The organism is Nocardia sp. CA-084685, from assembly GCF_050955785.1.
Taxonomy (GTDB): domain Bacteria; phylum Actinomycetota; class Actinomycetes; order Mycobacteriales; family Mycobacteriaceae; genus Nocardia.
Genome location: NZ_CP192094.1, coordinates 9,478,374 through 9,521,325, shown reverse-complemented (window position 1 = coordinate 9,521,325; position 42,952 = coordinate 9,478,374). Strand labels below are relative to the sequence as shown.

36 protein-coding genes (1 of these 36 running past the window's edge) are annotated in these 42,952 nt (G+C 64.9%); 17 read left to right on the top strand and 19 right to left on the bottom strand.

Features of this window, described 5'->3' with window-relative positions; all coding sequences use genetic code 11:
- Positions 1 to 620 precede the first annotated feature (620 nt).
- The 9 genes from rpmH to ACQP2U_RS42020 all read left to right on the top strand — a co-directional run bounded on the left by rpmH (position 621) and on the right by ACQP2U_RS42020 (position 7,987).
- Positions 621 to 764: a 50S ribosomal protein L34 gene (gene rpmH / locus ACQP2U_RS42060; protein ID WP_084483849.1), complete on the top strand. Its 144-nt coding sequence runs from the start codon at positions 621 to 623 to the stop codon at positions 762 to 764.
- Positions 765 to 785: 21 nt separating this feature from the next.
- Positions 786 to 1,217, top strand: a complete 432-nt coding sequence (gene rnpA / locus ACQP2U_RS42055; RefSeq protein WP_433712722.1) for a ribonuclease P protein component — start codon at positions 786 to 788, stop codon at positions 1,215 to 1,217.
- On the top strand, positions 1,214 to 1,567 hold the full coding sequence (yidD, locus tag ACQP2U_RS42050; RefSeq protein WP_433712721.1) for a membrane protein insertion efficiency factor YidD: 354 nt from the start codon (positions 1,214 to 1,216) through the stop codon (positions 1,565 to 1,567). The genes rnpA and yidD overlap by 4 nt, the downstream gene beginning before the upstream one ends.
- 4 nt (positions 1,568 to 1,571) lie before the next feature.
- Complete coding sequence (yidC, locus tag ACQP2U_RS42045) at positions 1,572 to 2,666, top strand: membrane protein insertase YidC (protein WP_397039796.1); 1,095 nt, start codon at positions 1,572 to 1,574, stop codon at positions 2,664 to 2,666.
- Positions 2,667 to 2,811: 145 nt separating this feature from the next.
- Positions 2,812 to 3,318 carry a protein jag gene (locus tag ACQP2U_RS42040; RefSeq protein ID WP_433716784.1) on the top strand — a complete coding sequence of 169 codons (507 nt, stop codon included), beginning with the start codon at positions 2,812 to 2,814 and terminating at the stop codon, positions 3,316 to 3,318.
- A 119-nt stretch (positions 3,319 to 3,437) separates the two neighbouring features.
- A complete protein-coding gene (gene rsmG, locus ACQP2U_RS42035; RefSeq protein ID WP_433712719.1) occupies positions 3,438 to 4,166 on the top strand; it encodes a 16S rRNA (guanine(527)-N(7))-methyltransferase RsmG in 729 nt (242 codons plus the stop codon).
- Between the two features lie 866 nt (positions 4,167 to 5,032).
- Positions 5,033 to 5,986, top strand: coding sequence for a ParA family protein (locus tag ACQP2U_RS42030; protein ID WP_433716783.1), 954 nt, complete (start codon positions 5,033 to 5,035; stop codon positions 5,984 to 5,986).
- Positions 5,987 to 6,011: 25 nt separating this feature from the next.
- Positions 6,012 to 7,040 (top strand): ParB/RepB/Spo0J family partition protein, encoded by a 1,029-nt coding sequence (locus ACQP2U_RS42025; protein WP_433712718.1) that lies wholly within the window; start codon positions 6,012 to 6,014, stop codon positions 7,038 to 7,040.
- Positions 7,041 to 7,255: 215 nt separating this feature from the next.
- Entirely contained in the window at positions 7,256 to 7,987 is a 732-nt protein-coding gene (locus ACQP2U_RS42020) for a GNAT family N-acetyltransferase (RefSeq protein ID WP_397039785.1), read from the top strand.
- A gap of 95 nt (positions 7,988 to 8,082) precedes the next feature.
- Here the strand turns inward: ACQP2U_RS42020 and ACQP2U_RS42015 are convergent, their stop codons facing one another.
- The 8 genes from ACQP2U_RS42015 to ACQP2U_RS41980 all read right to left on the bottom strand — a co-directional run bounded on the left by ACQP2U_RS42015 (position 8,083) and on the right by ACQP2U_RS41980 (position 20,595).
- Entirely contained in the window at positions 8,083 to 9,279 is a 1,197-nt protein-coding gene (locus tag ACQP2U_RS42015) for an N-acetylmuramoyl-L-alanine amidase (protein ID WP_397039782.1), read from the bottom strand.
- Between the two features lie 173 nt (positions 9,280 to 9,452).
- Positions 9,453 to 9,779 (bottom strand): thioredoxin, encoded by a 327-nt coding sequence (trxA, locus tag ACQP2U_RS42010; protein WP_364496984.1) that lies wholly within the window; start codon positions 9,777 to 9,779, stop codon positions 9,453 to 9,455.
- A gap of 32 nt (positions 9,780 to 9,811) precedes the next feature.
- Positions 9,812 to 10,798, bottom strand: coding sequence for a thioredoxin-disulfide reductase (gene trxB, locus ACQP2U_RS42005; RefSeq protein WP_433712716.1), 987 nt, complete (start codon positions 10,796 to 10,798; stop codon positions 9,812 to 9,814).
- A gap of 108 nt (positions 10,799 to 10,906) precedes the next feature.
- The gene (locus tag ACQP2U_RS42000; protein ID WP_433712715.1) at positions 10,907 to 11,722 is read right to left on the bottom strand and encodes a hypothetical protein; all 816 of its coding nucleotides are present in this window, start codon (positions 11,720 to 11,722) and stop codon (positions 10,907 to 10,909) included.
- A gap of 96 nt (positions 11,723 to 11,818) precedes the next feature.
- The gene (gene sigM, locus ACQP2U_RS41995; RefSeq protein WP_433712713.1) at positions 11,819 to 12,451 is read right to left on the bottom strand and encodes an RNA polymerase sigma factor SigM; all 633 of its coding nucleotides are present in this window, start codon (positions 12,449 to 12,451) and stop codon (positions 11,819 to 11,821) included.
- 341 nt (positions 12,452 to 12,792) lie between these two features.
- Positions 12,793 to 17,205, bottom strand: a complete 4,413-nt coding sequence (locus ACQP2U_RS41990) for a lipid II flippase MurJ (protein WP_433712712.1) — start codon at positions 17,203 to 17,205, stop codon at positions 12,793 to 12,795.
- A gap of 184 nt (positions 17,206 to 17,389) precedes the next feature.
- Complete coding sequence (locus ACQP2U_RS41985; RefSeq protein WP_433712710.1) at positions 17,390 to 20,062, bottom strand: DUF6049 family protein; 2,673 nt, start codon at positions 20,060 to 20,062, stop codon at positions 17,390 to 17,392.
- The gene (locus tag ACQP2U_RS41980) at positions 20,059 to 20,595 is read right to left on the bottom strand and encodes an NUDIX hydrolase (RefSeq protein WP_062981726.1); all 537 of its coding nucleotides are present in this window, start codon (positions 20,593 to 20,595) and stop codon (positions 20,059 to 20,061) included. The genes ACQP2U_RS41985 and ACQP2U_RS41980 overlap by 4 nt, the downstream gene beginning before the upstream one ends.
- Positions 20,596 to 21,320: 725 nt before the next feature.
- Here ACQP2U_RS41980 and ACQP2U_RS41975 point away from each other — a divergent pair.
- Entirely contained in the window at positions 21,321 to 22,781 is a 1,461-nt protein-coding gene (locus ACQP2U_RS41975; protein WP_433712708.1) for a CCA tRNA nucleotidyltransferase, read from the top strand.
- A 20-nt stretch (positions 22,782 to 22,801) separates the two neighbouring features.
- On the opposite strand, the gene ACQP2U_RS41970 is transcribed toward ACQP2U_RS41975, so the two are convergent.
- A complete protein-coding gene (locus ACQP2U_RS41970; protein ID WP_433712707.1) occupies positions 22,802 to 23,617 on the bottom strand; it encodes a hypothetical protein in 816 nt (271 codons plus the stop codon).
- 68 nt (positions 23,618 to 23,685) lie between these two features.
- On the opposite strand from ACQP2U_RS41970, the gene ACQP2U_RS41965 reads away from it, so the two are divergent.
- Positions 23,686 to 23,850, top strand: a complete 165-nt coding sequence (locus ACQP2U_RS41965) for a TOBE domain-containing protein (protein WP_433712706.1) — start codon at positions 23,686 to 23,688, stop codon at positions 23,848 to 23,850.
- A gap of 8 nt (positions 23,851 to 23,858) precedes the next feature.
- Here the strand turns inward: ACQP2U_RS41965 and ACQP2U_RS41960 are convergent, their stop codons facing one another.
- The 3 genes from ACQP2U_RS41960 to ACQP2U_RS41950 form a co-directional block, all read right to left on the bottom strand.
- Positions 23,859 to 24,770: an NAD-dependent epimerase/dehydratase family protein gene (locus ACQP2U_RS41960; RefSeq protein WP_433712705.1), complete on the bottom strand. Its 912-nt coding sequence runs from the start codon at positions 24,768 to 24,770 to the stop codon at positions 23,859 to 23,861.
- Between the two features lie 88 nt (positions 24,771 to 24,858).
- A complete protein-coding gene (locus tag ACQP2U_RS41955) occupies positions 24,859 to 28,443 on the bottom strand; it encodes a hydantoinase B/oxoprolinase family protein (protein WP_433712704.1) in 3,585 nt (1,194 codons plus the stop codon).
- An 84-nt stretch (positions 28,444 to 28,527) separates the two neighbouring features.
- Positions 28,528 to 30,180 carry a DUF4185 domain-containing protein gene (locus ACQP2U_RS41950; RefSeq protein ID WP_433712703.1) on the bottom strand — a complete coding sequence of 551 codons (1,653 nt, stop codon included), beginning with the start codon at positions 30,178 to 30,180 and terminating at the stop codon, positions 28,528 to 28,530.
- 104 nt (positions 30,181 to 30,284) lie between these two features.
- Between ACQP2U_RS41950 and ACQP2U_RS41945 the strand changes: the two genes are divergently transcribed.
- Entirely contained in the window at positions 30,285 to 30,782 is a 498-nt protein-coding gene (locus tag ACQP2U_RS41945) for a hypothetical protein (RefSeq protein WP_433712702.1), read from the top strand.
- Here the strand turns inward: ACQP2U_RS41945 and ACQP2U_RS41940 are convergent.
- Positions 30,772 to 32,124 carry an MFS transporter gene (locus ACQP2U_RS41940; protein ID WP_433712701.1) on the bottom strand — a complete coding sequence of 451 codons (1,353 nt, stop codon included), beginning with the start codon at positions 32,122 to 32,124 and terminating at the stop codon, positions 30,772 to 30,774. The genes ACQP2U_RS41945 and ACQP2U_RS41940 overlap by 11 nt on opposite strands.
- Positions 32,125 to 32,999: 875 nt before the next feature.
- On the bottom strand, positions 33,000 to 33,461 hold the full coding sequence (locus ACQP2U_RS41935) for an NUDIX domain-containing protein (RefSeq protein WP_397031087.1): 462 nt from the start codon (positions 33,459 to 33,461) through the stop codon (positions 33,000 to 33,002).
- A 294-nt stretch (positions 33,462 to 33,755) separates the two neighbouring features.
- On the opposite strand from ACQP2U_RS41935, the gene ACQP2U_RS41930 reads away from it, so the two are divergent.
- Positions 33,756 to 34,538, top strand: coding sequence for a pirin family protein (locus ACQP2U_RS41930; RefSeq protein WP_433716782.1), 783 nt, complete (start codon positions 33,756 to 33,758; stop codon positions 34,536 to 34,538).
- Positions 34,539 to 34,605: 67 nt separating this feature from the next.
- Positions 34,606 to 35,127 carry a DUF4190 domain-containing protein gene (locus tag ACQP2U_RS41925; RefSeq protein ID WP_433712699.1) on the top strand — a complete coding sequence of 174 codons (522 nt, stop codon included), beginning with the start codon at positions 34,606 to 34,608 and terminating at the stop codon, positions 35,125 to 35,127.
- On the opposite strand, the gene ACQP2U_RS41920 is transcribed toward ACQP2U_RS41925, so the two are convergent.
- Positions 35,105 to 35,656 carry a hypothetical protein gene (locus tag ACQP2U_RS41920; protein WP_433712698.1) on the bottom strand — a complete coding sequence of 184 codons (552 nt, stop codon included), beginning with the start codon at positions 35,654 to 35,656 and terminating at the stop codon, positions 35,105 to 35,107. The two genes, ACQP2U_RS41925 and ACQP2U_RS41920, sit on opposite strands and share 23 nt — an antisense overlap.
- A 132-nt stretch (positions 35,657 to 35,788) precedes the next feature.
- Here ACQP2U_RS41920 and ACQP2U_RS41915 point away from each other — a divergent pair, with 132 nt between their 5' ends.
- From ACQP2U_RS41915 to ACQP2U_RS41905, 3 genes are all read left to right on the top strand, one after another.
- Positions 35,789 to 36,640 carry a Scr1 family TA system antitoxin-like transcriptional regulator gene (locus ACQP2U_RS41915; RefSeq protein WP_397031082.1) on the top strand — a complete coding sequence of 284 codons (852 nt, stop codon included), beginning with the start codon at positions 35,789 to 35,791 and terminating at the stop codon, positions 36,638 to 36,640.
- Positions 36,627 to 37,028, top strand: a complete 402-nt coding sequence (locus tag ACQP2U_RS41910) for a DUF397 domain-containing protein (protein WP_397031080.1) — start codon at positions 36,627 to 36,629, stop codon at positions 37,026 to 37,028. The genes ACQP2U_RS41915 and ACQP2U_RS41910 overlap by 14 nt, the downstream gene beginning before the upstream one ends.
- Before the next feature lie 105 nt (positions 37,029 to 37,133).
- Complete coding sequence (locus ACQP2U_RS41905; protein ID WP_433716781.1) at positions 37,134 to 39,161, top strand: M13 family metallopeptidase; 2,028 nt, start codon at positions 37,134 to 37,136, stop codon at positions 39,159 to 39,161.
- Between the two features lie 26 nt (positions 39,162 to 39,187).
- Here the strand turns inward: ACQP2U_RS41905 and ACQP2U_RS41900 are convergent, their stop codons facing one another.
- The 4 genes in view from ACQP2U_RS41900 to ACQP2U_RS41885 are tightly spaced (at most 39 nt apart) and all read right to left on the bottom strand, a layout consistent with a single transcriptional unit that may run on beyond the window.
- Positions 39,188 to 40,267: an ABC transporter ATP-binding protein gene (locus tag ACQP2U_RS41900; protein ID WP_433712696.1), complete on the bottom strand. Its 1,080-nt coding sequence runs from the start codon at positions 40,265 to 40,267 to the stop codon at positions 39,188 to 39,190.
- 26 nt (positions 40,268 to 40,293) lie between these two features.
- Positions 40,294 to 41,622 (bottom strand): ABC transporter substrate-binding protein, encoded by a 1,329-nt coding sequence (locus ACQP2U_RS41895; RefSeq protein ID WP_433712695.1) that lies wholly within the window; start codon positions 41,620 to 41,622, stop codon positions 40,294 to 40,296.
- 12 nt (positions 41,623 to 41,634) lie between these two features.
- The gene (locus tag ACQP2U_RS41890; RefSeq protein ID WP_433712694.1) at positions 41,635 to 42,522 is read right to left on the bottom strand and encodes a carbohydrate ABC transporter permease; all 888 of its coding nucleotides are present in this window, start codon (positions 42,520 to 42,522) and stop codon (positions 41,635 to 41,637) included.
- 39 nt (positions 42,523 to 42,561) lie between these two features.
- On the bottom strand, positions 42,562 to 42,952 hold the 3' portion of the coding sequence (locus ACQP2U_RS41885) for a carbohydrate ABC transporter permease (RefSeq protein ID WP_433712693.1). 539 nt of this gene lie beyond the right edge of the window; 391 of the gene's 930 nt are visible here — the last part of the coding sequence; the start codon falls outside the window, past its right edge; it ends in the stop codon at positions 42,562 to 42,564.

Here is a 42,952-nt window from a genome sequence, read left to right as displayed (position 1 = left end):
GCAGTTTCCTCCCCGGAAGTAGGCGATAGGAGCAGACGGTCGGAGCCTGCGAAGTATCGGTCGTGGCTGAGTCGATGTTTGTGATTCCGCGTACGTCCGTAACCGGTTCGGACGCTGCCCGGGTCCCCCATCCGGGCGGCGGCGTGGCACCGTCGGCCCTACGAATATGCCACTCGAGGGGTCTTTCCACACAATTATCCACAGATGTGGAGAACTCTGGGGAAATGTGAAATGAGATTGCGCTGCGCCGCTATACGGCCTGGACCTGCGGTTCTGCAGCAATCTTCTGGCAACGTAGATTAGCTCGCGCGACGGCCGACGGCTAGGGGTGTGGACGAACTCACGGTTATACCCAGGATGCGTGACTCCCGTGGAACAGTTCCAGCAGGCCGCGGGACGGGTGGGCCGAGTTTGACCCGCACTTTGCCGATCAGTACCCTCGTACAGTCACCCCTTGGTGCGGTGGCGGTCCTGTGCTGACCGTGTCAGGTCGTATCGACCTCGTGCGCCAGGACCGACGCGCATCGATGATGACCACCTCGCGATTCATCGCGCAAAAGACGTATTACCAACAAGCTTTGGGCGCCGAACGGTGCCCACCTACTCGAGGAGTGTTGACCGTGGCCAAGGGCAAGCGGACGTTCCAGCCGAACAACCGTCGTCGGGCGCGGGTCCACGGCTTCCGTCTCCGGATGCGCACCCGCGCTGGTCGCGCCATTGTTTCCGCGCGTCGCAGCAAGGGCCGCAAGTCCCTCACTGCCTGATCCTCGCTCTCGGACGCTCGGGTGTTGCCTGAGCCGTATCGGTTGCATCATCGTGCCGACTTCTCCCGGACGGTGCGCCGCGGCCAGCGAATCGGGAGGCGAGATCTGGTCGTACACGTGCTCGTGCACGGGTATGACGGAAGCATGGGCGCGAGTGGACGACGAAGCGATGCGGCAGAGGCCGGATCGTTGGTCCGTGTGGGCGGTCCGCGGTTCGGATTGATTGTCAGCAAGGCGGTGGGCAACGCGGTGATTCGACACCGCGTCGCCCGCCGCCTGCGTCATATGTGCGGTCAGGTGATCGCCGAGCTACCCGCCGATGCCGACATCGTGATCCGTGCATTGCCCGGCGCCGCGACCACCGACTCGACAGAGTTGCTCCGTCAGCTACGTGGCGCGCTGCGCAAGCTCGATATCGTGGGCCCATCGACTACCGTGGCCGGTGTGGGATGAGTACGCGCTCCACCGTTGCTCGGCTACCCGCGAACACGGTGATCTTCCTGATCGAGCTCTACCGGACGTATGTCTCCCCCATGCGCCTGCCCGTGTGCCGTTTCACCCCGACCTGTAGCGAGTACGCGGTGACCGCGTTACGCACTCGTGGGCTGTTCGTCGGCCTCGGATTGACGGTCGTGCGATTGGCGAAATGCGCACCCTGGCACCCTGGTGGGTGGGATCCCGTTCCGGAGCGAAAAATACGCGAACGGAACGAGTCAGCCGCCGACCAGCAGGCCTCGGCGCCACACGCTTGTAAAGGATCACCGCCCGCGGTGATCGGCGATACGAACGACGGGAGTGCATAGAGCCGTGCTCGACTTCATTTATTATCCGGTGTCCTGGATCCTCTGGTTCTGGCATCGGGTCTTCGGGTTCGCGTTCGGCGCGGACAACGGTCTCACCTGGGCACTGGCCGTGGTGTTCCTGGTGTTCACGCTGCGCCTGGTGCTCTACAAGCCGTTCGTCAAGCAGGTGCGCACCACCAAGCAGATGCAGGAGCTGCAGCCCCAGATCAAGGAGCTGCAGAAGAAGTACAAGAACGATCGCCAGAAGATGGCGACCGAAATGCAGAAGCTGCAGAAGGATCACGGCTTCAACCCGTTGATGGGCTGCCTGCCGATCTTGGCGCAGGTGCCGGTCTTCCTCGGTCTGTTCCACGTGCTGCGTTCGTTCAACCGCACCGGCACCGGCATCGGCCAGCTCAGCATGTCGGCCTACGACAATGCGCACACGCCGAACTACGTCTTCAGTGCCACCGACGTCCAGTCCTTCCTGAGCGCGCGTATCTTCGGCGCCCCCATCTCCGCCTTCATCACCAGCCCGCCGAGCCAGCTGCAGGCCTTCGCCGATTACGGCGGTGTGCCGACCAAGCTGAGTATCGCGCTGGTCTCCATCCCGCTGATGGTGATTGCCGGTCTGGCGACGCACTTCAACGCGCGCGCCTCGGTTGCCCGGCAGAGTCCGGAGGCTGCGGCCAACCCGCAGTCGGCCATGATGAACAAGCTGGCGCTGTGGGTGTTCCCGCTCGGCGTGCTGGTCGGTGGCCCCTTCCTGCCGATCGCCATCCTGCTCTACTGGGTCTCCAATAACATCTGGACCTACGGACAGCAGCACCTCGTCTTCGGCCGCATGGCGAAGGAAGAGGAAGTCAAGAAGCAGCAGAAGCTGGAGCAGCGCGCCCAGAACGCGCCGAAGCCCGGTGCGAAGCCGGTCAATGTCAAGAAGAAGCAGTCACCCGCCGATGAGACACCCGTCGATGCGAATGCCGATGCCGTGGATGCGGTCGACGCGGCACCGTCGACGAACGGCACCGCGAAGTCCCCGACCAAGGCGGGACAGCGGCGTTCGGGCGGGCAGAAGCGACCAGGCAGCCGCGGGCGACCCAATCAGAAGCGACGGCGCTGACACAGCGTGCGCCTGCGGGACTCTGAGCAACCCTGTTCGCGTTCTCCGATCGGCGCCGGTCGCCGGTCGCGCGCGATGAGCAGACGAAGGAAATCAAATGACTGTTGAAACCGACGGAGGGGACGCCACTGTGGCGACGACGACGATGGTGAACGGCGAAGCCGATGCGGGGACCGAATCCACCGATGCCGAGGAAGCTCTCATCGAAGAGGGTGAAATCGCGGGCGACTACCTCGAGCAGTTGCTCGATGTGCTCGACTTCGACGGCGATATCGATCTCGATGTCGAGGGTGACCGTGCCGTCGTGAGCATCGATGGCGGCCGTGATCTCTCGAAGCTGGTCGGTCGAAACGGCGAGGTGCTCGATGCATTGCAGGAACTGACCCGCCTGGCCGTGCAGCAGGCAACCGGGGTGCGCAGTCGGCTCATGCTCGACGTGGCTGGCTGGCGCGCTAAGCGTCGCTCGGAGTTGAGTGCGCTGGGTACCGCAGCGGCGCAGCGGGTGCTGGAATCCGGAAAGCCGGAGCCGTTGGCGCCGATGACTCCGTTCGAGCGGAAGATCGTGCACGACGCGGTCGCCGCGGTCGACGGTGTCAGCAGTGAGAGCGAGGGCGTGGAACCGAATCGGCACGTTGTCGTGGTGCCTGCCTGATTCGCGCTCTGTGATTGGATTAGGGCCTCCGGTCTTCGGACCGGAGGCCCTCTTCATGTCTTTAATGCGCTGTCCTCCCCCGGCCCCATCGCCGCACTGATCGACTCGAGTTCGGAAGGATGTTTCACGTGGAACGAGATCTCGGTGGCATCACCGCGTTGCCGAATGAACTGGAGCCCCCGGCCACGGCCGCGGTGGTATTCGGAGATCGGCTAGATCTCGCGCGTCGGTACTGCGCCGCCCTCGCCGCCGCCGGTGTCGATCGCGGACTGATCGGTCCCCGCGAAGTGCCGAGGCTATGGGATCGGCACATTCTCAACTGTGCCGTGGTCGGTGAGTTGATGGCCGAGGGCGCCACCGTGGTCGATATCGGCAGCGGCGCCGGACTGCCCGGAATCCCCTTGGCGATAGCGCGTCCGGATCTCCGGATCACCTTGGTCGAGCCGCTGTTGCGCCGCACCATCTTTCTGAGCGAATTTATCGAGTCGGCCGGACTGGATGTGACGGTGGTGCGCGGTCGGGCGGAGCAGTCGGGCGTGATGAAGGAAGCGGGCGGCGCGGATGTGGTGACCTCTCGAGCGGTCGCTCCGCTGGCGAAACTGGCGCAGTGGTCGCTCCCCCTGTTACGCGATCATGGACGGATGCTCGCGCTGAAGGGAGTCAGCGCGGCCGAGGAACTCGAGCGCGACAGTGAGGCATTGGCGAAGGCGGGCGCCGGAAATGCGACCGTGCTGGAATGCGGCGCCGGACTCGTCTCTACTCCCACCCTGGTGATCAGTGCCGAGCGGCTGCCGCGCGCTGAGCGCCCCTCCCGTCGGGGCGGCAGGTCGGCGCGGAAGTCGAAGTAGCCCTATCCGATTCGCGTCGATGTTTCATGTGAAACGGCGCGCCTAGGCGTCGGCGCCGTCGTCGCTGCAACGTCAAACTTCACGTGACGATTCGAACCTGGTGCCATCGGGTGGGGAAATCGATGATCCCCATTGCGCGAGGCTCATTGGACACGAGAGCGACGGGGCTTGAGATACCCGCTTCCGCTCCGAGGGTCTCGGAAAGAGCTGCCGACACTGAGGCGCATCGGCGGTAACGCCGGAATCTTTGGAACCACATCGGAATTGCGCGTCCGGATCACTCTGGAATGCAGCGCCGGACGCGTCTCGATCGCCGACGTTTCATGTGAAACCGAATTCTGCTACTGGTCTGGGACTTCATGTCTCATGTGGAACCGAACTCGGGAGTCGGTCCGGAGCTCTATGTTTCATGTGAAACCGAACGCGGGGACGTCGGTCCCGAGCGTCATGTTCCATGTGAAACCGAACGCGCGGGCGTCGGTCCCGAGCGTCATGTTTCATGGGAAACGGCGAATCGGCCACGTCAATCTCGTTCGCGGCGACGCGATCCGGCGCAGATTTGCGTGTCCTTTGCGCGAAGCCGCGATTCAGCTTTCTTATCGCGCTGAGTGCTGGCAAGCTAGTGAGCGTCGGGCGTGAGCGTTGGTGCCACGGAGGGATCTGGGTGTCGCAGCGGCGGAAGCTCCGCTCGGTCGATCGAGGCGCCGCGGTCTCGATTGAGCATCAAGTTCGATCCGACACAGCTAGTGATGACACGGCGTCGAATTCGGTCGGGCGCACGTGATCTGAGGTTCTCGCGTTAGGAGCTGTCTATGTCGAGCGGTCCGGCGAATGTTTCACGGGAAACAACGTCGCGCGTGCCGGGGATGCTGGACTCCAGCACCTTCGATGCGGAGGCATTTGGAAGCACACCGTTCGGGCACATCTCCCCCAGTGAGACCCCGATAGCGGCCGAAGCCCAACGCGCAAGCCAGATATTGCATCCAGGAAAGGTGACAGTGCCGAAACCGCACGAGCAACGGATCATCACCATCGCCAATCAGAAGGGTGGCGTCGGGAAGACGACTACCGCCGTGAATCTTGCGGCCGCCCTGGCGCATACCGGGATGACGGTTCTCGTGATCGACCTCGATCCCCAGGGCAATGCGAGTACCGCTCTGGGCATCGAACATCACTCGGGCGTCCCGTCGAGTTATGAACTCCTGATCGGCGAGGTTTCGGTACGCGACGCGATCCAGCAGAGCCCGCACAGCGAGCGCCTACTGTGCATTCCGGCGACCATTGATCTTGCCGGTGCCGAGATCGAATTGGTTTCCATGGTGGCCAGGGAGGGGCGACTCAAGGCCGCCATCCAGGAGGCCAATATCGCCGGGTACGACATCGATTACGTGATGATCGACTGCCCGCCGTCGCTCGGTCTGCTTACCGTCAATGCGCTCGTCGCCGCCAAGGAGGTGCTGATCCCGATCCAGTGCGAGTATTACGCGCTGGAGGGCGTCGGGCAGTTGCTCCGCAATATCGGTCTGGTGCAGGCGCACCTGAATCCCGAACTACATGTCTCGACAGTGATTCTCACGATGTACGACGGTCGGACCAAGTTGGCCGACCAGGTCGCGGAGGAAGTACGCGGGCACTTCGGCGATGTAGTGCTGAAGTCGGTTATCCCTCGCAGTGTGAAGGTCTCCGAGGCGCCGGGCTATGGCATGACGGTGCTCGATTATGATCCAGGCTCCCGGGGTGCGATGAGTTATCTGGACGCCGGTCGCGAAATGGCCGCGCGCACGGCGATTCGGCCGGGTGCGGCAGAACGCGCGCAATGACGAACGAGGAAAGGGTCGGTAGCCGATGACTCAGGCGAAGAAGGGCGGGCTAGGCCGCGGACTTGCCGCGTTGATTCCGACGGGACCGGCGGCCACACCGGGACTAGGTGCCACACCCGGACTCGGCAGTGCCGCAGCCAATGTCGTCATCGGCGTAGATCCGATCGGACCGCAACCGGCCTCCGCCTTCCTGCACCGGGTCCCCGACCCCAGCGACGAGCAGCTGTCGGATGGCGGTGCGACCTATCGCGAAATTCCGCCCGAGCAGATCGAACCGAATCCCAAGCAGCCGCGCCACGTCTTCGAGGAAGAGGCGCTCGCCGAACTGGTGCACTCCATCAAGGAATTCGGTCTGATGCAGCCCATCGTGGTGCGTCGGCTCGAGCCGGGGGTGGACAAGTATCAAATCGTCATGGGCGAGCGTCGTTGGCGCGCTTGCCAGGAGGCCGGGCTCGCGGCGATTCCGGCTATTGTCCGCGAGACCGCAGACGACGCGATGCTGCGGGACGCCCTCTTGGAGAACATTCACCGGGTGCAGCTGAACCCGCTCGAAGAGGCGGCGGCCTATCAGCAGCTGCTCGAGGAATTCGATGTCACCCATGAGGAATTGGCCGCCCGAATCGGTCGATCCCGACCTGTGGTGACGAATATGATTCGCCTGTTGAAACTGCCGATCCCGGTGCAGCGCCGGGTTGCGGCTGGCGTACTTTCCGCCGGACACGCTCGCGCGCTGCTCGGCCTCGAGGCAGGCGCCGACGCCCAAGAGGTACTCGCCGCCCGTATCGTTGCCGAGGGACTGTCGGTCCGGGCCACCGAGGAAGCCGTCACCCTGGCGAACCGGGATCCGGATCAGGCCGCTCCGCCTACCTCCCGGCGCAAGCCGATTCATATGCCGGGTTTGCAGGATGTGGCCGAGCGGCTGTCGGAATCCTTCGACACTCGGGTCACCGTGAGCCTCGGCAAGCGGAAGGGCAAGATCGTCGTCGAATTCGGTTCGGTCGAAGACCTCGAACGCATCGTGGGCATGATGGAGCATCAGCAGCTCGGCAAGTGACAGAAGTGGCAAAAATAGCCGTGTGTTTCCGGTAGGTAGGTGTTCCGCGTCGAAACGTCACTGTGACGGCGCAGAAATTCCTCCTACGGAGGGGCTCCTTACCAACAGCACAGCGACGTGGAATGAGGCGGGTTCGCTTTGATCGCATATTCTTGCTGGCGAGTGAATGCAGCGTGAGTGTGGATGAATCGGATAGCTGGAGGCTGAGCAGAGCGGTGTCGACCAGCGTCACAGGACTAACCCTCGGCGGGCTCGACAAGTTACCCGCGCATGCGCGGCGTTGCGTGTTCTGGGAGATCGATCCGGCCGTGGCCGCGACCTCCCGTGACTTCAGCGATCCGGTCTTCGAGAAGGAAGCCTGGCTGTCCACGGTCATGCTGGAGTGGGGTTCGTGTGGCCAGGTCGCGAACGTGGACGGCAAGGTCGCGGGGTGTGCGCTGTATTCGCCACCGAGCGCGGTGCCCCGTGCCGGCCTCTTCCCCACCTCACCGGTCAGCCCGGATGCGGTCCTGCTGACCACGCTGCGGGCCGAATTCCCGTATAAGGATGCCGACATAGCCCACCGCCTCATGACGGCCGTGGTGGCCGATCTGGTGCGTCGCGGTGTACGTGCCTTGGAGGCCTTCGGGATTCGCACCGATCCCCCGGCGACCGCGATGTCGGATCGTTCGCTCGGCTCGATGCGGTTGATGGAGCGGATCGGGTCACCGGTCCGGGACGCGGCCTCGGCCGGTAAGGCGACCGAATGTTCGCCGGAGACCTGCATGATCGAGGCCGACTTCCTGGAGGACGTGGGCTTCGAAGTGGTGGCGCCGCATTATCGTTTCCCCCGGCTGCGCTTGGAGCTCGACTCCGATCACGGCTGGAAGGAAGATGTCGAGCGCGCGCTCGATCAGCTGCTCGCCGCCGCCTCCCTGACGGTCCCCTTCCGCGTTGGAGCCCCCTGAGGCTCCGGTCGAACAAAGTGCGCCCTGCCGACGGTTCCGGCAGGGCGCACTCGTATTGGAATTATTTGTAATCTATTGAGCCAGAAAATAATTCGCTACATCCGGTCGGCGGCGGCCAATTCCTCCGCCAGCAACTCGGCGAAAGTGTATGTGCCCGTTGGCTGATCGTCCTGGCCGAGTAGATACAGCCGCTTCACCGAGATGAGGATGGCCTCGGCGATCACATCGCGCATCCGTGGATTAGTGAGTACCGACGCGTCGTATTCGTTTGTCAGATAACCGATATCGACCTGGACGGTCGGCATCTTGGTGAGCCGCAATAGATCCCAGGTGCGTGCGTGAGTCCGACAGTCCTGCAACGATGTTCGAGCGACCACCTCGCGCTGAATGAAGCCGGCAAGCACCTGGCCGATCATCGATACCGATCCGTGCGAGTTGCCGAAGTGGAAGCTCGCCACACCGTTGGCGGACGGGCTCGGATTGGTCGCACAGCGCAGCGAGATCATCAGATCGGCGTCGAATGCATTGGAGGTATCCGCGCGCTCGGCATCGGTCGGATTGGCGCCCCACGGCCGCGACAGGAAGGTTTCCATGCCGGTGGCGGCCATCCGGCCCTCCAGCCTGCTGGCCAGATCCCAGAGGATTTCCGACTCGTAGACATCGCCGTATTCGGTGGGTACGCCGAAGCCCTTATCCGGGCCGCCGAGGCCGGGATCGATGACGATCCGCTTGCCGGTGAGCTGCGGCCCGGCCCGGTGCACGACCTCTTCCTCGGCGATCCGATGCGGATTACCGCCGGTGACGCGCGCCCCGAGCAACTCCAGCGAGCGCAGCGTATCCGGGCCGCAGATGCCGTCCGCGGCTAAGCCGATCTCCCGCTGGAATGCGGTGAGCGCCTCATGTGTGTGCGGGCCGAAGTAGCCGTCGACGCGGTGCACATAGAAACCGAGGTCCTGCAGCCGGCGCTGCAAGGTTGCCACATCGTCGCCGTAGAGCGGCGCCGAGAGCTGGTAGATCAACGTGCGGGCACCCAGGCGATAGGAGGCTTCCTTCAACGCGCGGTAGGTAGCCGGTCCGACGACGCCGTCGACGAGCAGTCCGCGGTGCTGTTGGAAGGCGCGAACCGCCGAGTCGAGCTGGCGATCGAAGGAAGCGTCGGTGTCCATCCAGTACTCTCGCGCATCAGTGTGATCTGTCGCGGCGGAGTGCGTATGCAGAAACCCGAGACTTGCCAGGGTGCTCCGAACCTCGGCGACGGCTGGACCGGTATCGCCGTGACGAAGTCGGTGCATGCGTGAGAGCCCTTTCCTTCCGTCAACCCGGGTACCCACTCATGCGATGGCTAATACCGTCGCACGACCGGAGGTCGGTCGATTGTCTCAGACCCGGACCGGAATACAGCAATTCCCGGCGTCCAGGCATCCTACGGCGCGTCGTCGATTGACGGCGTTGTTTGACGAATACGTCAGATGATGCCGTCGAGTTCACGCAGCAGGGCGGCTTTGCCCTTCGCTCCGACGATCTGCTTGACCGGCTTGCCACCGGAGAACAGCATCATAGTCGGCAGCGAGAGAATCTGATAATCGCGGGCAACGCCCGGATTGGCATCCACATCGACCTTCGCCACGGTCAGCTTATCCGCGTGCGTGCCCGCGATCTCCTCCAGCACCGGGGCGACCATCTTGCACGGACCGCACCAGTCGGCCCAGAAGTCGACGAGTACCGGCTTCGCACTGAGCAGCACATCGTCGGCGAAGGACGCGTCGGTCACGGTGACCGTGTTTTCGGACATGGGTATCTCCTTGTAGTGCAAAAGTGATGAGATCAGTTGGTGGGCACGGCAATTGGGTTGCCCGCGTGACCCAGGGTGTTCGAGGTGATGTCACCCTGTTCGGCCAGCCAGCGTTCGGCGTCGATCGCGGCGCGGCAGCCGGTTCCCGCGGCGGTAATGGCCTGGCGGTAGGTGTGGTCGACCAGATCGCCCGCGGCGAAGACACCGGGCACCTTGGTCGCCGTTGTGGGGTGCAACACCTGCACGTAGCCCTCGTCGTCCAGCTCTACCTGATCCTTGACCAGCTCGCTGCGCGGATCGTGGCCGATCGCCACGAACAGGCCGGTCGCGGCCAGCTCGGAGGTCTCGCCGGTGCGGGTATCGCGCAAAGTCAGGCTGGTCACGCTGGTATCGCCGTTGACCGCGGCGACCTCGGCATTGAGTACGAACTTGATCTTCTCGTTGGCCTTGGCACGCTCGAGCATGATGCGCGAGGCGCGGAATTCCTCGCGGCGGTGCACGATGGTGACGCTGCTGGCGAACTTGGTGAGGAAGGTCGCCTCCTCCATGGCGGAGTCGCCGCCGCCGACCACCACGATGTCCTGGCCCTTGAAGAAGAAGCCGTCACAGGTGGCACAGGCGCTGACACCGCGGCCGAGCAGCTTCTGCTCACCGGGGACGTTCAGATAGCGCGCGGCCGAGCCCATGGCGAGGATGACGGCGTAGGCCTGGTAGGTCTCATCGCCGACGGTAACCGTCTTGACCGGACCGCTCAGGTCGATCGCGTCCACATCCTCGGTCCGGATATCGGCACCGAACCGCTTGGCCTGTTCGCGCATCTCCTCCATGAGATCCGGGCCCATGATGCCAGCGCGGAAGCCAGGGAAGTTTTCGACCTCGGTGGTGGTCATCAGTGCGCCGCCGAACTGAGTGCCCTCGAACAGCAGGGGCTGGAGTTCGGCACGGGCTGCGTAGACGGCGGCGGTGTAGCCGGCGGGTCCGGAGCCGACGATGATCAAGTCGCGAACTGCGTTGCTCATGTGACCCTTCCGAGGGAGATTCATTAGACGTGTCGGTCAACAACAGGGTAAACGGTGTTGTTCCCGACGTGATGTGGGACAACCGCACGAGGTGACCTCGCCCACTCCCTAACCGATATCGGTGACGGCCAACTGCTGCGGATCCTCGGCGCCGCAACCGATTCCGACGACCAGCGCGGTGATCTTGTGCGGGCGCGGGCCGGTGAGCAAAATAAGCACGGCGTCCTTGCCCTGGAAGGTGGTGTTGGTCGAACCGAGTACGTTGCGATCCAGGCCGTTGGCATGGACACAACGATTCAGAGCCGCCGGGGTGCCGAGGGTGCCGGTGACGTCATTGCGACCGAGGGCGCTGAGTGCGACGGTGGTGTCGAGTTCATCACCGAGTTGGACATTGCTCGTGGTCGGCTGGGCGCTGGGAGCCTCTTCGTGCCCGCGCAGCGCGTCCATCACCACCGCGACGCAGGCCACGACCGCGATCACGGCGGCTGCTGCGGCGGGCCAGCGGAGGTTGCGGGTACGGTGTCGCGGCAGCTGGATGGGCGCCTTGTGCTCGGAATCCGTTGCATCATCGGCGGATTCGGGCCACGCCGCGGTCGATGATGTCGTCTGTGCGGTGACCGATGGCAGCCGATGGACGGTTGCAGCCCGCTGGTTCGGCTCCTGCGCCGCATCGAGGCCTTCGACGAAATCCTCCAGCCGGGCCGCGATATCGGCGGGCATAGTGTGGATGACGCGCTCGTCCCGGCCGAGCGCGCGCAATTCGGCGCTGACGTCATCGAGTGAGTTCAGGAAGCGCAGCGCGTCCGGATCATTGCGGACCACCGGCCACAGCTGCTCACTCAGCTCCGGCGCCACATTGTCGGCGTGTAGATCGGCGAGCAGTTCAGGTGAGAACGGAGGCTGCGGAACGGATCGGTTCGCCATCGCACCTCCGGGTTCTCGAGTAGACGCCTGCCCGCACGGCGCGGGCACTGCCTGTACATCGTCTGGTTGTCCGTCACTATTAATGACGCAGCTCAACTACTTCCGGTTCCGCGGATCACGCAGAAATTCCAAACGTTCTTGGAGCCGCTGCCGACCGCGCGCGCATCGGCTCTTGATGGTGCCCTCCGGGACGCCGAGCAGCGCCGCTGTCTCCGCGACACTACGCCCCTCCAGTTCCACCGCGACAAGCGCCGCGCGTTGCTCCTCCGGCAGCGTGAACAGGGCACGGTCGACGACGAGCGACATTTCCAGTTCGGCGATATCGTCGCGGGTGTCCTTCGGTTCCGGCATCGTCTCCGGCGACAGCGAGACCGCACGGCGGGTCTTATTGCGCCGGATCCGGTCCAGGCAGGCGTTCACCACGATGGCGTGCAGCCAGCTGCGCACCTCGGCTTCGGCGCGGAAGGTGGCGGCGGTGCGGTGTGCCGAGAGCAGGGCGTCCTGGAGCGAATCGGCGGCGTCCTCGCGGGTGTAGGAGGTGCGCAGGGCGGTCTGCCAGAGGTGGTCGTTATGGCGGCGCAGCAATTCGGCGAACGCATGCCGCTGGCCGTGCACATGGGCTTGCAGCAATTCGACGTCGGTAAGCTCGTCGGGAACGAACGAACGCTCGCGGAACGCAACGGGCCGCGACTTCCCCTCGTGGGAATCCTCGCTCAGTTCGGACGGCAAACCAACCCCTTGGACAGCTCTCACGGCGATGACGGACACGAGCGACCACCATCGAAATTTCGCAGCATCCAGGATCGAACAACCAGAACCCGGGGAGCTCCCCCTGCTGTGAGAGCGCGGCTAGATCATATCGTTAGTAAAGAATTGGCAGCAACCAGAGCAGTCAGGCTGAATCGGCGCGCAAGCCCGGGGAGTCGACACCGGCGGGCGGGATGCGAGAACATTCGCAAGAACATCGGTAACTCGTCGAGCAAGCCCGAAAAGTCAACGGGCACTTCATGAAGGACCGGAACGCGGCCCCAGCTGCACTTATTGGTACGGCCTGAGAACTCGGAGAGTGGTCATGCCGCGGCGTCGAAGCGGATTTCGGCGATCGAGGTCTGGAACTGGCCACCGGAATTGCCGAGTCCGGTGATCCATACGAGCACATAACGGGCCGCCTGATCGCCGCGGACCGGGATTTCGGTGATGCCGTTCTCTAGTCGTGCCGAACCGATCAACTGAGTCTGGTCCAGCGTCGGCGAGGCCGTTGGCGAGGTGCGGATCTCGACCGAGGTGCCCGCACTCGGCGATTCGATCGAGACGCTGGTCAGCTTGGCCGGACTCGGCAGGGTGGCCAGCAGCCCGACGCCCTTCTTGAGCGCCGGGAACTGCTGGAAGTACTGATCAGTGCGCCAGACGGTGCCCGGATCGTGATCGAGCACCGCACCGGTACCGCTGACATTGTCCGGCGTGCCCTCCGGGGAGAAGACCGACACACTCGTCACCGGGACCGGCACCCCACCCGCGGCCGTCCCCGTCGTACCACCGGAGCTCGGCGCGGGCGCGGGTGAACTGTTCGTGGTGAGGCCGATATTGCGCTGCTCGTTGAGCGGTGCATCCGAGGCGGTCGGTGCGAAGACGCTGACCATCCACCAGATGATGATGCCGACCACCAGCGCGGCCAGGATGCCGAGCCCGACCATGATCCACATCATCCGCTGCGAGCGTTCTCGTTCGGCCGCAAGCAATTCCGGATCGGCGAGTGATTCCTCGGCACCGCTCGGCGGACGCTGCCCGAGGCGCAGCACCGGGATGAAATCGGTCTTCTGGTCGACCACGGATGCCTGTTCGAGCACATGCTGCACGGTCGCCGCGGTGCGCACACCCTTATTCGACTCCAGCGAACGCACCGCGACCGCCGAGATCTCGAACGGCACCTCGGGTCGGATCTGCCGTGGCTCGACAGGGGTGCCGTCGGAACCGAAATCGGCCAGCCGCAGCCCGCCGACCGTCGCGGCGGTACCGGTCATGCCGCCGGCGCGGATCGGCCAGCGCGCGGTGATCAGTGCGTAGAGCATGGCACCGAGGCCACGCACATCCGATTGCGCGTCGGAATCCGACAGCGTGCCGGGGAAGGCGAGTACCGCGTCACCGGTGGCGCTGATCCGGACCCGGTCCGGATGGTCGATGGACAGCGAACCACCGCCGCGATGCGCCAGTTCCGCGGCCGAGGCCAGTGCCCGGATAGCACGGGCGGCGCCGATGGGAGACGGCACCGTCTCGGCCATTTCGCGCAGCGAGCGGCCCGGCGTCCATTCGGCCACCACGATGCCGCCGGAGCTGCCACGCACCACATCCAGTACGCGAGCCAGGCCCGGCGAATTGATCCGGCCCAAGCGCAGCGTGCGCGACAGGATGGCCTGCGGACCGTCGTGCCCGGAGTTGTCGGTGGCCTTCTGATCGGCGTCGACGAAGGTGAGCGCGACCTCGCGGTCGAGCTTGATATCGAGCGCCTGCCAGAACTTGAGTCCGCGGGATCCACCGTGACTCGCGAGCAGCCGGTAGCGGCCGCCCGCTACGGAAGCGCCCGGAATCAGCTTGGGGCCGCGCGGCGTTCTTCGACCGGCCTCGTCCATCGGCGGTAGTTGCGGCGGGATCGGGATCATCCCGGTGTCGTACATCGGATCGCGCTGCGGGGCCTCCCGCGGTTGCTCACCGGTTCCGGGCGCCGAATCATGCTCCGGCGGACCATTATCGGCATCCTGATTCGCGTATGCGGGATCGGAGGCCTCCCCGGCGGGCGGAACATCTGTGGAGAGCCCGCCTGACTTGGTCACAGCAGATTCGGCGGCTGGGACGCTGCCCAGCGCCGCGTCGTCGCTCACCCTCGTTCCTCCTTCGCCCTGATATGTCGAAGTTCCGGCGAACTCGCCACTTGTGCTTCTCTGCCGAACAGGGTACGGGAACTCACCCATACCGGTGCTGTCAACGGTATGAGCTCGGATCACGGGTAGCACCATGGTTTGGGCATCCATGTACGGGTCGAAACCAGGGTATGCCACATACGGCTCGGGCCGCCGGAACACCTGTGTCGCGTACTCGTCCTCGACCGGGCCCTCGAGATCGAGATCGGGGGCGGGCGGGGTGAATCCGAGGCGCCGCGAGATCGCGACGGTGATCGCGACGATCTCCGGGATACCGGCCAGGCGCATCAGCCCGAAGGCGACCGCGAACATCACGATGGCCGAGATGATCACCCGGATCAGCGAGCCGGGCCCGCCGGAGAGGCGGTCGAGTCCGAGCACCTTGTCCACGATGAGCATGACCGCACCGCCCGCGATCGAGGACAGCAGGACGCGGCTCACCGTGCGTCCGACGTTGACCATGCGTAGATCGCCGAGGCTCTGGTGCAACAGATAGCCGCCGATCACGGCACCGGCCAGGAAGCCGAGTCCGGTCGCGACGCCGAGAATGATCACGACCTGATCGCTGCTACTGGCCAGCACCGGGGCCAGCGCCGAGAACAGGATCTTGATCGTGGTGATGCCCAGGATGATCCAGGTCGGCGTCCACGCCTGCTCCCTGGCGTAGAACACGCGCAGATGGATCAGCACCAGGGAATACGGAATCAGCGCGAAGGCCGACCAGCTCACCGCTTCGCCGAGGCGCGCGGCGTCGCCGGAGAACCGCGCATAGCCGAACAGCGCCTCGCCGACCTGCGGTCCGGCCAGCGTCAGGAAGGTGACCACCGGCACGAGGGCGATCATCGTCAAGCGGGTCGCGACGGACAGATCGTCTACGACAGCGGGGGTGTCATCAGCGGCCGCGTTTCGGCTCAGCCGCGGCATGATCGCGGTGAGCAGCGTGACGCCGAGCACGCCGTAGGGCAGCTGCAGCAGCAGCCAGGCATTGGTATAGATCGCCGGGCCCGCCTCGTCGGCGGCCGAGGCGATGTGGTTCGAGACGATCAGACCGATCTGGCTGATCACCACGTACAGGATGATGGCCGAACCCATCTTGCCGAATTGCTTGAGCCGCGCGTCGATACCCCACAGCGGACGCAGATCGATCTGATTGCGCTTGATCGCGGGCAGTAGGCTCAGCGCCTGGGTCGCCACACCGAGGGTGATGCCGCCGCCGAGGACGAGCAGTTTCGGATCGCTCATCCGGACCGGATCCAGCGTGATCTCGCCCGGTGTGAGGGCATAGAGACCGAGCACGACCAGCACGACGAGATTGTTCAGCACCGGCGCCCATGCCCCGGGTTTGAAGTTCTGGCGGGTATTGAGGATCGCCGTGAACAGCGCCGACATGCCGTAGAACAGGATGGCGGGCACCAATAGATAGGTCAGCGCCGTGGTCAGTTCGGTATTGACCTTGCCGTCCGAGGAGACGAAGACCCTGGTCGCCAGCACCGGCGTCGCCGCAGCGGCGAAGAGCGTGGCCGCGGCGAGCACCGCGAAGGCGGCGGTCACCAGTCTGCGGACGAATGCGACGCCGCCGTCATCGTCCTCTTGTTCGGCGCGCACCAGCGTCGGTACCACCATCGCGGTCAAGACCGCGCCGAGCACGAGCTCGGTGATCATATTGGGGATCAGGTTGGCCGAGGTGTAGGCACTCGCGACGGCTGGGCCGAGCGCGGTCAGCAGCAGCAGCTGTTTGCCGAAGCCGGTGACGCGGCTGATCAGGGTCGCGATCGCGATGGATCCGGAGTCGCGCAGCAGGCGCGAACTCGCGTTCTGTTTGGTTTCGGTGGCGACCGGAGTCGATGTGGGTGCGGCGGGCCATTCCTGGGTCCGCGGCCTCGCAGCTTCCCGAGGTATGGGACGGTGCTGCTGTTCAACCGGTTGCCGCCGTTCGACTGGCGGTTGATGCTCTACCGCTCGCTGTCGTTCGACCAGGGGCTGCCGCGCCACGGGGGGCTGTGGCGGCGGTGTTTGATAGCTCGGGCGCGGCGCCTGGTAGTTCGGCGGCGGTGCGAAACGCTGAGGCGGCACCCGTGGCGGCGCGCCCGGCGGTCCAGGTACCGGCGGACCGGGCGGCATCGGCCGTGGTCGGGCCGGTCCGGGCTGTTGCGGCGGTGCCGGATATTGCCGCTGACCAGGATGCGACTGCTGACCAGGATTCGGGCGGGGTTCGGGATACTGCTGTGGTTCCGGATATTGCGGACGGGGCACCGGCCGCTGCTGCGGTCGGGGTTGCCTGGGTAATGCGCCGGACGGTGGTGCCATCGGGCCGGTGGGCGGCTGCGAGACGCGCGGTGTCGGGCGGGGCGGCGGCATCGGTCGCTGCGGCTGACCGGGACGACTCACCTGCGGGACGCGCGGCGAGTCGCCGAAACGTTCATCGGCAGTCATCGGCGCGTCCTCCGGTTCCACCGGTGACTGCGCCAAGGGACGTTCCCAGGGTGCCGAGGGCGCCCGGCGGGCCGGGGGTCCGTCGGGCCGATCAACAGGTGGTTGCCGATGAGCGGATAGATCATCGTCGCTCATCGTGCCTCCTGCGCCATGCCATCCCCCGCCGCCGGGCCGAATGACGCCCAGGGTGTTACCCGATTGTCCTCCACGATGCCATGCGCGGTGCGGGGTCGGCACCGATCGGCGGCAACCGAGGGCCTACAGGTCGGTCGAATGAGCACAGCGACGACAGCCGGGTACGAGCGAGGTGTCCTCGTCCTCATCCCGCCTCCTGCTGCTCCCGCTGCTGTACGCGCATCCGCGCCCGTCGGTACCGATTGACCCGGCGTCGGGTGCCCGGATCGAAACCCTCGTCGGCCGGATCCGGCTGTCCTCGGAACCGACGCCACAACCGGCGCCCGGCCAACAGGAACAGCAGTATTCCGGCACACGCCGTAATTATTGCCAAGGTCTGACCGTAAGCGTTGGAACGCACCGAGACCGAGGTGGGACTGCCGAGTGCGACACCGTCGGACGTGGTAAGGGAGATCGGAATGACCAGGTTACGGCTATCGGTGACCTCGGTCGGGATCTGGAACGACCGGCTCCCGGTCGGTGGCAGCGTCTCCTCACCCGGATCGGTGATCTTCGTCTCCGTCGGCGCCTCGATCCGGAACCGGACCCGAATGGCGACCGGCAGATCGTTGCGTGCGACCAAGAGCAATGGGCTCTGTTCGGAGGCCAAGGTGTACACCCCGCCTGGCGGCAGCACGGTGACCGAACCATAGAGCCGGTCCAGCGTGCGTGTCGTCTGGTCGAGTCGGCGCTGGGCATAGGTATCCGGCTGTGCGGAATCGCCGGAGCGCCGGTCCGAGAGGGTCAGTACGCGCAGCAGATCGTCGCGCAGCGGGGTCAGATATTGGTTCGGCGTCGGCTCGTTCTCGGGCACCTCGACGAGCGAGCGCATGAGATCGGTGATCCGATGACCCTGTACGCGGACCGGGAACACGAAACGGTCCGGTACCGCGTCATGGGCGGCTTGCGGCAGATAGTCGGGTTCGTGCGGCTGTGCGTCGGGCGGTTCGGCGACCAGCTCGGCGAGCGTGCGAGGGGTCGCCAGATTATTGCGCAGCAGCAGGTCGACCTGCTCGAGGATCGCGGTGGCCTCTTCCCGGTTCGCGCTCCACTGCTGCGGCGGCACCAGCAAGAGCGAGCGCGGGCGGCTCGGTTCCGGGTTCAGCGCGGACCAAGTGATGGCGCCGAGTGCATCCTGCAGACGAGCCATCCGGGAGTCGTTGGTCACTTCGTAGCGCACGCGTGCGGGGGTGAATGACGGGGTGGGCGGGTTGGAGCCAACGGCGGCGAGGGCGGTCGCGGACCAGATATCGAAGGTCGCCGCATGCAATGCCGGATCGGCGGGCGGATTCGCGGGCGGAGCCTGGGTGCTGGCGGGCGCCGCGCTCGTGGTGGGTGCGGATGTGCTCGGTGACGCGCTGGACTGCGGTTCCAGTGTCGGCTCCGGCGTGACGGGCACCGGGGCGATCTGGGCGAGCCGGACCACATCGGGCGTGCTCGTCTCCGGCACCGGCTGAGCAGAACTGGTCTGGTTGGCGGTGCTCTGATTACCGCCGCGTCCGGTGGTGATCGGCTCCGAATCCGTCGAGGTGCCGGCGGTGCCGAGCGGGACGGCGGCACTATCGGCCACTACGGCGGTCCCGAAACCGTGGCCGCGCAACAACATTCCCGCGCTCTCATCGATACTGCCGGAATCCGGCACGCTCACCCCGCGCACCGATTTGGTGGCCAGGATGGAATCGACGATATCGGCGGGGTCGTTCAGCGCCCGAGTGGACAGCTCGGGATCGCCGACCGCGGCCAGTGCCGTGAGATCGACCTGCGCGAACGGCAGCGCGACCGTACAGGTCGATGCGGCGACCGCGCGCAGCCGGTCCAGCCAGGTCTGGGCTTGGTCGGCGCCGGTGCCCGCCCTGGTCGCACCGTCCGGATCGGACGGGCTGGCGAGTACGCGATAACCCTTGGTCATCACCTGCGCGGTGATCAGTAGATCGGGATCGACCGCGACGCAGACGGCCGAGGTCAGCGTGCGATCGCGACTGGCCGGATTGGTGCCGAGCACCGATTCCAGCGCCCCGAGCAATTGATCCAGCCGCCCGCCTTTGCCCAGCGATGCGGCCAGTTCATCATCAGTGAGCTCGGCCTTCCCATTGAGCGGGCCGGTCACACCGGCGACCAGCCGCGGGCGGTCGGCTAGCGGCCACAACAGTGTCGTCGCCACCGGGGTATCGGGCGTGGCGGGCACCGGAGAGGTGATGTCGACCGCCGGCGGAACGCCGAGCACCGGCAGGAGGAACCGTGCGTCGTCGAGGCGGGCCTGGGTACCGTAGGCCGGTTCACCATTGACATTCAGTAGCAGCGGATAAATACCGGGCTTGCTGATATCTAGCGCGGGCGTACCGCCGTTCGAGCGCAACGCGATGCTGATCGTGAACTGTTTGCGCTGGCCGGGACTCAATCGATCGGCGACATCTTCGAACGGACCGGTCACGTCGTAATTGACCTGGTCCAAGCGCAAGGTGGAGCGCAACGCACTCGGTGTCGACACCGCGGCGGCCCGCTGGATGCGGACGCTGACATCCTGCACCACCCGATCGCCGATATTGGTGACGGTGCCCGCGACCGTCAACATCGGATCGCTGGTGGTGGTCACCGCGGACGGATTCACCGAATCCAGGGTGAGCTTCAGGAATTTCGGCGACGACGAACTATTGGGCGTCGTCGGCTGGGCGGCGGCGGGCTGGGCGAGCAATACCGGAACCGCCGGTGCCGACCCGAGAATGGTCAGGACCGCAGCGATGATCCGCAACAGGCCCACCCGTCGCCCGACCACCACCCCCCACGGAATCGCTGCGCGATGCCGGAAAGTCTGGGTCATCTCTTGCCGGTCTCCATCCGGTCGATCATCCGATTCGCCACTTCGGCCAAGCGCCGCTCATCGGCATAGGCGAGCCGAGAATCCAATTCGCTCAACGGAACCCACGCCACCTGGGTGACCTCGACGTCGGCATCGGAGAGCTCACCACCGATGGAACGCAGCAGATAATGATGCACGGTCTTGTGTACCCGGCGACCCTCGGTGACGAACCAGTAATCAATGCTGCCGAGTTCGGCGACCACTATCCCATTGATTCCGGTCTCCTCGGCGACTTCCCGGATCGCGGTCTGCTCGGGCGTCTCCCCCTCTTCGATATGTCCCTTGGGCAGCGACCACAGCAGTCTGCCACGCCGATCGGTCCGCCCGATCAGCGCCGCACTGCGTTTATCGCTCGGTCCGTCCAACCCGTCGACCACGAGTCCACCCGCCGAGGTTTCCCGTACCGTGCGCATGCGAGGTTTCGCCGCGTTGGCGGCCGAACCGCGGCGCCGGGGCTGGCGGCGTCGACTGTTCGCGCGATCGGCCGGAGACACCACGCAATCCTACTGTGCTGAATTGCCGCGCCTCCGGCGCGGCGTGTTGGCGGCCCCCTTCTGTCTCGCGGCCGAGCCGTCGAGACTCGCGCCTGCGGCGCATGCGCTTCGACGACTCGGCCCGCGATACGGGCCGCCAACTCCTCGCTCGTAAGACAGCTCCGTGGTAGTCACCGAAGTGCGGATCGTTTCGGCGCCGGATGTACGCAGCCTCAGCGGCCGAGACTCGCGACTTCGTTGCCTGCGCTTCGCCCCTCGGCGAGACGGGCCGCGAACGGTCGCTCGTAAGAGAGTATGGGTGAGAGCCCGCGGCGGTCGTCCTGACTCTTCGTAAGACTGACCTCGGTGTCTTGGGCGACATCGGTCGGTCGGTCCGCCGCGGGGCCCTCGTGCACGCACCGGACATCGCTCCGTGATGGTCACCGAAGTGCGGATGGTTTCGGCGCCGGATGTATGCAGCCTCAGCGGTCGAGACTCGCGACTTCCTCGCCTGCGCTTCGGCTACTCGGCCGCGAGACGGGCCGCCAACTCCTCGCTCGTAGGACTCGCTCCTTTGGAGTTGCGTGGGTGCCGAGGTCGCGACCTGAGTGTTCGTGTCCGAGGAGGTGTTGGATGTCGACGACTCGGGGCCTCCGACGCACCGGATGCGTCTGGCCTCATATATCTGCGCGCTGCGTGGGTTGCGCTGGAATATCGGTTGTGCGCGCTCGGTAAGCTGCTGCTTCGTGGTTTCGCCCAAGTCCGAGGATGCAGCGTTGGATCGACGTACCCGATTGCTGGCCGCGGCCGCGGTCACGCTGGGACGGTTGTCCGACGTGTTGACCCCGCTCGGTGAGTTGTTCGCCGCGCGGGGGTATGAGCTTTACCTGGTCGGGGGCAGTGTGCGCGATGCGGTGCTCGGGCGGTTGGGGACGGATCTGGATTTCACCACCGATGCCAGGCCCGAACAGGTGCAGGAGTTGTTGCGCGGGTGGGCTGATCATCTATGGGATACCGGCGGGTTCGCATTCGGCACGGTGAGTGCGTCGAAGGGCGATCAGCAGCTGGAGATCACCACCTTCCGCAGCGATACCTATGACCGGGTGTCGCGCAATCCCGAGGTGACCTTTGGTGATTCGCTCGAGGGCGATCTGGTGCGGCGCGATTTCACGGTCAATGCGATGGCGGTGAAGATCGGTGCCGATGGGTCGCTGGAATTCGTCGATCCGCTCGGCGGAATGGATGCGCTGCTCGCCGGAATGCTGGATACGCCTGCTGCGCCGCAGGATTCATTCCACGACGATCCGCTGCGGATGCTGCGGGCGGCGCGGTTCGTCGCGCAGCTCGGATTCGAATTGGAGCCGCGGGTGCGGGCAGCGATAGTCGAGATGGCGGGCGAGATCGAGCGGATCACCGCGGAACGGGTGCGCACCGAGCTGGATAAGCTCATCGCCTCCGAGCATCCGATCGACGGCATCAATGTCATGTGCGAGACCGGGCTTGCCCAGCTGGTGCTGCCCGAAGTGCCCGCGATGAAGCTGGAGATCGATGAACACCACCAGCACAAGGATGTCTACTGGCATTCGCTGACCGTGTTGCAGCAGGCCATCGATCTGGAGGAAGGCGATCCGGATCTGGTGTTGCGCTGGGCCGCGCTGCTGCACGATATCGGCAAGCCCGATACCAAGCGCAATGAACCGGGCGGCGGGGTCAGCTTCCATCACCACGAGGTGGTCGGCGCGAAAATGGTGCGCAAAAGGATGCGTGCGCTCAAATATCCCAAGCAGTTCACCGAGGACGTGGCGCGACTGGTGTTCCTACACTTGCGTTTTCATGGCTACGGCAAGGGACAGTGGACCGATTCGGCGGTGCGCCGGTACGTCACCGATGCCGCCGAGCTGCTACCTCGGCTGCACAAACTGGTCCGCGCCGACTGCACCACCCGCAATAAGCGACGCGCCGCGGCTCTGCGCGCCACCTATGACGAGCTGGAGACGCGGATCGCCAGACTGCAGGAGCAGGAGGATCTGGATCGGGTGCGTCCGGACCTCGACGGCACCGCGATCATGGAACTTCTCGGCATTCCCGCTGGTCCCGAGGTCGGCAAAGCCTGGCGGTACCTCAAGGAATTGCGCCTCGACCGCGGCCCGCTCAGCAGGGATGAGGCCGAGGCCGCGCTGCTGGAATGGTGGAAAGCCCAGGTCTGAACCTGGATTCGCCGCCTCGATCAGAAGATGATCAGCGTGGTGCCCGCCACGATGGCCGAGCGGATCTGAGCCAGATCGAACGATCCGGTGATTCCCGGCAGCTCCACACGGAATCGGACCAGATCGCCCTCGCGGGTGGCGTGCACGATGCGCGCGTCATTCGGTAGCCGATCCAGCAGGGCGGCCGGTGCGGTCACCAGCTTGCGCGGGATCCTGATGCCCAACCAGTTCGCCTGGTGGATATCGACGGTCAGCAGGTTGTCACGCACCTGCGCGTCCACCAGCGCGCTGATCGGACGCCTTCGATGTTTCGCCTGGATCAATCCGCTCGGGTCGACGTCGAGTTTCCAATCGGGCTGCTGGGTGTCGAGCCAGCCCACCAGCGCCGCGGTGGTGACAGTCCCGTTCAGATCCAGCTGCTGCACCCGCGCCTTGGTCGGCACGCCGGGCACCAGCCGAACGCCGTGCGCGATCACGGTGACCTGTTCGATCGGGTGATCGTCCCAGCGCAGCCGGGACAGCACGGTTTTGGTCTGAAAATGCGCACCGCGCCTGCGCACCTTGAGCACCTGCAGGGTCGCGTCCAGATCGTGGCCGAGCAGGGTGGCGCTGACCTCCTGGCCGCCGAAACGGCTCAGAATGCCCTCACTGAGCACGGTCATCAGCACGTCCGGCATGAGTGCGGTCACCGTGCCCGCGCCGAAATCGGCCAACGGATCCACCCAGGCGGTGGTGTAGGCGATCCACTGTTCGAGTAGTGATTGATCGAAGAGGCGTTTACCCATGTCGACGGCCCGCATCGGTGACCATGACGTCGGATCGAAGTACGCGGCCATGATTGGTCCGAGCGTACTTGGCCTCGGCGCGCTCGACCACGGACGCGGCTGTGACGAAGTGAGCAATTGTGCGTATCCACGGAATGACGCGCCTCGGGCTGGCGGCGATTTCATCTGTATACACGGATCACGCCGACATCACCCCCGGGGCTGTCGCCGAACTCGACCTGGCTCCCGGCCGCTCGGTGTACTTCGCGGTCGAGGCGGCGGAAGTCCAGGTCTATCCCTGCTGATCGCTGTGCTAGTCGGCCGCCAAGGCGCGCAGGCCGTCGGCGCAGGACGGGTAGCGCGGTGTCCAACCGAGTTCCGCCTTCGCCTTGGCGTTGGATGCTCGCATGTTTGCCTGCGTCATGCGGTAGGCATATGACATCGGCCGCATCATCCAGGCAGGTACCGTGAATGGCTTTGGCGTGCCGAAGGTTTCGGCGACCAATTGGACGTGTCCGCTGAAGCTGAGCGGGGCGTCGTCCACGATGTTGTATGCGGCACCGGGCTTTCCACCTTCGACGGCCAGCGCCACGGCCGCGCCCGCATCGGCCAGGTTGACCCATGGCAGCACCCGCCCATGATCTTTCACCACCGGCAGCTGGCGTTTGCGCAGCATCTCGACAATGGCCTCCGTGCCGCCCGCGCCGTAGAAAAGGCCGTAGCGCAATGAGATGCCTTCGATCCCATCGACATTCAGCATCAGCTCTTCCTTGACCCGCATTCCTTCGAGGTGGGGTTCCAACGCCTTGTCACCGGTGGGCGCGAAGGTGTCGTTCTCGGTGACCACGTGGTCGCCGAAATCGCCGTAGCCGTATCCGAAGACCATGGATTCGGCGATAACCCGCCGAGCGCCGACGGCGCGTGCGGCCTCCAGCAGGTTGGCGGTGCCGGTGATCCGCAGCGCATTGGTCGCGTACATATCCTTGTGCCGCATGGGCGCCTTACGCAGCGCGGTCGCCGCGTGCACCACGGTGTCGATAGTGCGGCCCTCGACCGCGCGCAGCAACTGGTCGCGATTCATCAGATCGGCCTGGATATCGGCCCCAGCGCCGCGGGACAGCGAAATCACGGTGTAGCCGGACTGCCGCAGCGCGGTGGTGATGTGGCCGCCGAGTACTCCGCTCGCCCCGGCCAGCAAGACGTTCTTGGTGTCGTTCATGTCCATCAGACAGCTGAGCTCCTTCCGACGTGACACACTCGAATGTGAGCTACCTCACTCCGGAGAGCATGCCAGGAGACGACCACGAACGTGGTCACTTCCCGTACCCTCCCCCGCCAGGCGTCTCGATGACCAGCACGTCTCCGGGTTCGAGCTGCGCCGAATCGGCACCGCGCAGGTCATGCACCGTGCCATCGGCACGCTCGATCCGGTTTCGGCCGAGGCCACCTGGCGCGCCTCCGGCCATACCGTACGGCGGCACCCGGCGGTGACTCGACAGCGTCGAGACCGTCACCGCTTCGGTGAACCGCAGTCGACGCACCGCCCCGTCACCGCCGCGCCATCGCCCGGAGCCCCCGCTACCGGTCCGCACCGAGAACTCCTCGAGCAGCACCGGCAGTCGCCACTCCAGCACTTCTGGATCGGTGAGCCGGGAGTTGGTCATATGGGTCTGGACCACCGGCGCGCCGTCGAAGCCGTCGCCCGCACCGGAGCCGGATCCGATCGTCTCGTAGTACTGGTTGCGATCGTTGCCGAAGGTGATGTTGTTCATCGTGCCCGAACCCTCGGCCTGCACCCCGAGTGCCGCGTACAGCGCGCCGGTAATCGCCTGGGAGGTCTCGACATTGCCCGCGACGACCGCGGCGGGCGGTTCGGGTGCGAGCATCGAACCGGGCGGCACGATGATCCGCAGCGGGCGCAGGCAGCCGTCGTTGAGCGGAATATCGTCGGCGACCAGCGTGCGGAAGACATACAGGACGGCGGCATTCGCAACGGCGTAGGGCGCGTTGAAGTTACCTTCGAGCTGTGCCGAGGTACCAGTGAAATCAATGGTGGCGCTACGGTTTTCCCGATCCACCGTGACCCGAACATGAATGGTCGCACCCAGATCGGTCTCATAGGCGTATTCGCCGTCGTCGAGCGCATCGATGACGCGCCGCACCGATTCCTCCGCGTTGTCCTGCACATGCCGCATATACGCCTCGACGACATCGAGTCCGAAGTGCTCGATCATCTTCCGGACTTCTTCGACACCCTTGGCATTGGCGGCGATCTGGGCCCGCAGATCGGCGAGGTTAGTGGCCGGATTACGGGAGGGATACGGCGCTTCGGTGAGTAGCCGCAGCGTCTCGTCCTCCCGGAACCGCCCGTCCTCAACCAGCAGCCAGTTATCGAAGATGATGCCCTCCTCCTCGATGCGACGGCTGTTGGCGGGCATCGAGCCGGGCGCGATACCGCCGATCTCGGCGTGATGACCGCGTGCGGCGACGTAGAAGAGGATCTCGGTGCCCGCGGTATCGAATACCGGCGTGATCACCGTGATATCGGGCAGATGGGTGCCGCCGTGATAGGGATCATTGACCGCATAGGTGTCGCCGGGACACATGCCCCCGGCCTGCCTGCGCCGGATGACCTCCTTGACACTGGTGCCCATCGATCCGAGATGCACCGGAATATGCGGTGCATTGGCGACGAGATTGCCGTCGGGATCGAAGAGTGCGCACGAGAAGTCCAGGCGCTCTTTGATATTGACCGACTGTGCGGTCGACTCCAGCCGTGCCCCCATCTGCTCGGCGATGGACATGAACAGATTGTTGAAGACCTCCAGCAGCACCGGATCCGCTTCGGTTCCCGCCTCCGGTCCCGCCACGGCTGCGACCCGTTCCATGATCAGATGGCCGAGGTCGTTCACCACGGCCTGCCAACCATCGTCGACGACCGTGGTGGAGTTGGCCTCGGTGATGATCGCGGGTCCGCGCACCGCCTTCTCCGGCACCAATTCCGCACGCCGATAAAGGAATACCTCGCGCCGAGCGCCACCGGTATGCAGCCACACCGACTCCGGCTCGCCAGTGACCGCGCGCGGCCCGGCGAGGTCGGCGAGATCGGGCGGTTCGGTGAGTCCGGTCGCCTCGACCGAAAGCGCCTCGATCACGATCGGGCGGTCCAGCACGAAGGAGTAGGTGCCGCGATGACGTTCGACGAAATCCGTTGCCATCTGTGGCGGTTCGGTGAGTTCGACGGTGAGCGTGGTGTCGGTGCCGTCGTAGCGCAATTGGGCACGGCGCACGATGCGCACCCGATGCGCGGGTACGTCCTCACCCAGTAGTTCGGCGCGCGCGATGGCCTCCAGGTCATCGGCGATCTCGATGACACGCTCCATCGACTCCTCGCGCAGCGGCAACTCCACCGACCGCTCGCGCATAGCCGTGGTATCCGCGAGACCGATGCCGAGGGCGGAGAGCACACCGGCCATGGGCGGCACCACAACCGTGCGAATGCCGAGGGAATCGGCCACCTTACAGGCGAGTTGGCCACCCGCACCGCCGAAAGTGGTCAGCGCGTACCGGGTCACATCGTGGCCCTTCTGCACCGAGATCCGCTTGATGGCGGCGGCGATATTGGCCACCGCGATGTCGAGATAGCCCTCGGCGACCTGCTCCGGTGTGCGATCGTCACCGGTGCTCTGCGCGATTTCGGCGGCCAGTTCCGCGAATCGGTTGCGTACCAGCACGTCATCGAGCGGTTCGTTGCCGTCGGGGCCGAAAACTCGTGGAAAATGCGCGGATTGGATTCGGCCGAGCATCACATTGGCGTCGGTGACGGTCAGCGGTCCGCCGCCGCGATAGCAGGCCGGTCCCGGTGCCGCCCCGGCGGAATCGGGTCCGACGCGGTAGCGGCTGCCGTCGAAGTGCAGGATCGAACCGCCACCCGCCGCGACGGTATGGATATCGAGCATCGGCGCGCGCAACCGGACACCGGCGATCTGTGTGATGAACACCCGCTCGTACTCACCCGCGAAATGCGATACGTCCGTGGATGTACCACCCATATCGAAGCCGATGACGCGGTCGAATCCGGCGAGTTCGGACATCCGAACCATGCCGACGATGCCGCCCGCCGGACCGGACAGGATGGCATCCTTACCGCGGAACTGCCCGGCCTCGGTGAGTCCGCCATTGGACTGCATGAACATCAGCCGCACACCGGTGAGCTGGTCGGCGACCTGCTGGACATACCGACGCAGTACCGGTGAGAGATAGGCGTCCACCACCGCCGTGTCACCGCGCGGCACCAGCTTCATCAGCGGGCTCACCTCGCTGGACAGCGAGACCTGCGGAAAGCCGATATCGCGGGCGACCCGGCCGATCGCCTGTTCGTGCTCGGGATACAGATGCGAATGCATGCAGACGATGGCGACCGCGCGAATACCACTGTCGTACAGCGGCTTCAATTCGGCGACGAGCGCGTCCAGATTCGGCGGGTTCAGTACGGTGCCGTCCGCCGTGACGCGCTCGTCCACCTCGAGCACATGCTCATACAACAACTCCGGCAGCACGATCTCGCGCGCGAAGATCCGCGGACGGTTCTGATAGGCGATACGCAGTGCATCGCGGAAGCCGCGCGTGATGACCAGCACGGTGCGTTCGCCTTTGCGCTCGAGCAGCGCGTTGGTCGCGACCGTTGTGCCCATCCGGACGGCATCGATCCCGGCGGAGCCCTTCGCGTCGGCAAGGATTTCGCGAATGCCCGCCACCGCGGAATCGGCATAGCGCGCCGGATTCTCCGAGAGCAGCTTGTGCGTGACGAGCTTGCCGTCGGGTCGGCGGGCCACGACATCGGTGAAGGTGCCGCCTCGATCGATCCAGAATTGCCAGCCCGGTGTCTCGCTCGTCACCGGAGCCACCCGTGCGGAATGCGTATGCGCTGGTCGATCACATCCGCACCATACCGAATTGCGGTCGGCCCGATTCGAGCGCGATCAGTGCGGCGGATCGAGTTTCGCGTGCATGAGATACACGTTGTAGCTATCCCAAGCCGAGATGGTGAAGTACAGATCCTCGCTCGTCGACCACGGATGGATGAAGCCGCCGTAGGCCTTCGGATAGTCGTCGGTGGAGACCAACTGGACACCATCGGTCCAGCTGCCCTGTGGGCTCGCCGCGGTGCGCAGCACGATCGCACCGCGCGCCGAATCCAGATAGACCATCTGCCATTGCCGGGTGACCTTGTCGAAGCGCACCGATAGTTCGCTGGCCATACCGAGAACCAAAGGCGTTGCCTGGTTTTCGGCCGCGGGGGCCCAGGTTCCACCAACCCAGTACTGGTAAGCTGTCTTGTTCAGCACCTCGGTCTTCGGCACCCTCGCCAGGCCGATGACGCCGACCCGGCCGTTGGGCGTGCCGAACATGTAGACGTAATCGCCCTGCGGCACCATCGCCGTCACCTGGAACCGGCCGAGCCCGAAGAAGTTGTCCCACCTGGCGTGCTGATCCTTGACCCAGGTGCGGCCGTTGTCGTTGGAGTAGGCGAGGCCGCCGTAATTGGTCGACCACATGCCGGGGATTCGACTCCAGTGGTTGACCGACATATAACTCATGAACTGGCGCTGTCCGATCGCGAACCCGGAGGTCGGGATGGTGGTCGTCTCCCAGTTCTTGATCTTGCGGCTGGACAGCAGCTCGGTGGCGTGACACCGGCTGTCCTGCACCATGGTGTCGATGTCGAGGCCATCGGAGAGGTCACGGTCGGTGCTGTAGCCGAGCACATTGCTGCGCCAGTCCGGACCGCCGACACCGCCACTTTCCCAGCCCTCGCCGAAGGTGTCGCCGAAGGCCACGGCGACCTCGCCCGGTTTGTTCTCCCACATGATGCCGAGATCGGTGCCATCGACCTGCCAGCGCATATCGGTGCGGTTCGCCGAACCGTGCCCGGTCACCTGACCGACCAACTCCACCGACTCCACCAGCGGCGGGGCGATGGCGGCGGTCAGCGGTCCGGGCTCGGCCGGGTGCACGATCGGCGGCGGCGCGGGTTGCGGCTCGATTCCATCGGGGCCGGGCACCGGGATCGGAACGGGTTCGATCTCCGGGCGGAACTCTATGCGCGGCAGGCGGAGCGCGCCGGAACCCGAACTCGATCCTGAGCCTGAGCCTGAGCCGGAACTCGAGCCGGTGTCGGGCGCGACTTCCGGTTCCGTCTCCGTGGCGGGATCGGACGGTTTCGGTTCTGTGGCGGGGTCCGGCGGTTTCGACGTGTCTCGAATATCCGGGCACGGGTTGCGACACGGGTCCGGTGGTAGTGGCTCCGGATCGATCCGAGTGTTGTCCGGCGGCGGATCGGGGACGGGGACCGGCGTGATCTCGGGAATCGGCACCGGTATATCGATCTGTGGCGGCAACTCGGGCAGTGGCGGAGGCGGCGGTGCGTTGGGGTCCGGTGCCCGGTTCAACGGGTCGAATCCGATCTCGCCACAACTGTTCACCGGCGGCGGCGCCCACGGATGCTGCGCGGCCTGCGCGACGGGAGCCGGTACGGTCAGCGCTCCGGCGAGTATTACACCGAGGATTACGGGCGCACAGGGATATTTGGCCGCCGACGCGAACGCATGCGTACCGCTCGGCCGAAATCCCATTCCTTGTTGACTTCCTGTCGATTCGGGTCGATGGGAGATCAACTTACCCGACCGAGTCGCGGGGAGGGTGGAACCGGATGGGGCGCAGTCGCGTCCAATCAGATATGAGCGAGATCGAGTACGTATTCGGGACCGGTGACGGCACGGTCCACGTCTGGGCCAGTCAGGCGGACCTGGATCTATCTGGGTCGGGCCTGGTCGATGCGGTGGCGCTCGACTTCGATGGCGACGGCCTGGTCGATGACATGCTGTGGGATTCACACAGCACCGGAATCGCCGATGTGGCTGGGCTGGATCTGGACGACGACGGTGTACCCGACCATTTCTTCACCGACCCTTCCAGCAACGGCACCTGGAATCACCAGATCACCGGCAGCCCGGCCGATGCGAACAGCGAACAGCTGGCCTGGATCGAGCGCACCGAGCCGGATCACCTCGCCGCCGACGAATTCGGCGCGGCCTTGCCGAATCATGATGAGCCGATGCAGGATTCGCGCTGGTCGGATCCGCATGCCCCGATCGAACAGGTCGCCGCGCTACGGGATCACCGCACCTGGTCGGTCGATGCATCCGGCTACCCGACAACGCCGTTCAGCCAGTGACCGGCGAGCGCCGATTGTTCAACGCGATGGCCCCGATCCCAGCGCAATAGATTCCGGCGCCGAGGAGCACCACTGCGATCGAGCGCCCGTCGGCCGGGATCACCAATGCGGTGAGCGCGATCGCAAGCACGAACGCGATATTGAATACGGTGTCCTGCAAGGCGAAAACCTGACCGCGTCTGGTGTCGTCGATATCCATCTGCATGGTCGCGTCGCCGGTCAGTTTGATGATCTGGCCCGCGAGCCCGAACAGGAAGGCAGCGACCAGCAGCAATTGATGTGCCCGATGCGCCGCGCTTCCGGAGGAAGCGAGCGCGGTCGGGGTAACCAGTGCCAACTGCACCACCGTCGCGGTCAACAACCCGAGCACCACTGTGCGCGACCGGCCGAGCCGCGGAATCAATACCGGTGCGACCACCGCCGCCACCAACATCCCCGCCGCGGTGCAGCCGATCGCGAGTCCGAACCGGGTCAGCCCGGTATTCGCGCCGCCGCCGTCGACGGGCGCCTGCCGCAGCACCAGCACCATGATCAGCGTATTGGTGCCGAATACGATCCGGTGTGTGCCGATGCCGACCATCGCGGTGGTGACCTGAACCGCTCCCCAGACCGCGGCCGCACCGTGACGCAGACCCGTCGCGATCGCTCGCACAGCACTGCCGCGCGTCGCGGTCCCCGGCTCCGGACCGAGTACCCCTGCCCCGAATCCGGCCGCGAATACCGCACCGCAGACCGACCACACGGCACTGATCGCCACCGCGACCGCCGACGCGAAATCACCCGCGCCGATCAACCCGATGATCGCGACCGCCGCGGCCGCACCGACACCGGCACATCCGGACGCCACCGTGGCCAGCACCGAATTCGCGGGCACCAGCCAGTGCTGATCGAGCACCCTCGGCAGCGCCGCGGACACGCCTGAAAGCACGAACCTGCTGACCCCCACCACAGCGAGGGCGAGCAACAACAACGGCGTCGCGGTACTGCCCGCCATCAGTCCGACAGTCACCGCACCGATCAGCACCGCCCGCAGCACATTGGCGACCAATAGCACCGCCCGCCGATCCCAGCGGTCCAGCAGCGCACCGGCATACGGCCCGATCAGCGAATACGGCAGCAGCAACACCGCGAACGCGCCCGCGATGGCCAGCGGATCGGTCTCCCGCTCCGGGTTGAACAGTATGGCACCGGACAGCGCCGCCTGGAACATGCCATCGCCGAACTGGCCGGTAAAGCGGATCAGCGCCAACCGCAATACGCCGGGACTCTGACGCAGCGCCGCCTGCAGCGAAATCGGCCGCTCATCCGCAGGAGTGGAGCCGTCGGGCCGACCAGTAGACACGCCCAGAGGCTACTGTGTTTGATTTGCCGCGCCTGCGGCGCGGCGTGTGCTGTGTTTTTGGCCGCGCGGGCGCGGCGTGTTCGCGGCCCCCTGTGTCTCGCGTCCGAGCCGTCGAGACTGGCGACTTCGTCGCATGCGCTTCGACGGCTCGGACGCGAGACGGGCCGCGAACGGGTCGCTCGTAAGACTCGCTCCGTTGGGGTTGGGGATGGCGGGGGCGTTCGGCACCTGATGCACGCGTCCCGGAAGGTCAAGTGCGGCGCCTGCGGGCGGATGCGCTACCACAGCTCCGCCGCGAGACGGGCCGCGAACGGTCGCTCGTAAGACAGAGAGTATGTGTGGGAGCCCCGCGGTAGTCGTCCTGACTCTTCGTAAGACTGACCTCGGTGCCTTGGGCGAAATCTGTCCGCCGCGGGGCTCTCGTGCACGCACCGGACGCGAGGCCTGTGACTTCATAGGAGCCTGTTGCAGTAGACCCGTCTCTGTCTTGTCCATCTCGTCCGGCTGGTGCGTGCCGCCCTGCCCACACTCCAGGCAAGACAGGACGGCCTCGTTCCACCATGACACACCACCCTCGCTCCGCGGTGGTCGATGATGGCGGGGGGTTCGGCATTTGATGCACGCGTGCCGGAAGGTCGAGATTCCCGCCTGCGGCGCATGCGCTTCGATGACTCGGACGCGGGACGGTCCGCGAGCGCCGCTCGTAAGCATCTCGCTCCGGGAGGTTGGGGGTGGCGGGGTGTTCGGCGCTTGCTGGATGGTCGAGTTCGGCGAGAGTGTCGCATCTGCTTGGACGGCTCGGACGTGAGACGGTCGCGAATGGGTCGCTTTTAGGACTTGCTCGGGTGGTGGTTGGTGAGGGTGGGCCGGGATGATCACACGCAGTCGACCAGCGTGGAGATTGTTTCGCGCATATCCGGTGCCATCGGTAGATCGGCGAGTGTGGCGGCATCGATCCAGGCGTAGGCGTCGTGTTCGCCAGGGGCCAGGGCGACCTCGCCTGGTTCCACCTCGACGATGAAGCTGTACTTGCGCACTCGGGGCTTGGTCCTGGTGGCGTAGTCGAAATCGCCGAGGAACTCGGTGATCGCGCGCACCCGCAGCCCGGTCTCCTCGAAGAGTTCGCGCACCACGCATTCGGCCAGGGTTTCCCCGGATTCGACTCCGCCACCGGGCAGTTCGTACATGCCGCCGTGGTAGTCGTCCGGTACGCGGCGCACTACCAGGAGTTTGCGATCGCGGAATACCGCGACACCGACGACGAAGTCGCTGATTCCGTCGCGCTGCGCCGCATCGCGGAGTTGCCGCTCGATGCGTGCGAGTACCTCGGTTCGCATCCGTTCGTCACCTCCGATTCCGTTGTGGCACATGATGTTACGAATCCGACATGGGCGCCTACAGACCCCGTCGTCGGTGGCGGGCCGTGCCGACCACCGACTCGACTAACCGGTCGGTTCTGCTCGGCTGCCATTCACCCGCAGCCGCGCCTGACTCCCTTGCACGTCACTCGTGAAGATCAGCTCGCGTAAAATGCCGAGTGCACGACAATTTACTAGGAATTCGGAGTACCGCGTCGTAAGTGCTCCTACCCTGAAAGGTGATCGGTGCACGGTCCCGAGAGGAGGACCATGATGTCCACACTCACGACACCACACATCGATGTCCATCGCGGCGGCGATCGCATGAAAACGCGCGTGTCCTGGTTGGATTCGAAGCACTCGTTCTCCTTCGGGGAGCACTACGATCCCGACAACACCCATCACGGGCTGCTGCTCGTCAATAACGAAGACATTGTTTCCCCTGGTCAGGGCTTCGAAACCCATCCGCACCGGGATATGGAGATCGTGACCTGGGTGCTCAGCGGCTCGCTGGTGCACCAGGATTCGCTCGGGCACAGCGGCGTCATCTATCCCGGTCTGGCACAGCGGATGAGCGCGGGCACCGGAATCCTGCATTCGGAGAAGAACGACTCCTGGCGCCTGGATCGCGGCACCGAACACGACCAGCCGGTCCATTTCGTGCAGATGTGGGTCGTGCCCGACGAGCCGGGCTCGGAGCCCGGATATCAGCAGCTGGAGATCGACGATGAATTGGCGCGTGGCGGCCTGGTGACCGTGGCCGCCGGCCTGCCGCGCTATCACGATCGGACCGCGATCGCCATCGGCAGCAGCCATTCGGCGATGCATGTGGCGCGGCTTGCGGGTAGCTCGGAAACCGAGCAGGCGATCGACCTGCCCGACGCACCGTACCTGCATTTCTTCGTCGCCAGGGGCGAGGTCGAGATGGAGGGCGTCGGTCCGCTGTACTCGGGTGACGCCGTGCGCCTGACCAGATCGGGCGGCCAGCGGGTGACCGCCCACGGTCCCGCCGAGATCCTGGTCTGGGAGATGCACGCGCGGCTGGGCGGGCAATAGCGCGCCGGCATCAGTTCCCAGGGAGTCTCAGAAGACGACTGCAGCGCACCGGCTGAGAGGAAGTCCCATGGCGCAATATCCGCCGCCCGGCCAATATCCGCCGCCCGGTCAGTATCCGCCGCCACCGGGCCAGGGGCAGCCTCCATCAGGTCAGTATCCGCCGCCACCTGGTCAGGGGCAGCCGAACTATTGGCAGGAATCCCCCAAGCGCAAGGGCATGGCAATCACCGCACTGGTGCTGGGCATCCTGGGATTTCTGAGCTGCTGGACGCTGATCGGCGGCTATCTGTTCGGCTTCCTCGCGCTGATCTTCGGCATCATCGCGCTGGTCAAGATTCGTTCCGGGACTGCTGGTGGCACCGGCATGGCGGTCACCGGCTTGATCCTGGGTGTGCTCGCCCTGGTCGCCGCGATTGTGCTCAGCATTGTCGGCTGGAGTTTCTTCGTCGACTCCGGCGGCAAAGACTATCTGGACTGTCTGCAGAAGGCGGGCAACGATCAGACCAAACAAAACGAGTGCCGGGACAAGTGGGAGAACAGTATCGAGCAGAGCTTCAGCGTGACGCTCACTCCGCGCCCGACCCCTTGACAACGCCCTTGATGCCCTCGACTATCGACCGTCCGCCGCTGTTCGCACAGGTCCGGGTGGCGGCGATGACATCGCCGAGGTCAGGGCGGTAGTCGCCCTCGGGCGGTGCTATCCAGATCCGATAGCCGCTGAACTCATCGGTCGGCGACGGCAGCACGATCCGGCTGCCGGGCAGCGCCACCGAGGCGCAGACCCGGAACAGTTCCGGGAACAGCGCCATATCCAGGTACGAGTTATCGGTCGGACCGGTCAGGAAGGACCATCGGCTGGAGCGCGGATGCGCGATGATGGGGCCGGTCCGCCCGTTGGTGGTCAGCAGGTGGGCACGCACCCGCTTGCCGAGTTCGGCGGGCATGACGACCGCGCCGACCGCGCCTACTTCCAACAGAATTCGCCCGAGTGCCGGATCGACGACCCCGTAGAGACCGTTGTCCTTGCGATAGCGGCGACAGCGCGCCAATGCGTCCTGGGCCGCCGCGAAATCCTGGGCTGCCAGGTAGCTACCCGATTCCATTCGCGACGTACTCATGAGGAACCTCGCCTCGACTCTGAGTGGATCGGCGTAAAAACCAAAGTTGCCGCTCAAATCGACCCTAGACCCGCACAAGTTCCTTGACAATAGTCACACGCCGAGTAAATTTCCGGCGTACGATTTCCGGCCATGGCGCCCGTTTCCCCAACCGTTGCTCGCTGGGAGCTGGTACTGCGCCTGCGTGAATTGCGCGAACAGCGCGGCTTCGATTCGGCCACCTTCGCCAAGCGGGTCGGTTTCACTCCCGCCAACTGGTCGCACGTCGAGAAGGGGCGACGGGTGCTCACCACGAACACCATCGGCCCGGTGCTCGAATTGCTCGAGGTGGATGCCGAGGAACGCGCGGAGTTGCTGACGCTGCTCGAGGCGAGTAAGCAGCGGGGCTGGTGGGCCAAATCATCGGCACTGATCGGTCCGGAACTGCAGCGGCTGTATGGCATGGAGTATGGCGCGCAAAGCATCCGCAGCTACGACAGTTTGGTTTTCCCTGGCTTGCTGCAGTCCGAGGATTACGCGCGAGCGCTCATCAGCGCCGATGTGATGATTCGGCCGGTTCAGGTCGAGCAACTGGTTGCCATCCGAATGCGGCGCCAGGAGCGATTGCGCGGCAAGCGGCCGGTCGAGCTGACCGCGGTCATCGGCGAGGGCACCCTGCTGCAGCAGACCGGTGGGCCGGAGGTGCTGCGTGGGCAGTTGGAGTATCTGGCGAAGACCATCGAGCAGCTCGACAATATCGAGGTGCGGGTCATTCCGTTCGCGGCGCGGGCGGGCGCGGTGCTCGGCGGATCCAGTTTCCATCTGATCGACTTCGCCGGTGAACAGCTGCCGACCTTCGCGTGGGCCGAAAGTGCGGTCTTCGGCGGCGCGGTCGACGATCCGGAACAGGTGCGCGATTTGAGCTTCGCTTACGTTCGCGCGCTGGAACAATCGTTGAATCGTGCAGCATCATTGGCCCTGATCAGCAGGTATGCACGAGTGTAAAATCCTGCCCATGGCCACCACCGCTACCCTCCGGTCGGTTTTCACTGACTGGTTCACGTCGAGTCGATCGAACAACGGCAATCAATGCGTCGAGGTTCGGTTCGATGGTGACGCGGTGCTCATCCGTGACAGCAAATACCGCCGCAACCCGGCCAACCGCACCGCTGAAGAGCCCATCATCACCGTCACCGCGAGCCTTTGGACCTCGTTCATCAACCTTCTCCACAGCGGCCGATCGCATAACGAGCTGATCGCACAAACGTGCGCCGATGGCAGCGCGACCCTGCGCCACGGCGATATCACCCTCTCCTACACCCCCGAAGAGTGGGATGCGTTCATCGCCGGCGTGCGCGACGGCGAATTCGATCGCATCATCCTGCCCGCCTGACCGCCTACCCCGGCCGTAGCGACTGCTTACAGCGCACTCGAAACGACCAGCCGACGCGGCCGGGGTCAACCTCGGCGACGGCAACCTTCGCCTCAGCTCTGCATACTGGAGATCGTGACTTCCGATCTGAGCAGTCCCTCCGGTATCGATCTGACCCACCTCGACCACGCGGTACGCGTGCAGGACGACCTGTTCGCCCATGTCAACGGCGAATGGCTGGATACCTATGAGATACCGGCGGATCGTGCGGTCGACGGCGCCTTCCGGGCGCTGTACGACCAGGCGGAGCTGGATGTGCAGACGATCATCCAGCGGGCCGCCGATTCGGCGGCCGAGCACGGCAGCGATGCGCGCAAGATCGGCGATCTGTACTCGAGCTTCATGGACACCGATACGGTGGCCTCGCTCGGGCTCGCACCCATCGCGGGGGAACTCACCGAGATCAACGAGGTCACTGATCGCAGTGCCTTCGCCGCTCTCTTGGGTCACCTGCAGCGCACCGGCGTCGGCGGCGCGCTCGGCTTCTATGTCGACACCGACGATAAGGACTCCAACCGGTATCTGGTGCACGCCACCCAGTCCGGGATCGGACTGCCCGACGAGTCCTACTACCGGCAGGACGAATTCGCCGAGATCCGGGCCAAGTACATCGAGCACATCGGTCGGATGTTCGCGCTCGCCGCCGCCGAACCGCAGATCGCCGCGCTGCTACCCGCCGACCTGACGACGGTCGGACAGCGGATCTTCGAATTGGAGCGCAAGCTTGCGGCCGGACACTGGGATGTGGTGCGCCGCCGCGACGCCGAGTTGAGCTACAACCTCACCACCTACGACGCACTGGTCGCCGAACATCCGGAATTCGATTGGCACGCTTGGACTTCCGCGCTTGCCGATGGTATCTCGAAGTCGGGTCCCGACCTGTTCGCCGAAGTGGTTGTGCGCCAGCCGGATTACGTGCGCACCTTCGCCCAGACCTGGGCCGCCGAGCCGCTCGCCGATTGGCAGGCGTGGGCGATCTGGCGGGTGTTGCGGTCGCGGGCGGCCTATCTCACCGATCCGATCGTCGAGGAGAATTTCGACTTCTATGGCCGCACCCTCACCGGCGCGCAGGAGAACCGCGAGCGCTGGAAGCGCGGCGTTTCGCTGGTGCAGGATCTGCTCGGTGAGGCAGTCGGCAAACTGTATGTGGCCGAGCACTTTCCGCCGGAGGCCAAGGCGCGGATGGTCGAGCTGGTCGCCAATCTGCAGGAGGCCTACCGCCGCAATATCGCCGAGTTGGACTGGATGGGGCCGGATACCAGGGCGGCCGCGCTGGCCAAACTGGAGAAGTTCACCCCCAAGATCGGCTATCCCGACAAGTGGCGCGACTACTCCGCCATCGTCATCGTCCCGTCCGATCTGGTCGGCAACTACCGCCGCGGCTATGCCGCCGAACACGATCGCGATCTGAACAAGCTCGGCGGCCCGGTCGATCGCGGCGAATGGTTCATGACACCGCAGACGGTGAACGCCTACTACAACCCGGGCATGAACGAAATCGTCTTCCCCGCCGCCATTCTGCGGCCGCCGTTTTTCGATATGCATGCCGACGACGCCGCCAACTACGGCGGCATCGGTGCGGTGATCGGCCACGAGATCGGCCACGGTTTCGACGATCAGGGCGCCAAATACGATGGCGACGGCAATATGGTCGACTGGTGGACCGACGCCGATCGCGCCGAATTCGGTAAGCGCACAAAGGCTTTGATCGACCAGTACAACGTGCTCTCGCCCAAGGCGCTGTCCGACCAGCACACCGTCAACGGCGAATTCACCATCGGCGAGAACATCGGGGACCTCGGCGGACTGGCTATCGCCCTGGCCGCCTACCGCATTTCGCTCGAAGGCGAGGAGCCGCCGGTCATCGACGGCCTGACCGGTCTGCAGCGCGTCTTCTACGGCTGGGCTCAGGTGTGGCGGACCAAGGCCCGCGATGAGGAGGCCATCCGACGCCTGGCCACCGATCCACACTCGCCGCCGGAGTTCCGCTGCAATGCTGTGGTCCGCAATATCGACAGCTTCCACGAGGCCTTCGATGTGAAGCCGGGTGATGGGCTGTATCTGGAACCCGAACAGCGCGTCAAGATCTGGTGAGCACGCGACGGGCCGAGGACGCCGCGTCAGCGCAGGCGTTCCTCGGTTTCGCCGTCGAAGAAGAAGATCTCGTCGAGCTTCGGGCGCAGCCGCAGGCGATCGCCGAGCGCCACTTGGAAGCGGCGGTCCACCCGGGCCACCACCTTGCCCGAGCGGCTGTTCCATTCATCGGTGACGCCGTGGCTGTAGATGAAGGATTCGGCGCCGAGTTCCTCGAGCAGTTCGGCGGCAACGGCGAGGCTGTTATCGGTTTCGGTGGTGGTTTCCCAGGATTCCGGACGGATGCCGACAATGACCCGTCCACCGGTTACCGTGCGAGGCAAGGAGATTCGCAGCTCGCCGAGGACGGCCGCACCGTCGCGCACCGGTGCGTCGAGCAGGTTCATACCGGGTGAGCCGATGAAGCCCGCGACGAAAGTATTGACCGGATCGTCATAGAGCTGACGGGGTTTGGCGATCTGCTGGAGTTTCCCTTCTCGCAGCACCGCGACCCTGTCACCCATGGTCATGGCCTCGACCTGGTCGTGGGTGACATAGACGGTGGTGGTGCCGAGACGTTTCTGCAGCGCGGCGATCTGGGAGCGGGTGCTCACCCGCAGCTTCGCATCCAGGTTGGACAGCGGTTCGTCCATGCAGAAGACCTGGGGTCGGCGCACGATGGCACGACCCATCGCAACGCGCTGGCGTTGTCCGCCGGACAGCTTCGCCGGTTTGCGATCGAGCAGATGCTCGAGTTCGAGCATCTTCGCCGCTTCCTGTACGCGAATCGCGGTATCCGCCTTGTTCATTCCGGCATTGCGCAGTGCGAAACCCATATTCTGCGCGACCGTCATATTCGGATAGAGCGCGTAGCTCTGGAATACCATCGCCACATCGCGGGCGCGTGGCGGCAGTCCGGTGACGTCCTTACCGTCGATCAGAATGCGTCCAGCCGCAACGGTTTCCAATCCGGCCAGCATCCGCAGACTGGTCGATTTGCCGCAACCCGATGGGCCGACGAGGACGATGAATTCCCCGTCGGCGATATCGAGTTCCAGGTTGTCGACGGCGGGCGTCGGCGCACCGGGATACAGATGCGTCACCCCGTCGAAGTGCACTGTTGCCACGGCGTCGATCTCCCTCTTGGTCGGTACTACTTGGGCAGCTTCGGCGTGATCTGCCGATCGATAATCGTCTGCAGTTGACTGACCACATTGGCGAAGGCCGTTGCCGGATCCGCATTCTGCAGACCGATCTGCTCGAGACCGGTGCCGATGATCTGGTCACCGCCGGGTACGAACACCCGCGCGTAATCCTGCGATTTGGTCACTGCGAGCTGCTCGATGGCAACCTTCGAATTCGGATTCTTGGCCAGGAAGTCGACCTCGCTCGGATCGGTCACCGCGGACTTGCGTACCGGCATATATCCGGTGCCCTGCGAGAAGTCCGCGGTATTCGCGGCATTGGTGATGAACTCGATGAACTTCAGCGCGTTCACCTTCCGCTGATCCGAGATCCGCGACGGAATCGCCAGCCCGGCACCGCCGGTGGTGACGCCGGGACCGTTGGGATGCGGCAGGAACGCGGTGCCGAATTCCAGTTTGCCCTCGGCATTCTTCTTGATGCCCCGCAGATCGCCGGTGGAGGCGATGGTGGAGGCGATGACGCCGGTGCCGAAGTCGACGGCGATCTGGGGTTTGATGCCCGCGTACTTCTTGGTGTGGATCATGTCGCGCAGAAACTGGCCTGCCGCAAGCGTTTTGGGGTCGGTGAACTTCAGCGTCCACTGATCGGAGTAGGCGCCGCCGAAGGTCCAGTTCGGGCCCTGGAAGGTCCAGGCCAGGTAGTTCTTGGCATCACCCCAGCCGTGTGCGAGCTTGCCGTCGCCGACCACGGATTGGATTTTCGGCCCCCACTCGTCGAACTCCGGCCAGCTCTGCGGGCCGCGGTCGGGTAGACCGGCCTTCGCCCACACGTCCTTGTTGTAGTAGAACAGCGGCGTCGAGCGCGCGTACGGCAGCGCGTAATGCTTACCGTTGAAAACGTAATCGGCGGCCAGCGAATCGACATAGTCGTCGAGCTTCACTCCGGCGTCGGCGAAGTGCGAGTCCAGCGGTTCGATGGTGCCGTTGAGCGCGTAGTTGAACCACCAGACATCCGACAGCACAACGACATCGGGTAGTTCGCCGCCGGATAGCGCCGCATTGAATTTCTGCGACACCTCCTCGTAGTTCTTACCCGCGTCGACCAGATTGACCTTCAGCTCCGGATACTTCGCCTGGAACCGATCGATCAGCTCGGTCTCGAGCTCCTTCGAGGTACCGGGGTGATTGGACCAGAAGGTGATGGTGTTGGCGTCACCGGACTGCTTACCGCCACCGCCGCTACCCGCGCAAGCGGTCAGCGCGGTGCCCGCCGCAAGCGCACCGGCCAGGCCGATGAATCCGCGCCGTGACAGTGCCGGGAATGGTGAGTTGGACACTGGTTTCTCCTATCAGCCCTTGACCGCACCCGAGGTGAGGCCCTTGATCATGTGGCGCTGTAGCAGCAGGAAGACGATGAGGATCGGCAGCATGGTCAGCAGCGTCCCCGCCATCACCGGTCCCCAATTGGTGACGCTCGGGTTCTCGGTGTTCTGTAGCAAGGTCAGGCCGACCGGCAGTGTGGCGACTCGGGTGTCATCGGCCATCAGGAACGGCCAGAGGTATTCGTTCCACTCGTTGACCAGCGTGACCACCGCGAACGCCACCATGGTCGGTCCGGACATCGGCAGCACCACCCGCGTGAGCAGGCGCCACCAGTTGGCGCTGTCCATCCGGGCCGCCTCGATCACCTCCGAGGGCAGTGAGAGGAAGTGATTGCGCATCAGGAAGGTCCCGAAGGCCACCCCGCAGAGCGGAATGATGATGCCCTGGAAGGTATTTCGCCAACCCAATTGGGCGATCAGCGCGTAGTTGGAGATCACCGTGATCTGGTTGGGCACCATCAGCGCCGCGATGATCACCAGGAACACCAATGTCTTACCCGGAAATCGCAGGAACACCAGGCCGTACGCGCTGAACACCCCGAGCACGAATTTCACCAGCGCGATGATCCCGGTGACAATCAGCGAATTGCGCAGGAACGTCCAGAACGGCAGCGTCGTGGTCGCGTCCTCGTAGTTCGCCGGATGCCAGCTGTGCGGCCAGTACACCGCGGGCTGGGTATAGATATCCGGACGCGCCTTGAACGAGGTGATGAAGATCCAGAACAGCGGCACGCCGATGATGATCAGCACGCACACCATCGCGCCGTAACCGAGCACCGTCACCGCGCGCTGCCTGCGGCGATACGAAAGCGTCTCGATGCTGTATCCATGGCGGGTAGCTACGCGGTTACCCATGCTGCCTCCTCCGCGCCCCTCGCTTCGGCCGCGTGTGTTTCACTGCTCGCCCCGATCCATGACGCGCACCTGGACCAGCGTGACGACCAGCAGCACGAGGAACATGATGGTGGCGACCGTCGCGCCGTAACCGGCCCGGAAGTTGCGGAAGGACTCCTGGTAGACCTGATAGACCATGGTCGTGGTGCCGGTGCCGAGCGGCCCGCCGCGCGTCATCACATTGATGATGTCGAAGACCTGCAGCGAATTCAGCAGCACCGTGATCGACAGGAAGAACGTCGTCGGCCGTAGTTGCGGCAGTAGCACTTTGGTGAAGGTGGTCCAGCGGCTCGCACCGTCCATCTGCGCCGCCTCCATGAGATCGGCGCGGGTGCCCTGCAGAGCGGCCAAGTAGATGACGAAGGTGTAGCCGAGGTTCTTCCAGATATAG

Coding starts and splice junctions, on each gene's coding strand:
- ACQP2U_RS41935 (WP_397031087.1), bottom strand. CDS start 33,461: ATGCGAACCGAGGTACTCGCACGCATCGAGCGGCAACTCCGCGATGCG.
- trxA (WP_364496984.1), bottom strand. CDS start 9,779: ATGTCCGAAAACACGGTCACCGTGACCGACGCGTCCTTCGCCGACGAT.
- ACQP2U_RS41970 (WP_433712707.1), bottom strand. CDS start 23,617: ATGGCCGCGTACTTCGATCCGACGTCATGGTCACCGATGCGGGCCGTC.
- trxB (WP_433712716.1), bottom strand. CDS start 10,798: ATGAGCAACGCAGTTCGCGACTTGATCATCGTCGGCTCCGGACCCGCC.
- ACQP2U_RS41915 (WP_397031082.1), top strand. CDS start 35,789: ATGGCGCCCGTTTCCCCAACCGTTGCTCGCTGGGAGCTGGTACTGCGC.
- ACQP2U_RS41930 (WP_433716782.1), top strand. CDS start 33,756: ATGTCCACACTCACGACACCACACATCGATGTCCATCGCGGCGGCGAT.
- ACQP2U_RS41890 (WP_433712694.1), bottom strand. CDS start 42,522: ATGGGTAACCGCGTAGCTACCCGCCATGGATACAGCATCGAGACGCTT.
- rsmG (WP_433712719.1), top strand. CDS start 3,438: ATGTTTCACGTGGAACGAGATCTCGGTGGCATCACCGCGTTGCCGAAT.
- ACQP2U_RS42040 (WP_433716784.1), top strand. CDS start 2,812: ATGGTGAACGGCGAAGCCGATGCGGGGACCGAATCCACCGATGCCGAG.
- ACQP2U_RS41950 (WP_433712703.1), bottom strand. CDS start 30,180: ATGGGATTTCGGCCGAGCGGTACGCATGCGTTCGCGTCGGCGGCCAAA.
- ACQP2U_RS42025 (WP_433712718.1), top strand. CDS start 6,012: ATGACTCAGGCGAAGAAGGGCGGGCTAGGCCGCGGACTTGCCGCGTTG.
- ACQP2U_RS42000 (WP_433712715.1), bottom strand. CDS start 11,722: ATGGCGAACCGATCCGTTCCGCAGCCTCCGTTCTCACCTGAACTGCTC.
- ACQP2U_RS41985 (WP_433712710.1), bottom strand. CDS start 20,062: ATGACCCAGACTTTCCGGCATCGCGCAGCGATTCCGTGGGGGGTGGTG.
- ACQP2U_RS41910 (WP_397031080.1), top strand. CDS start 36,627: ATGCACGAGTGTAAAATCCTGCCCATGGCCACCACCGCTACCCTCCGG.
- ACQP2U_RS42030 (WP_433716783.1), top strand. CDS start 5,033: ATGCTGGACTCCAGCACCTTCGATGCGGAGGCATTTGGAAGCACACCG.
- ACQP2U_RS41945 (WP_433712702.1), top strand. CDS start 30,285: ATGAGCGAGATCGAGTACGTATTCGGGACCGGTGACGGCACGGTCCAC.
- ACQP2U_RS41920 (WP_433712698.1), bottom strand. CDS start 35,656: ATGAGTACGTCGCGAATGGAATCGGGTAGCTACCTGGCAGCCCAGGAT.
- ACQP2U_RS41925 (WP_433712699.1), top strand. CDS start 34,606: ATGGCGCAATATCCGCCGCCCGGCCAATATCCGCCGCCCGGTCAGTAT.
- ACQP2U_RS41960 (WP_433712705.1), bottom strand. CDS start 24,770: ATGGACATGAACGACACCAAGAACGTCTTGCTGGCCGGGGCGAGCGGA.
- ACQP2U_RS42015 (WP_397039782.1), bottom strand. CDS start 9,279: ATGCACCGACTTCGTCACGGCGATACCGGTCCAGCCGTCGCCGAGGTT.
- ACQP2U_RS41990 (WP_433712712.1), bottom strand. CDS start 17,205: ATGAGCGACGATGATCTATCCGCTCATCGGCAACCACCTGTTGATCGG.
- yidD (WP_433712721.1), top strand. CDS start 1,214: ATGAGTACGCGCTCCACCGTTGCTCGGCTACCCGCGAACACGGTGATC.